Below are 55,129 nucleotides of genomic sequence, written 5' to 3'. Positions count from 1 at the left end.
CGGCAGGCGCGAGCCCCAATGCCCAGGCGTCGAATCAGGACACGCCCTGGCTGCTCGCGGGCGCCAGCGGCCGCACCGAGATCATCGCGGCGATGCTGCCGCTGAAGCCCGATCTCTCGTTGCGCAACCGCTATGGCGGCAATGCGCTGATCCCGGCCTGCGAGCGCGCTCATGTCGAGACCGCCAAGCTGCTCCTGACATCAGGCATCGACGTGAATCACGTCAACAATCTCGGCTGGACCTGCCTTCTGGAGATCGTGATCCTCGGCGATGGCGGCCCGCGCCATCGAGAGGTTGCCAGGCTCGTGCTCGATGCCGGCGCCAATCCCAATCTTGCCGACAAGGATGGCGTCAGCCCGCTCCAGCATGCCCACAAGCGCGGCCAGAGCGAGGTCGCCAGGCTGATTGCAGCCGCCGGCGGGCGCTGAAACACACCGTCATTCCGGGGCGCGCCGAAGGCGCGAGCCCGGAACCCAGAACCGATGCCTTTGATGACGAAAGCGCGGAACCCGGGAGTCCTGCTCGCGACGGGCATCGGCTCTGGACTCCAGGCCCATCGCTGCGCGATGTCCTGGAAAGACGGGGGGAGGACCCGCTATTCCAGCCAGTCGGTGATGAAGCGCTCGCTGGCGTGGATGTCGATCGATTCCAGCGTTTCCGGCCCAAGGCTGCGGAACTTGTGCGGCACGCCGGCCGGCACGACCAGGATTTCCCCCGGTCCGGCCTCGATCTCCCGGTCGCCGATCGTGTAGAGCGCCCGCCCGGCGCGCACGATGAAGGTCTCGGGATAGGGATGGCTGTGCAGCCTTGGCCCCTTGCCGGGCTCGGCCTGAACGAAGATCAGCGAGACCTCGCCGCCGAAGCCCTGGACCTCGCCATGCCATTCGCCGGGCGTCTCAGCCCAGTCCTCGCGGGCGATGACGCGCGGCGCGGGCTCGTCGGCCATCTCAGCCGCGCGCCGCGATCGCCGCCGCGGCGCCGGCCATCACGCCGCCGGTGACGCGGTTGATCCGGCGCATGGTCTTGGGGCTGGCGACCAGCAGCCTCGCCCGGTCGGCGGCATAGGCATAGCCGAGCAGGGTGGTGTTGATGATCAGCATGGTCAGCACGGCGACCTCGACGAAGGCCAGCGGCGTCAGCGCCTGCAGATCGACGATCAGCGGCAGGATCGAGACGAAGAACACCATCACCTTCGGATTGCCGAGCGTCAGCGCGAGCCCCCCGAGGAAGAGGCGGATGCCCTCGCCGCGCAACGCCGGCTGATCTTCCAGGCTCTTTACCGGCGCGGTCCAGAGCTTCCAGGCGAGATAGATCAGATAGGCGCAGCCCGCATACTTGATCACCAGGAACAGCCCGTGGAAGTTCTGCATCAGCACGGACAGGCCGAGCGCCGAGAAGGCCAGCCAGACCAGGTCGCCGGATGCGATGCCGAGCACGAAGGGCACGGCCCGCCTGAACCCGGTCGAGAGCGAGCGCGCCACGATCGCGGCGATGCCCGGCCCCGGCGAGGCGACGGCAAGGAAATAGACACCGGCGAAAACCAGAAGCCCGGCGAGATCCATCGAGCGCTACTCCCTCATGGCGGCTTGTTGCGGGCAGATTAGCAGCCTGTACCGGATGTGTCCCATCGCCTTGCGTGATGGGAGATATCAGCCGGTCTGGCGGATGCGTCCGCGCTTCTCGGCGCGCGCCTTGCCCATCGCGCCGAGGAAATCGCCGATCGACTGTTCCAGTGCCAGCGATTGCGACGAGGTCGCCCGGACGCGCTCGTCGACCTGCCGGGCGAGCGCAGCCGCTTCGCGCGCGAGGCCTTCGACCAGCGCGGCATGATGTGCGATGGCGTCGACGCCCGAGGACGAGCTTTCGGCCCGCTCGGCGATCGAGCGGATATGGCTGGCCTGCCCGGCGACCGACTCGGCGACGACATCGGCGCTGTCCTGCAGCGTCTGCATGGTCTGGCCGAGCCCGCGTACCGCCTCTCCGATGGCGCGCCCGGCATCGACGACCTCGCCGACGCCGTGGCGGATGGTTTGCGTTGCGTTGTTGGTGGCCGTGGCGAGTGATTTGACCTCGGCAGCGACCACCGCGAAGCCCTTGCCGGCTTCTCCGGCGCGCGCGGCCTCGATGGTTGCGTTGAGCGCCAGCAGGTTGGTCTGGGCGGCGAGACTGCGGATCAGTTCGACCAGGCTGCCGATCCGATCGCTGGCCTGCTGCAGCAGCGTGACACTGTCGCTGATCGCATGGCATTCGGCGTTCGCCGCCTGGGTGGCGCGGCTCGACCCCGCCGTCTCCTGGGAGATGCGCCCGCTGGCGAGCTCGCATTGCCGCGTTGCCGCGACGATCTCGGCGACGGAGGCGGCGACCTGCTCGGGCCGCTCCTGCGTGCCGGACAAGGCCGACAAGGTCGCGCCGGCCTGGGTCGAGAGCTGGCCGGAGAAGCCGGCGACATCCTCCATGCTCGCCTCGATCGCTGAGATGCGTTCGCCGATGCCGTTGCGAAAGGCCTGTTCGAGCGCGCCGAGACGATCGTTGACGTCGCTTTCGAGCGCGTCGTCGAAGCAGGCTAGCGAAAAGGAGATGTCGGTGAGCATGAGCTTGCAGAACACGCGCAGCGCCTCGTCGACCGGCCCCCATCGCCGCTTCCAGCGCGCGACGAGGACGGCGAGGAAGTTCGAGAAGTCCTCGAGGAAGAACTGCGGATAGTCGGCGAGCAGGATGTCGCGGTTGTTGGCGCGGCCGACGATGCGCAGTTTCGCCAGCCGATAGCGCTCGTCGAGCTCGAGCCTGAACAGCTTGCGGTATTTCACCTGCTCGTCGGAGGCGACGTCGAGCTGGTCGAGATCGCGCTTGAACGTCTTGGCGTAGAGCTTGCGGGTGGAGGCGTCGAAATGCGGCTCCAGGATCGTCAGCAGGCGGCTGGCGATCAAGGCTTCAGCCTCGGTGAAGGACGGCTGCGACGGATGCATCACCCGGAGTGTCGCGCGAAATGATTAACCGCCTTCATACTTCGGGGAGCCGCCGCTGTGGCCCGCTTTGGCTATAGCACCGGACCGAAAAGTGGAATCCACTTTTCGAAAAAATCAGATGCGATAACAATGTGATAGATCATCGTAACCGCGTCCGTTCGGACGCGCGATGATCTAGCGCGTGGGTCTGACCTCACCTGGCGTGACCAGGAAGCGCTGGGCTCCCTCAGGGAGATCGCCGAACAGGGCTGGGTCGGCGCCGGTCATCCAGACCTGGCAGCCGAGCTCGGCCAGCGCTCCATAGAGCGCCGCCCGCCGGCGCGGATCGAGATGGGCGGCGACCTCGTCGAGCAGGACGAGCGGCGGCAGCTCGCTCATCGTCGCGACCAGGCGGGCATGGGCGAGCACCAGCCCGATCAGCAGCGCCTTCTGCTCGCCGGTCGAACCCTGTCCGGCGGGGATGTCCTTGGCGGCATGGCGCACGGCGAGATCGGAGGCCTGCGGCCCCGCGAGGGTGCGCCCGGCCGCCTTGTCGCGCGGGCGCATCTCCCGCAGCAGCTCGCGATAGCGGTCCTCGGCATCGAGCGCCGGCAGGCTCGCGACCAACGCATCGATCTCGCCTTCGAGGGCGATGTCGGCCTGCGGGAAGGGCGAGGCCTCGTCCGCCGTCTGGGCGATGATGGCGGAGAGCCGCGCCACGGTCTCGGCGCGGGCGGCGGCAACGGCGACGCCGAGCTCGGCGATCTCGCGTTCGACCGCGTCGAGCCAGCGCTGCTGGTGCGGGCTCTCGTCGAGGATGCGGTTACGCGAGCGTAGCGCCTTTTCCAGCGCGTTCGAGCGCGTGCCATGGCCGGGGTCGACCGCCAGCACCAGCCGGTCGAGGAAGCGGCGGCGATCGCCGGCGGCGCCGCGGAACAGCCCGTCGAGATCGGGCGTCAGCCAGACCAGCCTGACATAGTCGCTGAAGGCCAGCGCCGAGCCGGCCGGGGCGCCGTCGATCCGGGCGATCCGTGCCCGCCGGCCCTCGGCATCGGGCGGCTCCAGGCCGATGCCGAGCCGCGCGCCGTCATCGGTGAGACCGATCGAGGCGGCGAAGCCGCCATCGCCCGGCTGGCGCACCATCTCGGAGAGGTCGGCGCGCCTGAGGCCGCGGCCGGGTGCGAACAGCGAGAGCGCCTCGAGCAGATTGGTCTTGCCGGCGCCGTTCTCGCCGCACAGTGCAACGAGCCGACCCTCGATCGCGAGATCAAGGGTCGGATAGGAGCGGAAATTCTGCAGCGTGAGGCGTGCGACCGCGGTCAAGATGCGCTCGCGGGATCAGACCCGCATCGGCATCAGCACATAGAGGGCCGAAGCGCCTTCGCGGTCCTGGATCACCGTCGGCGAACCCGGATCGGCGAGCTTGAGCAGCGCAGTGTCGCCGTCGAGCTGGGCGGCGATGTCCATCAGATAGCGCGCGTTGAAGCCGATATCGAGCGGGCCGGCGTCGTAGTCCACCTCGATCTCCTCGGTCGCCGAGCCGGAATCGGGATTGGTCACCGAGAGCGTCATCCGGCCATCGGCCATGGAGAGCTTCACGGCGCGGCCACGCTCGGACGAGATGGTCGAGACGCGGTCCACGGAGGCCGCGAAATCGCCCCGGTCGACGGTGAGCAGCTTGTCGTTTCCGGAGGGGATGACGCGCTGATAGTCGGGGAAGGTGCCGTCGATCAGCTTGGAGGTCAGCACGACCTCGGCTGTGGCGACGCGGATCTTGGTGGCGGAGAGCTCGATCTGGACCTCGCTCTCGCCGTCCTCCAGCAACTTCTGGATCTCGGCCACGGCCTTGCGCGGCACGATCACGCCGGGCATGCCGAGCGAGCCCTGCGGGGCCGCGGTGTCGACGCGGGCGAGGCGATGGCCATCGGTCGCGACGGCGCGCAGCACCGGGCGCCCGTCGACGTCGATGGCGTGCAGATAGATGCCGTTGAGATAGTAGCGCGTCTCCTCGGTCGAGATCGCGAACTGGGTCTTGTCGATCAGGCGCTTGAACTCGCCGGCCGGCAGCACGAAGCGATGCGCCATCTCGCCGGCGGTGATGTCGGGGAAATCGCTTTCCGGCAGCGTCTGCAGGGTGAAGCGGGAGCGGCCCGAGCGCAGCACCATCTGGCCGGTCTCGCCGGTGGTCTCCAGCGAGACCTGCGAGCCGTCTGGCAGCTTGCGGACGATGTCGTAGAGCGTGTGCGCGGGGACCGTGGTCGCGCCGGACTCGACTACGTCGGCCGGCACGGTCTCGACCACCTCGATGTCGAGGTCGGTCGCCTTCAGCTTCAACCCGTCCTCGCTGCCGCGCAGCAGGAGATTCGACAGGATCGGGATCGTGTTGCGCCGCTCGACGACACGATGGACATGCCCGAGCGACTTCAGGAGCGTGGAGCGTTCGACCGTAACCTTCATGGCGTCTTCTGGCATGCTGGCGCCCGCGGCGAGCCGGCAGGCAGAAAGGTGGCCCGCGACATTGCCGGACGGCCGGGCCGCGCGCAAGGGCGCGCGAGCCCGCCTGCACAGTTAACGCAAGAGTGGCCGCCCGAGGCTCACTCCTGCAGCATGCGCTTCAGGAGGTCGACTTCGTCATGAAGCAGACGGTCCTCGACGATGGCCTTCTCGATCTTGCGCACCGCATGCAGCACGGTGGTGTGGTCGCGCCCGCCGAAGCGGCGCCCGATCTCGGGCAGCGAGCGTGGCGTCAGCGCCTTGGCGAGATACATCGCGATCTGGCGCGGCTTGACCACCGCCGCTGTCCGGCGCTCCGACAGGATGTCGGCGCGGCTGACATTGTAGCGGGTCGCGACGAGCTTCTGGATGTCCTCGATCTTGACCCGGCGCGGCTCGCGCGTCCGGACGAGATCGCGGATCGCCGCTTCCGCCGTCTCCATCGTCACGCTGGCGCCGGTCAGCGTCGCATGCGCCAGGATGCGGTTGGCGGCGCCGTCGAGATCGCGGCCATTGGTGGCGACGAGCTTGGCGACATAGGCGATCACGTCCGGATTGACGTGGAAGCTCGGATGGGCGGCCTTCAGCCCATCGAGGCGGGTGGTCAGGATCTTGACCCGCAGCGCCTCGTCGAGCTCGCCGATCTCGACGACGAGGCCGCCGGCGAGCCGGGAGCGGATGCGCTCGTCGAGCGCCTCCAGATCGGTCGGCAGCCGGTCGGCGGCGACGACGATCTGCTTGCCGGCATCGATCAGCGCATTGATCGTATGGCCGAACTCCTGCTGGATCGAACGGCCCTGGATGAACTGGACGTCGTCGACGATCAAAAGGTCGATGCCGCGCAGCTTCTCCTTGAAGGCGAGCGCCGTCTGCGACTTCAGCGCGGCAACGAAGCCGTACATGAAGCGATCCGCGGTGAAATAGGCGACGCGCTTGCCGTGCTGGCGCGCATCCTGGGCGATCGCCTGGATCAGATGCGTCTTGCCGAGGCCGACGCCAGCATGGAGATAGAGCGGGTTATAGGGCGTCGAGCCGGCGGGGGCCGCCGAGATTCGCTCGGCCGCGGCGAAGGCGAGCGCATTCGACTTGCCGACGACGAAGCTCTGGAAAGTCATGCGCCGGTCGAGCAGCGTGCCGCAGGCGTCCATGGGGTCGCGATCGCTGGCCGGGGTGGCGGCCGAAGTGGGAGCGACATCCGACATCGGGGTGGCTGGGCGAGCCTGGGCCGGGCGCGCCCGCTGCGCCGAGAGGTCCTGGCAGGGCTCGCTGCTCTCTCGCGCCACCTGGCGCACCGAAAGGGCGACGCCGTTGGGCGCATCGAGCTCGGCCATGCAGTGCGCCCGCAGGCGCTCGGCATAATGGGCTTCGAGCCAGCTCTTCAGGAAGCGGGTCGGCACGGTGAGGTGGGCGACGCCCTCGACGACCGCGCCGATCTCGACGCGCGCGAACCAGCTCGAGAAGACGTCCTCGCCGAGCTCGGCGCGCAGGCGCCGGCGGACCCTGTCCCAACGGTCCTTGGTCCCGGCGACGCTCGCCGGCTCAGTCGGGGCAAGCCTGGTCACCACAGGGGTGGCCGCAGTCTCAACCAGATTGCCAGTCTCCATCCGCTCGAACATTCCAATTGCCCCATTCCATTGTCGTGCATGTTGCCGCCACGTTTTCCGAGGTTGGCCATGCAGTGGTTTGTTCATCGAGAAAAACGCCTCCCGCCTTCGGCGGCGCGAGAGCCGCGAAGCGAGGTCTTCCCAACGCTTTTCGAGGTAGAGCCGCGCGCTCTAAAAAGATCGGCTGCGGCTATGGTCTATTCAAGGCGTTTAAATCTTTAAGACATAGAAACTCATTCTTCCAACCCCGCCTGGTTGTAAGCCAAAAACATCAACAATTCTTTGGAGAGCCGGTTGGACATCGCTGTCCGCCCGCCGATGAAAAGGACCTTACAGGGCCGCCTCGAACGGGGGCAATATCCCCCTCAGCCGGCTTCGTGGTGAAGGGGCATTCCGACCACTGTCTGCCCTACCGGAAGGTGTCTCGCAATCAGTTGGGGAAGTTAAGCTTTTCTTTACCGGGCGGGTCTCGCGCCGGCTCCGAATCTTTTTTTTCGAAGCCCATCCTCCACCCCATTCGGGGAGCGGGGATTCACCCAGCTGAATTGCTTTGCCCACTAAGATGATGAAAAATATGGAGGAATTTTGTGCGGTCAAAAGTCCCGCGCGGGACGATTTCTGACCTCTAAATCGGCATTGAAGTCAAGTCGGTAAAGTCGTGGAAAGATTGCGGAATCGCCGTTGACAGCGGGTGTTGCGCCGCAACATCGGGGCGCCTCCCGCCGGCTGGCAGGCAAACAAAAACCCGGCCTTTCGGCCGGGTCGAAAACTGCTCGCAAATCCGCTCTGATGAACGGCGATCAGGAAGCCAGCGCACCGATACGATGAGCGAGACGCGAAACCTTGCGTGAAGCGGTGTTCTTGTGAACCACGCCCTTCTGTGCGGCCCGCATCAGCTCCGGCTGGGCAGCCTGCAGAGCAGCGGCGGCGGCGCTCTTGTCGCCGGAGGCGATCGCCTCCTCGACCTTGCGCAGGAAGGTGCGCACGCGGCTGCGGCGCGCCTTGTTCACTTCGGTGCGCCGCACGATCTTGCGCGCGGCCTTCTTGGCCGAAGTCGTGTTGGCCATGGTCTGTCCTCGTCCTCATCGCGGTGAGCGCCTGGCTATCGCCGGCTGGCACGACCACGGACCTTCAGTTGAAAATGCGAGCGACGGTCCTGCCGGAGCAAGACCGCCGCGAGGCCCGACCCTATAGTTCCTGCCGCGCTTGGCGTCAACGCCGGAATCGTAGCCGCCTTCAACCTGCCTTGCGGCGGACCGCCACGGCCTCGATCTCGACGAGATAGCCATGATGCAGCTCCGGCACCGGGACGACTGCGCGGGCCGGCCTGTGCGGCCCGAAGACCTCGGCGTAGACCGCATTGAACTCGGGCCAATGCGCGGCGCCGACCAGATAGGCGGTGACCTTCAGCACATCGGCCGGGCCGCAACCGGCGGCGTCGAGCACTGCCAGGAGATTGTCGAGTGCCTGGCGGGCCTGCACCGCGAAGGGCTCGCCGGCGGTATGGCTGCCGTCGGGGCGCGGCGCGAGCTGGCCGGAGACGAAGACCAGATCTTTATACGCGACTGCCTGCGCATAATGCCCGGCCGGCGCCGGCACATCAGGCGACAGGATCGTCTCGATCTCGCTCACGCGCCCTCACCGATGAAACGGGCGAAGCTGGCGAGGTCAACATTGCCGCCGCTCAGGATGACGCCGACGCGCTTACCCGCCACCGGCACTGCGCCGGTGAAGGCGGCCGCCGCCGCAAGGCAGCCGGTCGGCTCGACCACGAGCTTCATCCGTTCGGCGAAGAAGCGCATCGCCGCGACGAGGGCGGCGTCCGGCACGGTGACGATGTCCTCGACGAGATCGCGGATGATCGGGAAGGTGTAGTTGCCGAGGAAGGCGGTCTGGGCGCCGTCGGCGATGGTCTTGGGCACGTCGATCTTGACGATCTCGCCCTTGCGCAGGGATTGCTGGCCGTCATTGCCGGCCTCCGGCTCGACGCCATAGACCTTGCAGCCAGGATTGAGCGCTCTCGCCGCCAGCAGCGCGCCGGCGAGCAGCCCGCCGCCGCCGAGGCAGACCAGCAGTACGTCGAGCTCGCCGGCTTCCTCGATCAGCTCCTTCGTCGCCGTGCCCTGGCCGGCGATGACCTCGGGATGGTCGTAGGGCGGGATCAGCGTCAGCCCGCGCTCGGCCGCCAGTCGGTCACCCAGTTCGAGCCGGTCCTGGGTGTAGCGGTCATAGGTGACGACCTCGGCGCCATAACCCTTGGTCGCGGCGACCTTCGCCGCGGGAGCGTCGAGCGGCATGATGATCGTCGCCGGCGCGCCGAGCAGCTTGCTGGCATAGGCGATCGCCTGGGCATGGTTGCCGGAGGAATAGGTCAGGACGCCGGCCTTGCGCTGCTCCGGCGTCAGCGCCGCGATGGCATTGTAACCGCCGCGGAACTTGAAGGCGCCCATGCGCTGCAGGTTCTCGGCCTTGAAGACGAGATTGGCGCCGGTGCGCTCATTGGCGGTGCGCGAGGTCAGCGCCGGCGTCCGATGCGCGACGCCGGCGATGCGCTGTGCCGCCGCTTCGACATCGGCATAGCTCGGCAGCGCGATGCCGTCGGTGAGGGAGCGGGCTGCGGCGGTCATGGCAAATCCTGCGTGCTCTTAAGAGTGAGCAGCCATGGTCCAGCAGCGCCGTCGGCCTTTCAAGTGAAAGAAACTGGCCCCGGCCATGCGTGGCGCTGATCGGCCGGGGCTCGCCTGTCTCAGTAGTTCTTGAATTCGGGCTTCCGCTTCTCGATGAAGGCGGCCATGCCTTCCTTCTGATCGTGCGTGCCGAACAGCGCCGAGAAGACGCGGCGCTCGAAGCGCAGGCCTTCGGCCAGCGTCGTCTCGAAGGCGCGATTGACCGATTCCTTGGCTGACAGCAGCGAGGGCAGCGACTTCGAGGCAATCTGCTCGGCCGCCTTGAGCGTCTCGGTCATCAGCTCGGCGAGCGGAACGATACGGGCGACCAGCCCGGCGCGCTCGGCTTCGTTCACATCCATGAAGCGGCCGGTGAGGCAAAGGTCCATCGCCTTGGCCTTGCCGATCGCATGGGTCAGGCGCTGGGTGCCGCCGGCGCCGGGGATGACGGCAAGGTTGATCTCGGGCTGGCCGAACTTGGCGTTGTCGGCGGCGATGATGAAATCGGCCATCATCGCGAGCTCGCAGCCGCCGCCGAGCGCGAAGCCCGCGACCGCAGCGATGATCGGCTTGCGCCGCTGGCTGATCCGGTCCCAGTCGGCGAACTTGTCGTCGAGATAGGTGCCGGGATAGCTGCGCTCCTGCATCGCCTTGATGTCGGCGCCGGCGGCGAAGGCCTTCTCCGAGCCGGTCATGACGATGCAGCCGATGTTGTCGTCGCGCTCGAAGCCGTCGAGCGCCGCATTGATGTCGGCGATGAGCTGGACGTTCAGCGCATTCAGGGCCTGCGGCCGGTTCAGCGTGATGATGCCGACCTTGCCTTTCACCTCGACGAGAATGGTCTCATAAGCCATGGCAGGCCTCCTGGATGCGCTGTGTCCCGGCCACGAATAGCGGCCAGCCGGGCCGTGGTCCATGCGCGCGGACGCACGGCGCGATGCGAGCCTCGGCGCAACCTGCTCTGCCTGAGCCTCTAGATCGGCGGGCCATCCTGGGATTCGACATGAAATCCCTTCGAGGTGATCAGCCAGGTGCCGTCGATCCGGTGCCAGGTCAGATGGTCCACGAACACCATCGTGTTGACCCTCACACGCACTTTCGTCATCGCTTGGGTCGTGGAGGCGAAGTCGATGAGCAGAATCTCGTCCTCGCGCACGGCATCGACCGACTTCGGCGATTGGCGCTTATCGAGGATGTCGCGGTAGACCAGCATAGGCCACGCCATCAACTTGCCGTCGCGAAAGCCGTGCAGCTGGGCCGTCGGCGCGAACGTTTGCTGGAGGCGGGACGTATCGCAGTCGTACATCAGGTCGAAATATTTCTGGATCGCCGCGGTCAGTTCCGCCACGGCTGAAACGTCGACCGCCGGTTCGGCCCATGCCGCCTCGTCATCGCGAACATGCCGCGCGGGCTCCCTGGTCATCGTTGTCATCGCAAGCTCCTGTCGCTGGATATGCGATCTGCAAGGACCATCCGGAGAGGCCATCGCGAGAGCGATCGAGCAGATTGACGGTAGCGGGAGCCAAGTCATTTTGATATGCTATCGATATCGATTTCAATAATAATCAATGGTTATGATCAAGCCGCCACTCGATCTCGATTCCGTCCAGGCTTTCGTCCACATCGCCGATCTCGGCAGTTTCACCCGCGCCGCCGAGGCGATGCGGACGACCCAGGCCGCGGTCAGCCTGAAGCTGAAGCGCCTGGAGCAGCGGTTGGATTGCCGGCTGGTCGAGCGGACGCCGCGGCGTGTCGAGCTGTCGGGGCGTGGCGTGGCATTTCTCGATCACGCCCGCGAGCTCCTGACGGTGCATGATCGCGCACTCTCGGCTTTCGCGACGATCCGGGAACGCCTGACCATCGGTATCAGCGACCATGTTGCGGGGCCGGACCTTCCGGCATTGATCGCGCGCATGAATGCGCAGGACCCGCAGCTGGTGATCGAGATCAGGATCGGGACCTCCAGTGAGCTGCTCCAGAGCTTCGACCGGCGTGAGCTCGACACGGTGATCGTGCGCCTGCATGCCGGGCGCAGCGATGGCGAGCTGCTCGCGGACGAGAAATTCGGCTGGTTCGCCGCGCCGGCCTGGCAGCATCGCCCGGGCGAGCCGCTGCCGGTCGCCACCATGGCCGAACCCTGCGGCGTGCGGGTGATGGCAGGGCAGCTCCTCGACGAAGCGGGGGTGTCCTGGACGGAGATCTTCGTCGGCGGCGGCGTTACGGCGGTCGCCGCGGCGGTCACGGTCGGGCTCGGCGTCGCGGCGCTGGCGCCGCGCATGCTGCCCTTCGGCGCGGTCGATGTCGGGCAAAGGCTCGGCCTGCCCGATTTGCCGCGCCTGCCGATCCTGTTGCACACGCGGGTCAGGGACGGGCGCCCGCGTGACGCGCTCGCCGCGCTTTCGGCCGCATTCAGGAGTGTGGTGCGAAGCTAACCGCGCCGTTGGTCCCCTGGGGCCATTTTGCGCGTTGATAAGGCATGGCCGCCGAAGAGGAGGTGCGCATGACCGGAAGAACCCGAACCGATACCGCCTCGCGCCTCGTCAAGGCGTCGCCCGGGGCGGTCTACAATGCCTTCGCCGATCCGGCCGTGCTGTCGCGATGGCTGCCGCCCAAGGGGATGCGGGCGAAGATCGAGCGCTTCGAGCCGCATCCGGGCGGCAGTTACCGCATGGTCCTGACCTATGACGATCCCAGCGGGGCTCCCGGCAAGGCCACAGCCGACAGCGACATTGTCGAAGGCCGCTTCATCGCGCTCGATCCCGGTGAGCGCATTGTCTGGGAGGTTGGCTTCGTCTCGGATGACCCGGCTTTCGCCGGCACGATGACGATGACCTGGCGCTTCAAGGAGGTGCGCGACGGCACCGAGGTGACCATCCTGTGCGAGAACGTCCCGGCCGGCATCGGCAAGGCCGATCACGATGCCGGCCTGCGCTCGACGCTGGAGAACCTCGCCCAGTTCATTGAAAACGCCTGATCAGGCGGCCGGCCCGGCCTCGGCGAGCAGGCGCTGGAAGGCCGAGGGCGTCGTGCGCGAGCGCCAGGCGGCGATCAACCCGTCGGCATTGATCTCGAGTGGGGTGGAAGAATCCAGCTCGGCATCGTAGCGGCAATAGCTGTGGATCTGGTGGAAGTCGCGGCGGGCGTCGCCGATGCGCCGGTCGCCGCGGGCGGCCTCACGCCGCTCCAGCTCGGCAAGATCGCAATGCAGGCCGACGAAGAAGACGTCCTGTCCTTCGAGCAGCCCGGCCAGCCGCAGCAGCCAGGGGCGGCTCTCCATGATGTGCTCGACGATCACGTTGTTGCCGCAGCGGACATAGGCGAGCAGCGACTGCTCGAAGCCCTCGAAAAAGGCGTCGCGCATCGCGGCCCACGGGAATTCGCCGCTGCGGATGCGGGCGGTCGGCAGCACGCCCGCATCGCGCAAATGGTCGATCGAGATGTGCCAGAACGGCTCCTCGATCCGGGCCTGCACGGCGCGCGCCAGCGAGGATTTGCCGCTGCTGGAGGCGCCGTTGAGCAGGATGATCCTGCCGGGTGGGCGAGGAGCGTCGGGCATCATGGTCCTCAGGCCCGCTTCTGGCAGCTCTCGCAATAGAAGGTCGAGCGCCCGGACTGGACGAGCCGCCTGACCAGATGCCCGCAGCCCGGCGTGACGCAAGGCTCGTCCTCGCGGTCATAGACCTTGAAGCGATGCTGGAAATAGCCGAGCGAGCCGTCGGCATGGGCGAAGTCGCGCAAGGTCGAGCCGCCGGCGGCGATCGCCTCCTCCAGGACGTCGCGGATGATCTGTGCCAGGAGATGCGCCTTCTCGCGCGGCTTGCCGGTCGGCGTCGCCAGCGAACCGGCCTCGGCCTCCGGGTGCAGGCCGGCGCGGAACAGCGCCTCGCAGACATAGATATTGCCGAGGCCGGCGATCAGGCGCTGGTCGAGCAGCGCGGCTTTCAGCGGCGCGATCTTGCCGGAGAACAACTTGGCCAGGAGCTCGCCGGAGAGCTCGTTGCCGAGCGGCTCGATTCCCATTCCGGCGAAATGCTTGGAGGTTTCCAGCCCAGCGCGCGGCACGAGATCCATGAAGCCGAAGCGGCGGACGTCGTTATAGGTGACACGCGCGCCCGAGCCCAGATGGAAGACGACATGGTCGTGAATGAGGTGCCGGCCGATCTCGTTGTAATAGGCGCCGGGCTCGGTCGGCGGCGTGCCGGGGGCCTCGACGATGAAGCGCCCGCTCATGCCGAGATGCATGACCAGCGCCTGCCCGTCATCGAGATCGGCGATCAGGTACTTGGCCCGCCGCGACAGCGCCTCGATGCGCCGTCCGGTCAGGCGCTCGGCGAAGCGCTCGGGCAGGGGAAAGCGCAGATCGGGCCGGTTCTGCTCGACGCGCGCGAAGCGCTCGCCGAGCATGGCGGGCTCCAATCCGCGCCGGACGGTTTCGACCTCGGGAAGTTCAGGCATGGCATTAGCTCTTCAGCATGCGTCGAGAGGGCCCGCGACAAGCCCCGACGCTTTCGCTATTCATCGCCTCACCCGAACACAAGAGCGGCCCAACCGTGACAGCAGCCTCCGACACCACCCATTTCGGCTTCGAGAACGTGCCGCTCGGCGAGAAGCAGGCCAAGGTCGACGACGTCTTCCACAAGGTCGCTGGCCGCTACGACCTGATGAACGACCTGATGTCAGCCGGGCTGCACCGCGTCTGGAAGGAGGCGCTGCTGACGGCGCTGAAGCCGCCGCGCGACCGACCCTTCCATCATCTCGACGTCGCCGGCGGCACCGGCGATGTCGCCTTCAAGGTGCTGGAGGAGGGCGGGCCGCAGACCGACGTCACCGTCCTCGACATCAATGCCGAGATGCTCGCCGTCGGGCGCGAGCGGGCGCAAAAGCGCTTCCCGGATGATGAGCGCATCCGTTTCGTCCAGGGGAATGCCGAGGAGCTGGCGCTGCCGGACGCGACTTTCGACGCCTATACGATCGCCTTCGGCATCCGGAACGTGCCGCGCATCGAGAAGGCGCTGGCCGAGGCCTATCGCGTGCTGAAGCGTGGCGGCCGCTTCCTCTGCCTCGAATTCTCCCATGTCGACGTGCCGCTGCTCGACAAGGTCTACGAGGCCTATTCGTTCAACGTCATCCCGCCGATGGGCCGGATGGTGACCGGCGAAGCCGAGCCCTACCAGTATCTGGTCGAGTCGATCCGCAAGTTCCCGCGTCCGCAGATCTTCGCCAACATGATCGCGGACGCCGGCTTCCGCCGCGCCAGCTTCACGCCGATGACCGGCGGGGTCGTGGCGCTGCATTCCGGCTGGAAGCTGTGACGGGCGCTGCCGCCGCATGATCTCCGCGCTTGCCCATCTCGCCCGCTCGGCACGGGTCGGCTTCGTGCTGGCGCGTGAGGGCGCGCTCGCGCTCGTCGATCCCTCCGTGCTGCCGCCTGCGGCGCGGGCGCTGATCGCGCTCGGCCGCCTGATCGAGCGACGCGGCGCCGGCTCCTCCGCGACGAGGCTTGCCGCGGCGCTGACCCGGCTCGGCCCGTCCTATGTCAAGTTCGGCCAGTTCCTGGCGACGCGGCCCGACGTCGTCGGCATGAAGATTGCCGAGGACCTGTCCGCACTGCAGGACCGGATGGCGCCCTTCCCGATGGCGCAGGCCCGTGCTGCGATCGAAGCCGCGCATGGCGAGTCGGTCGAGGCGATCTTCGCCGAATTCGGCGAGCCGGTCGCGGCCGCCTCGATCGCCCAGGTCCATCGCGCCCGCCGCAAGGATGGCAGCGAGGTCGCCGTCAAGATCCTCAGGCCCGGCATCCGCGACCGCTTCCACCGCGACCTTGCGGCCATGCGCTTTGGCGCCGAGCTCGCCGAGCGTCGCTCGCCCGAGGCACGCCGCCTGCGCTTCGTCGCCATCGTCGAGACGCTGGCGCGCTCGGTCGCGATGGAGATGGACCTGCGCCTGGAGGCGGCTGCCCTCTCCGAATTCGCCGAGAATACCAAGGAGGACACGAATTTCCGCGTGCCGGTGCCGGATTGGCAGCTCACCGCCCGCGAGATCCTGATCGACGAGTGGATCGACGGCATCCGCCTCTCCGACGTCGAGGCCCTGCGCGCTGCCGGGCACGACCTGCCGGCGCTCGGCCGCAATGTCATCCAGTCCTTCCTGAAGCATGCGATCCGCGACGGCTTCTTCCACGCCGACATGCATCCGGGGAATCTCTTCGTCGATGCCGAGGGCCGGCTCGTCGCGGTCGATGGCGGCATCATGGGTCGCCTCGGCCACAAGGAGCGGCGCTTCCTCGCCGAAATCCTCTTCGGCTTCATCACCCGCGACTATCGCCGCGTCGCCGAAGTGCATTTCGAGGCGGGCTATGTGCCGCCGCACCACTCGGTCGACGACTTTGCCCAGGCGATCCGCGCCGTTGGCGAGCCGATCCACGACCGGCGCGCCGACGAGATCTCGATGGCGAAGGTGCTGACGCTGCTGTTCGAGATCACCGGCCTGTTCGACATGGCGACACGCACCGAGCTCGTCATGCTGCAGAAGACCATGGTGGTGGTCGAGGGCGTCGCCCGCACGCTCGATCCCCATCTCGACATGTGGACCACGGCGGAGCCGGTGGTGCGCGATTGGCTGACGCGCAATCTCGGCCCGATCGGGCGCATCGAGGATGCCGGCCGCAGCGTGCGCACCCTTGTCGGAAGCCTCGCCAACCTGCCGGAGACGGTCGGCCGGGCCGAGCGCGTGCTCGGTCAGCTGGAAGATTCCTCGCGCCACGGCTTCTCGCTCGACGAGGCCAGCATCCAGGCGATCGGCCGGGCGGAAGCGGCGCGTAACCGCTGGGGCAACTGGGCGCTCTGGCTGATCGCGGCGCTGCTCGCCTGGATCGCGTTCTTCGACTAGCAAACTGCCGGCATTGCTGGCGGACGATTGGAAACCATTTTAGCGGTTTGCGCTTTACAAGCATCGGCCCCTCCGGATTCCTTTAGGGCAAGGCCGGGGCTGACTTCGCATGGCGCACGCGCCTGAGCGACAGCGACCAAAGAGCCGTTTTCCTCAGGTTGCGTCGTTCAGGAGTCGCGTCATGTCCCGCCTTCTCGGCATTCTCGCTTTCTTATGCGCCTCGCTCGCCGGCCTCGCCTCGGCGCAGGCCAAGGTCGATGTCCGCGTCGATATCGCCGCCCAGCGGATGAGCGTCGCCACCAGCGACGGTGAAACCTACAACTGGGCGATCTCGTCCGGCCGCAAGGGCTTCCGCTCGCCCAATGGCGTCTATCGCCCGACCCGGCTCGAGCGCAGCTGGTACTCGCGCAAATATGGCGGGGCGATGCCCTATGCCGTGTTCTTCCGCGGCGGCTATGCCATCCACGGCACCGCTGCCGTCGGCGCGCTCGGCCGCCCGGCCTCGCATGGCTGCATCCGCCTGCACCCGGCCAATGCCGCCAAGCTGTTCGCGCTGGTCAAGAAGCATGGCTCCGGCAGCACCCGCATCGCGCTGAATGGCGCCGCGACCGACAATCTCTCGCGCTTCGCCAAGGCGTCCTCGGGCTCCAAGCACAAGATCGCCAAGGCCAAGATCAAGACGCAGAAGGCCGTGCTGACCGCCAAGCAGCAGCGCCAGGGCCCGGCTTGGGGCGAGGCGCGCGAGCAGATGCTGCTCAGGCCGGCGATCCCGGCCGGTGCGATCGGCTTCCAGCCGATGTCGGGGCCGGGCTGGCGCTAGCGCTCAGATAGCTTCGGCGGCGATCCGCACCCAGCCTTCCAAGGTCTCGCCCGGTTGCAGCCGGGCGAGCGGCGAGGCTTCGCGCACGATCTTCTCGCTCGGTGCTCCCGCGGCGTGGCTTTGCGGCTCGGCGCAAAGGAAATCGACGCCGGCCGGCGCCCAGACCACCGGATAGCGCAGGCTCTCGCTCGCGCTCAGCGTGATGGCGAGCCCGGTCGAGGGCGTCTCGATCCGGGCGGTTCCGTCCCAGCCGAGGAAGCTCCAGGCGGTCTCGGCGCCGGTGGCGAAGATCGGGTTGCCGGCATAGGGGCCGCCATCGCCGAAGGCTTGCGTGCCGGTGGCGCGGAACTGGTCGCCGAAGATCAGCGCGCCGGTCGCGCTCATGGAGAGGCGCGTGTCGGCGGCGCAGGGGAACCAGGGGTGCAGGCCCATGCCGAACGGTAGGGCCTGGTCGGCCTCGTTGGTCAGCGACAGCGTCACGGTCATACCGTCTTCGCCCAGCCGGATGTCCTGCCTGGCGAGGTAGCGATAGGGATCCGGGCCGGCCATACGGCGGTGGACCAGCACGGTATGACCGGCATCCTGTCGCTCGACCTGCCAGGCGGATTGCCAGCCGAAGCCGTGGATCGTGCCGGCAGGGTTGTTGGACGGCACCTTGAAGCGGGTATGGCCGTCGTCGACCAGGCCGTCGAAGGCGCGATTGGCGAAAGGCAGCATCGCCCAGGCCCCGAACTTGTTCGGCGTCTGCGTCTGCGGCGCAAGGCCGACCGGCGCATGCAGCAGCGGCAGCGTCGTCCCGTCCGGCCTTTGCCAGTCGAGTGCGGCGATCGTGCCGCCCGCGTCGGGGGCGATGCGGGCCGTGTAGCGGCCGGATGAGAGCGTGAGCATTCCGATGTCCTCGGGCATTCAGGGGCCTCGGCGCATGGTGCTCGGCACGTCGGCGGCAGGAAAATCGTCTCGATCCCGGTCCGGCGTCAAGGATGAGGTTGCCTTCGGCAGGGCCTTGCCTTTCCCTGCGACGCTGGCCGAGACTCATCGTTCGGCTCGCCCGGACTCGCCCTTTTGCCGGAGGCGCGCGTCCGCACAGCCGATGGAGTGGCGGCATGAGCCTGATCTATCCGCGCGAGGGGCAGAAGGCCCACCCGCTGAACAACTCGCCAGATTATCGCAGCACGCTGAAGCGGGCGCCGTCGCAACCGCTGATCATCCTGCCGCACAGCCTGTCGGAGACGACGGGTCCCGTCTTCGGCGATGTCGCGGTTTCGGAGATCGACAATGATCTGACGCGTCGCCATGCCGGCGAGCCGCTCGGCGAGCGCATCATCGTCAGCGGCCGCGTCCTCGACGAGGACGGCAGGCCGGTGCCGGATACGCTGATCGAGATCTGGCAGGCCAATTCTGCCGGCCGCTACGTCCATGTCCGCGACCAGCATCCGGCGCCGCTCGACCCGAACTTCACCGGTGCCGGCCGCGCCGTCACCGATGCGCAGGGGCGCTATCGCTTCGTCACGATCAAGCCGGGCGCCTACCCCTTTTTCAACCATGACAACACCGCCTGGCGGCCGGCGCATATCCATTTCTCGCTCTCCGGGCCGAGTTTCCTGTCGCGTGTGATCACCCAGATGTATTTCCCGGGCGATCCGCTCTTCCGCTTCGACCCGATTTTCCAGTCGATCACCGACGAGCGGGCGCGCAACCGGCTGGTCTCGCACCTGGATCTCGACATCACCGAGCCGCAATGGGCGCTCGGCTATCGTTTCGACATCGTGCTGCGCGGCCGGCAGGCGACGCCGACGGAGGAACCGCATGAGCACTGAGAAGCCTGATGGCGTGACTCCGTCCCAGACCATCGGCCCGTTCTTCGCCTACTCCTTGACGCCGCGGGCCTATGGCGGGCCGGAGATCGCGACCGAGCAGGTCGCCAGCGAAGGCGTTGCCGGCGAGCGCATCCGCATCGAGGGCAAGGTCTTCGATGGCGATCGCGCCCTGGTCGGCGATGCGATGATCGAGACCTGGCAGGCCGATGCCGAAGGCCGCTTCCATGCCACCGGCAATGCCGGGTTCACCGGCTTCGGCCGGGCCGAGACGAACGCGGAGGGCGTTTTCTTCATCGAGACGATCCGGCCTGGCGCTCTGCCGGGGCCAAATGGCTCGCGACAGGCACCGCATCTGACCGTTTCGGTCTTCGCCCGCGGCCTGCTGGTCAGGCTGGCGACGCGGATCTATTTCGACGACGAGCCCGGCAATGCGCAGGACCCGGTCCTGGCGCTGGTGCCGGCGGAGCGCCGCGGCACGCTGATCGCGACGCGCGGCGCGGACGGCATCTTTCGCCTCGACATCCGCCTGCAGGGCGAGGGCGAGACGGTCTTCTTCGATGTCTGAGTTACTGTCATTCCGGGGCAGGCCGAAGGCCTGAGCCCGGAATCCATAACCTCGGGGCTTGACGGAAAGGCGCGGCCGGGCTTGCGTCTCCGTCCCGTTAACCTGCGGCTCTGGGTTCCGGGCTCGCCGCTGCGCGTCGCCCCGGAAAGACGAAGAGTTCCCGGCCGCCGTTCTGCTCTGCCGGAGCCTGCCATGCCCACACCCCTGATCGCGCTCGACTGGGGCACGACGCGCGCCCGCGCTTTCCTCATCAGCGAGGATGGGGTCGTGCTGGCGAAACGAGTCGCCGATCGCGGCATCCAGTCGGTGCCACCTGGCGGTTTCCCGGCCGCCTTTGCCGAGATCGCCGGAGAGTTCCGAAAGGCTCGCCCTGACGCTGCCGTGCTGCTCGCCGGCATGGTCGGCAGCCGCAATGGCTGGGTCGAGGCGCCCTATGTCGCCTGCCCGGCTAGCCCTGAAGAGATCGCGGCAGCCGGCCTCGCCGTCACGCTCGACGACGGCACGGCCGCGACCATCCTGCCCGGCCTCTCCTGCGACGAAGGGGCCTTCGACGTCATGCGCGGCGAGGAGACGCTGATTGTCGGCCTCGGGCTGACCGACGGCATCGCCTGCCTGCCCGGCACTCATTCGAAATGGGCCGAGGTCAAGGGTGGCCGCATCACCCGCTTCGCCAGCTTCATGACCGGCGAGATCTACGGCCTGCTGCGCGAGCATTCGATCCTGTCTCGCCTCGCCAGTGAGCCGAAGGATGGCGACGCGGCCGAGGGCATGCGGCGCGGACTTGCCGCGGCGCAGCGGCCGGGCGGTCTGCTCAACGCCGCCTTCCATGCCCGCAGCGATGTTCTTGGCGGGCGCATGCAGGGCGGCGCGGTCGGGCCCTATCTCTCGGCCTTGCTGGTGGCGCAGGAGATCGAGGGCGCCCGCGCTTTGTTCGGCGGCCTCGGCAATCTCCACCTCGTCGCCGACGGCGTGCTGGCTGGTAGCTACGGCCGGGCGCTCGCCGCTGCCGGGCTCGACCATGGCCTGACCACGCCCGAGGACGCTTTTGTCGCCGGCGTCACCCGGCTCGCCCGGGGCCTTCAGGCATGATCACCGTCTTCGGTTCGCTCAATGTCGATCTGGTCACCCCGGTCGAACGCCTGCCCGGCGCCGGCGAGACCGTGCTTGGCCCGGGCTATGCGCTGCATCCCGGCGGCAAGGGTGCTAACCAGGCGCTGGCGGCCCGCCGCGCCGGCGCGCAGGTGACGATGGTCGGAGCGGTCGGCCGCGACGGCTTCGCCGAGATCGCGCTCGGGCTCCTGGCCGAAGACGGCGTCGATCTCGCTCATGTGGCGCGCGTCGAGGCGCCGACCGGCGCGGCCTTCATCGCTGTCGATGCGGCCGGCAGCAACCAGATCGTGGTCGCGGCCGGTGCCAACGCGCTGGCCAGGGCCGATGCGGTCGAAGCCTTGAAGCCGGGCGAGGGCGACATGCTGCTGCTCCAGCGCGAGGTGCCCGAAAGCGAATGCCTGCGCGCCGCGCAAGCGATGCGCGGGGGTGGCGGCCGGGTGATTCTCAACCTCGCCCCGGCCGGCGAGCCGGCGCCGGAATTGCTGGCGCTGACCGATATCCTGATCGTCAACGAGCACGAGGCGCTGATCCTCGCCGGCTCGCTCGGCTGGACCGAGACCGAGCCCGACGCGATCGCCCGGCGTATCGACGGCGAGCGCGGCATCGCCTGCATCGTCACGCTGGGGAGTGCAGGCGCGGTCGGCTGGCATGGCGGCGTCCGGCGCCGGCTCGAGGCGCCGGTCGTCGATGCCGTCGATACGGTCGCAGCCGGCGACAGCTTCGTCGGCGCCTTCGCCGCGGCGCTGCAGGCCGGCTTCGGCTTCTCCTGCGCGCTGCAGCGCGGGCTCGCCGCCGGCTCGCTCGCCTGCACGGTGGCCGGCGCGCAGCCGAGCGTGCCGCGCCGCGAGGCGATCGAGGCTCTGGCCGGCAAGAGCTTCCTGTAGGACGAGCTTTCCGTAGAACGCGATCGATCCGGTTGAGCGCGAATTAAGCCTGACGGTGTTCCGCAAGGCGCAAACGCGTCGGCTGCGGCGGTTTCGGCACGCCGATTTACCCTTGGTCAGCACCTTTGCCCGCAGCGTCGCAGGCATGAGGCGGGAAGGGGAAATCGATCATGGCCCAGCGGCCGATCGTCTGGTTCTTGGGCATTGCCGGGATCGCCGGCGTTGCCGCCCTGAACGCCGCAGGCAGTCTCGATCGGATGGCGAACCCGGAGCCAGCTCCCGCGCGTGCCGCTCCGAGTGCGCCCGCGCCGGCTAAGGCCGAGCCCGTCTTGACGGTGAACGCTGATTATCGCGGCCACTATGTCGTTCATCCCGCGATCGACAATTACCGCGTGAAGATGATGGTCGATACCGGTGCGAGCCTGATCGTGCTGACCGATGCCGATGCCCGCGCGCTCGGGATCAGGCCGGACCGCTCCGCCTATTCGGTGGGTCTCGGCACCGCCAACGGCGTGGTGCGGGGTGCGAAGACCATGCTGCGCGAGGTGCGGCTCGGCGACATCCTGGTACGCGATGTCGAGGCGGTCGTGCTGCCCGCCGGGGCCTTGTCGGTCAGCCTGCTCGGCACATCCTTCCTGCGCCGGCTGCGCGGCTACCAGGTCGAGGGCGGCCGCATGGTCCTGCGCGGCTGAGCAGCGTGCTGTCGGTTCCCAACCCCATGCCGATCGGCTATGCCGCCCTTGCGTTCCCGCCACGTCATGCTCAGGCTGCATTCATGTAGCCTGTGGCCTGTCCGTTCCGCAGCCTCTCGCTGCATGATGTCCTCGAAACTGGATGGCCCGATGTTTCCGAAGCCCCTGCCCGAGCTCTTCCCCAACACCTTCGAGTATGAATCGCTGCCGATGGTGAAGCCGACCGGCTTCCGCGAATACGATGCGCGCTGGTTCTTCGGGAAAGAGCTCAACCTGATGGGCGTCCAGGCCGTCGGCATGGGCTTGGGCACGCTGATCCGGCGCATGGGCGTCAAGCCCGAGATCGTCACCGCCCATGATTTCCGCAGCTACTCCTCCTCGATCAAGATGGCGCTGGTCACCGGCCTGATGGCGGCCGGCTGCAAGGTCCACGACATCGGCCTTGCCATGTCGCCCATGGCCTATTTCGCCCAGTTCGAGCTCGACGTGCCCTGCGTCGCCATGGTCACCGCCTCGCACAACGACAATGGCTGGACCGGCATCAAGATGGGCGCCCAGCGCCCGGTCACCTTCGGCCCCGACGAGATGGGGCAGTTGCGCGACATCGTCCTCGCCGGCGATTTCGACCTGCCGGGCGGCGGCTCCTATCAGTTCGTGCCCGATTTCCCGGCGCGCTACATCGCCGACCTGACGAACCGCCCGAAGATCAAGCGCAAGCTCAAGGTCATCGCCGCCTGCGGCAACGGCACGGCCGGCGCCTTCGCGCCGCAGATCCTGGAAGCGCTCGGCTGCGAGGTCATCCCGATGGATGCCGAGCTCGACCACACCTTCCCGCGCTACAACCCGAACCCCGAAGACATGAAGATGCTGCACGCCATGGCCGATGCCGTGAAGCAGCACGGCGCCGATGTCGCGCTCGGCTTCGACGGCGACGGCGACCGCTGCGGCGTCGTCGACAACCATGGGGAGGAGATCTTCGCCGACAAGATCGGCGTGATGCTGGCCCGCGACCTCGGCAGGCTCAATCCGGGCGCGCAGTTCGTCGTCGACGTCAAGTCGACCGGCCTGTTCTCGACCGATCCGGAACTGCAGAAGCTCGGCGTCAAGACCGACTACTGGAAGACCGGCCACTCCTATATCAAGCGCCGGGTGCGCGATCTCAACGCCCTCGCCGGCTTCGAGAAGTCTGGCCACTTCTTCTTCAACGCGCCGGTCGGCCGCGGCTATGACGACGGTGTCGTCACCGCCATCGCCGTGATCGACATGCTCGACCGCAACCCCAGCAAGTCGATGGCCGAGCTCTATGCCGCCGTGCCGAAGACCTGGGGCACGCCGACCATGGCGGCCAAGTGCGCCGACGAGATCAAGTACGGCGTCAGCGACAAGATCACCAAGCGCATCGAAGCGATGAAGGCGGCAGGCGACAGGATCGCCGGGCAGGCGATCCGCGACGTCATCACCGTCAACGGCGTGCGTGTCGTCAACGAGGACGGCACCTGGGGCCTGATCCGCGCTTCCTCGAACAAGCCGGAGCTGGTCGTGGTCTGTGAGAGCCCGGTCTCGGAAGCGCGCATGCGCGAGATGTTCAAGGCGATCGACGGCGTTCTCCGGGAGAACCCGGAAGTCGGCGCCTACAACCAGACGATCTGATCGGGCGGCCTTGCGGCCGGGCGGGGCAGGCCGCGACTCTACCTTCTCCCCTGGCGGGAGAAGGTGGCCCTAAGGGCCGGATGAGGGGTCGCTCAGGTCTGGAAGCTTCTGAATGCCGGGCGCGCCGCCAACGAATAGCGTCGCGCGATCCCGAACCCTCTCCTGCAAGGGGAGAGGGGATATCGCGCGCCCGGAATGACTGCGTGGCTGTGCTCTGGTGGCGAACCGAGGAGCTACTTCTTCTCCGCGCCCGTCGCCGCGGCGTTGCGAACCCCGCTCTGGCCGCTGGTGCCGTCGAAGAACGCCTTGGAGTCGCCGAGCTGGGCGCTCGGCTGGCAGTTGGGCGTGCAGGAATAGCTCTCGCGCTCGAGGCCGCGCTGCACCGTCAGGATCGAATCGCTGGCTGCGCCGACGCGCACGCTCGATTCCGCCAGCAGGGCGCCGGTCGCGTCGAGCGCGATCAGGTTGGTGACGCCGTAGCTCTTGCCGGTCACGATCATCACGCCATTGCGCTGGACGGTGACGTCAGCGATCGCCGGATTGCCGACGATCACCGTCTGGGCCTTCTCGGGCAGTCGCAGCACCTTGGCGTGATCGACCGTCACCTGGACCGCTTCGGTTCTTGCATCGCCGGTTTCGCCCCGAGTTTCCGGGGTCGGCGCGGGAATGAGCCGGGCCTGTGCGCGTACGATATCGGCCGAAAGGCTCGAGCCGGCAGCCGCTACGAGCCCGGCAAGGGCCAGCCTCTGGAAGGATTTGGAGAGCCGCGATCCCGGCATCACAATGGACCTCGCACGCGCCTCAAGGTTTCGAACGGGACGAGGTAAGCCGAAAATGATGAATGGATTGCTAAGATGGCGATTTCCCGAGCCAATCCGGCTCCCGCTTCGGTCCTGGAAGCCTGATCGCCCGCAATGAAGAACGCATTCTGGTGTCGGTGCGCGCACACTAACGAAGCGTCATGCGGCGTTTGTCTGATTTGCAGAGCGAGTTTTATTTTAAGTATCGAAGGGTTTATACCTCTCGTTAACTGACGTGCCGCGCTAAAAGCGTATTAACCATCGAGTGAAGACCTATAAAATTCGGCGAATTATTGGGTCTCTTTAACTGATCGGCAAGATGGGCGCCGTAATGTCACTCCTGTCGCTGACCGAAGCCATCTAGAGCGAAGGCAGCAGTCAAACGTGGTGCAAAGGAGCTACCCCATGAAGAACCTGTTCGCGCGCTTCGCCAAGGATGAGTCGGGCGCCACCGCTATCGAATACGGCCTGATCGCCGCCCTGATCGCCGTGGTCTGCATCAGCACCTGGACCGCGATCGGTCCGGCGCTGAACGCCAAGTTCCAGGCGGTCCTGGCCGGCCTGCAGTAGGATCGTCGGCGTCACCCGCCGATATGAGCGCCCCGGATCGATCCGGGGCGCTTTTTTATGCAGAACGCCATACGCACGTCCGCAGTAAGGCTTTGGTGATGCGCCTGGCCCATCTTCGCACGAGCCCGCCATGTGGATCGTCGTCATGTCATTGCCGTTGATCGTCGTCCTGATCGTCTTTCCCGCTGCGATGGCCTATGCCGCGGCCAGCGATCTCATGACCATGACGATCCCGAACTGGCTGTGTGCGCTCCTGGTTGTCGCTTTCGGAGTGTGCGCGGCGACAATCGGCTTCGGCCTGAGCGCCGCGATCTGGCATCTGGCCGCGGGCCTTCTGGTGCTGGTCGCCTGCTTCGGCATGTTTGCCGCCGGCTGGATCGGCGGAGGCGATGCCAAGCTTGCCGCGGCCACGGCTCTCTGGCTCGGTTTCGAGCAATTGCTGCCATACCTCTTCGTCGCCGCGCTCAGTGGCGGCTTGTTGACCGGCGTGATCATGCTCCTGCGGGCCGCGCCGCTGCCGGCGATGGCCAGCAACTGGGCCTGGGCGCAGCGCTTGCACGATATCAAGCAGGGCGTGCCTTACGGCGTCGCTCTCGCCGCCGCAGCACTTGTCGCCCTTCCCGATACGGCGATCTGGCGCGCCGCCACGGGCGTCTGAGATCTCCAGAGCCGCTCTGGCGACGGACGAAACGGCGATCCGCGCAAAAAGATACCTTCGGTTAACCATAAGTTGACGATTCGAAGGCCACGATCCTGGTGAGGGCCGGCGCATGCCGGCCAAGGATCCTGTGCCATGAGTCCCGCCCGCATCATCATTCTTGCCGTAGCGGTCGTCGCCGGCCTCGGCGCGGCGCTCCTGATCGGCCGGCCGCCGAAGGTCACGACGCCGTCGGTGACGAAATACGAGCCGGCACCGACCGTCGAGGTGCTGGTGGCCGCCGCAGACGTCCCGCTCGGCAACAAGCTGGCGGCCGGCGATCTGAAATGGCTGGCCTGGCCGCTGGCGAGCCTGCCCACCGAGGTGATCCGCCGCCAGGATCTTCCTGGAGGCGAAGCCGAATTCGTCGGCCAGATCGCCCGCGCGCCGCTCTACGGCTCGGAACCGATCCGCCGCGATAAACTGCTCAAGGCCGATTCCGGCTTCCTTTCGGCGATTCTGCCGCCCGGCAAGCGCGCCGTCGCCATCACCACCGACAATCGCGGCGCCAACACCGCCGGCGGCTTCGTCCTGCCCAATGACCGTGTCGATGTGATCCGCACGAGCCGGGACGACAGCAACTCCAAGGACGGGTCGCCGCCGGTCAGCGAGACCCTGATCGCCAATGTCCGCGTGCTGGCGATCGGCCAGAGCATCCAGGAAAAGAACGGCGAGAAGGTCGTCGTGGGCGAGACCGCGACGCTCGAGCTCGACCCGAAGCAGGTCGAGGCCGTGACGCTGGCACAGAAGACCAGCAGCCTCTCGCTGGCGCTGCGCAGCCTGCAGGATGCCGGCGACAAGGGCGCGCCGATCGATGACGGCGGCCTCACGCTCGTGCGCTACGGCGTCGTCACCAAGGCGGTGAAGCCATGATTTCCATGCCGAACTCCAATCCGCTGGCTCGTCGACCGCAGCGCGCCCTCGCCTTATCGCTGGCGATCCTGCCGCTGGCCTTGCCGCTTTGCACCGTTCCGGCGCTGGCGCAGGGCAAGGGCGCGGCGCCGGTTCTGAATGTCGGTGCCAGCGAGCATGCGATTTCGCGCCGGCTCGATCTCTCGATCGGCCGCTCGCTGATCGTCGAATTGCCGCGCGACGCCAAGGAGGTCTTCGTCGCCAATCCCAAGGTGGCGAATGCCGTGGTCCGCTCGGCCCGCAAGCTCTTCGTCATCGGCATGGCCGATGGCTCGACCTCGATGTTCGTGATGGATGCCGAGGGCAGGCAGATCACGGCGCTGGAAATCGAGGTCGGCCGCGATCTCAACGTGCTCCGCACGACGCTGCGCACGGCGATGCCGGGCGCCGACATCCAGGTCAAGCCGGCCGGGAACTCGATCCTGCTGGTCGGCAATGTCGCGAGCGCCTCCGAGGCGACGCAGGCCATGGACATCGCCAACGCCTTTGTCGGCATTTCCGGCGAAGGCGCGAACGCGACCAAGGGCGCGGTGATCAACTCGCTGACCATTCGCGGCCGCGACCAGGTCATGGTCAAGGTCACCGTCTCGGAAGTGTCCCGCAAGGCGATCAAGCAGCTCGGCATCAACTCGACCGGCGAGTGGAAACTCGGCAACTTCAGCATTACGCCGAAGATCGACACCCCGTTCTCGCTGCAGCCGCAGCAGCTGGCTGCTACGGCGATCAGCGCCGGCATCGGCAACTCGACCAATATCACGATGCGAGCGCTCGAGCGCGCCGGCCTGTCCCGCGTCATGGCCGAGCCCACCGTGACGGCGATCTCCGGCGAAAGCGCCAAATTCACCGCGGGCGGCGAGATACCGATCCCGAAAGGCTATTCCTGCGACACGACCAACCGCTGTGTTCTCAACATCGAGTACAAGCCGGTCGGCGTCTCCCTGAACTTCACGCCGATCGTGATGTCCGAGGGCAAGATCTCGATGCGCATCGCCACCGAGGTCACCGAGCTCGATTTCGAGAACCAGCTGCGCCTCAACCCCACCGAGACAACGGCCGTCAACGCGCCCGGCTTCCGCGTGCGCAAGTCCGACACCACTGTCGAACTGCCGTCGGGCGGCACGCTGGCGACAGCCGGGTTGATCCAGCGCGTCTCGCGTCAGGCGATCAACGGGCTGCCGGCTCTGATGAACATCCCGATCATCGGTACGATGTTCCGCTCGCGCGACTATCAGCGCGAGGAGACCGAGCTGATGATCGCGGTGACCCCCTACATCGTGAAGCCGGTCGGCCCCAACGGGTTGCAGCGCCCGGATGACGGCTTCGTCGAGGCGCATGATGCCCAGACGATCCTGATGGGCCGGTTGAACAAGATCTATGGGTCGACGAGCGGCGGGCCGATTCCGCAGGCCTACAAGGGCCGCGTCGGCTTCATCGCCGATTGATGACGGGGCCGCGACAAGGATGGCGATCGTGACCAGCAAGCCCTCTCGGACATGCAAGGCGGCGTTGCCCGTCGCGCTCGGTGCCGCGCTCCTGCTCGGAGCCTGCGCCAAGGGCGATATCTCGACGTCCGGCATCCCCACCGACATCCGCGAGCGTCATCCGATCGTGCTGCGCGATGCGCCGCGTTCGCTCGATGTCTTCGTCGGCCGGGCTGGCGGCGGGCTGGACCCGCGCCAGGCCGACGACGTCGCCCGCTTCGGCGAGGATTATCGCCGCAGCGGCAAGGGCGGGTTGGTCGCCGAGGTTCCGACGGGGACCGGGCGCGATCTTGCAACTCATGACACGCTCGACGGCATCCGCCGCTCCCTCGGCCGGGCCGGCGTCTCGCCCGGCCAGCTCTCGGTCAGGACCTATCGCATCGCCGATCCCGGGCTCGCATCGCCGATCCGCCTGACCTACGCCTCCTTGCAGGCCGGGCTCCCGCATTCCTGCGGGCAATGGCCGGCTGATCTCGGCGTCGCCAGCTACAAGACGGATGCGATGAACGAGCCCTATTGGAACTTCGGTTGCGCCACCCAGGCCAATCTCGCAGCGCAGATCGCCGATCCGCTGGATCTGGTGCGGGCGCGCGGCGAGGGCCGGCTCGACACGCAAAAGCGCATGGAGGCGATCAAGAAGCTGCGCGAGGGCAAGGATCCCTCGACGCAGTATCGCCAGGAGCAGACCAAGATCAGCGACGCCGTCGGAGGCAAATGATGGCGAGCATGCCGGGATTCGAGCCGGAGACTGGCGGCGACGAGATCGTCGCGCCGTTGCCGCGCGTCACCTTGCAGGCCTTCTGCGAGACGCAGGACGTCGCCGCGGCGATGCAGGCGGTGACCGCCGACCGGCGCATGGACAAGGTCCAGGCGCGCGTCCAGATGGGCGGCCCGGCAGCGGCAGTCGAGGCGTTTCGGGGTGCCCCGACGCCGAATGTGATCGTGCTCGAGACCGTCAGCGAACCCGGCGCGCTGGTCGCCAATCTCGACGCGCTCGCCGAGAGCTGCGACCCCGGCACCAAGGTCGTCGTCATCGGCCATGTCAACGACATCCAGCTCTATCGCGAGCTGATCCGGCGCGGCGTCAGCGACTATCTGGTCGCTCCGTTCGGGGTCCTCGACCTGCTGCGCACCCTGTCCGAACTCTATGCGACGTCGGGCTCGGCGACGCTCGGGCGCACCATCGCCATTGTCGGCGCCAAGGGCGGTGTCGGCTCCTCGACCGTCGCGCACAACGTCGCCTGGGCGATCGCCCGCAATCTCGACGCCTCGACGGTGATCGCCGATCTCGACATCGCCTTCGGCACTGCCGGGCTGGATTTCAACCAGGATCCGCCCCAGGGGGTCGCCGACGCCGTGTTCGCGCCGGAACGACTCGACGCCAACATGCTCGACCGGCTCCTGTCGCGCTGCAGCGAGAATCTCTCCCTGCTCGCAGCTCCGGCGATGCTCGACCGCACCGTCGATCTCGGCGAGGACGCGTTCGAGCTCGTGTTCGACCTGCTTCGGGCCAGCGTCCCCTGCATCGTGCTCGACGTGCCGCATCTGTGGACAGGCTGGGCCAAGCGGGCGCTGGTCGGCGCCGACGAGGTCGCGATCGTCGCCGCCCCCGAGCTCGCCTCGCTGCGCAACGCCAAGAATCTGATGGACTTGTTGCGTGCCGCCCGGCCGAACGATTCCATGCCCCGCCTGATCCTCAACCAGGTCGGCTTGCCCAAGCGGCCGGAGATCGAGGCGAGCGAATTCGCCAAGGCGGTCGGGATCGAGGTGATGACGTCGATCCCCTTCGATGCCCAGCTCTTCGGCACCGCGGCCAATAATGGCCAGATGATCGCCGAGGTCCAGCCGGGCAGCAAGGTGGCGGACGCCTTCGTGCAGATCGGGACGGTTCTCACCGGCCGCGGCGAGCAGAAGCGCAGCAAGCGCAGCCTGTTCGAGCCACTGGTGGCCAAGTTGATGCGTCGGAAGGCCTAACCCATGTTCGGCAAGCGACAGGCGACAGCCCCGGCTCTGGCAGGCGCGCCGAGTTCCGCGGCGCCTGCGCCGATGCGCGCGGCCGAGCAGCGACCTGCGGCTGTCGAGGCGCGGCGGGCGCCGCCGCCGCCGGTGCCGGCGGAAATGCCGAGGTCCGACGAATATTATCAGATGAAGAGCATGATCTTCGGTGCTCTCATCGAAGCGATCGATCTTTCGCAGCTGGCCAAGCTCGACGGCGAGTCGGCTCGCGAGGAAATCCGCGACATCATCAACGAGATCATCTCGTTGAAGAATGTCGTGCTCTCGATCGCCGAGCAGGAAGAGCTGCTCGACGACATCTGCAACGACGTGCTCGGCTATGGACCGTTGGAGCCTCTGCTGGCGCGCGATGATATCGCCGACATCATGGTCAATGGCGCCGGCCGGACCTTCATCGAGACCGGCGGCAAGATCCAGCTCACCAGCATCCGCTTTCGTGACAACGCGCAGCTGATGAATATCTGCCAGCGCATCGTCAGCCAGGTCGGCCGCCGTGTCGATGAATCCTCGCCGATCTGCGACGCGCGTCTCGCCGACGGCTCGCGCGTCAACGTGATCGCTCCGCCGCTCGCGATCGACGGGCCTGCCCTCACCATCCGCAAGTTCAAGAAGGACAAGCTGACGCTCGACCAGCTCATGCGTTTCGGCGCGATCTCGCCACCTGGCGCAGAGATCCTGAAGATCATCGGGCGGGTCCGCTGCAACATCGTGATCTCGGGCGGTACCGGCTCGGGCAAGACGACGCTGCTCAATTGCCTGACCAACTATATCGAGCACGACGAGCGCGTCATCACCTGCGAGGACGCCGCCGAGCTCCAGTTGCAGCAGCCGCATGTGGTGCGCCTCGAGACCCGCCCGCCCAACCTCGAAGGGTCGGGTGCGATCACGATGCGCGATCTCGTCAAGAACTGCCTGCGCATGCGGCCGGAGCGCATCATCGTCGGCGAGGTGCGCGGACCGGAGGCCTTCGACCTGCTCCAGGCGATGAACACCGGCCATGACGGCTCGATGGGCACGCTGCACGCCAATACGCCGCGCGAATGCTTGAGCCGTATCGAATCGATGATCACCATGGGCGGCTTCAGCCTGCCCTCGAAGACCCTGCGCGAGATGATCTGCTCCTCGATCGACGTGATCATCCAGGCGCAGCGCATGCGTGACGGTTCGCGCCGCATCACCCACATCACCGAGGTGATGGGCATGGAAGGCGACGTGATCATCACCCAGGACCTGATGCTCTACGACATCATCGGTGAGGACCCGAACGGCAGGTTGATCGGCCGGCATCGCTCGACCGGCATCGGTCGGCCGCGCCTGTGGGAGCGTGCGCGCTATTTCGGCGACGAGCAGCGGCTCGCCGCGGCGCTTGACCAGCTCGAGGCCGACGGCCGGGTCGACGCCTGAGCAGGAAGAAGGCACGTCATGGACTATGGCCAGATCGCCGCTGCCATCCTCGCCGCCGTCTCGGCGGGCGGTATCACCTATGCCCTCTTCTATCCGAGGCTCAGCGGCCAGGCGCGCGCCGAGCAGCGCCGTCGTGAGTTCGCCGCCCCGGCCGCGATCCGGGCTGCGGCCGATCGCGAAGCGCAGAGCCAGGCCCGGCGCGGGCAGGTCGCGCAGAGCCTGAAGGACATCGAGAATCGCGAGAAGGCGCGCCACAAGGTCACCATCGAAGGCCGGATCGAACAGGCCGGGCTGTCCTGGTCGCGCAAGCAGTATTGGCTGCTTGGCGTCGTCCTGGGCATCGTCATGGCCGTCGTGCTTCTGGTCACCTCGGGCAACTGGGTCATGATGCTGGTCGGCTTTCTCGTCGGCCTGCTCGGGCTGCCGCGCTGGTATCTGACCCATCTCGGCAAGAAGCGGATGCTGCGCTTCATCAACGAATTCCCGAACGCGCTCGACGTCATCGTGCGCGGCATCAAATCGGGCCTGCCGCTGAACGACTGCCTGCGCATCATCGCCAACGAGGCCCAGGAGCCGGTCAAGTCCGAGTTCCGGCTGATCGTCGAGGCGCAGACGCTCGGCCTGTCGCTGACCGACGCCGCCACCAAGCTGTATGAGCGCATGCCCTGCGCGGAGGCCAATTTCTTCGGCATCGTCCTGGCGATCCAGCAGAAGACCGGCGGCAATCTCGCCGAGACCCTGGCCAACCTGTCGCGCGTGATCCGCGAGCGCCGCAAGATGCGCGACAAGATCAAGGCCGTGTCGATGGAGGCCAAGGCATCCGCCGCGATCATCGGCTCCTTGCCCCCTGCCGTCGCCGGCCTCGTCTATGTGACGAGCCCTGGCTACATGGACGCCCTCTTCTACACGAATGCGGGGCGTATTGCGCTGGTCGGCTGTGGCGTCTGGATGCTGATCGGCGTGCTGGTCATGCGCAAGATGATCAACTTCCAGATCTGAGGAGCCTTCGCCATGCTCGCGCTCCTGATCGAGAACATCACCGACCTGAGGGTCCTGCTCGCGCTGGTCGGCGGGGTGGCCGTGGCCGTCACGATCATGACCGTGGCGGCGCCCCTGCTCGAAGGCAACGTCCTCGGCAAGCGCATGAAATCCGTCGCCTCCGAACGCGACAAGATCCGCGCCCGGGAGCGCGACCGGCTGGCACGCCAGGTGGACAAGGTCTCGCTCCGCCAGGAGCCGAAGGCGTTCATGCGAAATATCGTCGAGGGCTTCAAACTCGGCGATTGGCTGGGGACCGAGACAGCCAAGCGGCAGCTCGTCATGGCCGGCTTCCGCGGTCAGCAGGCCGAGGTCGGCTTCCTCTTCTTCAGGCTGGTCACCCCGATCGGCCTCTTCCTGTTCGCGCTGTTCTACCTGTTCGTGCTCAACGATCTCGGCCAGACCGTCATCATGCGGGCGGGGATCGTGATCGGCGCCGCCTATGTCGGCATCAAGGCACCTGAAATCTACCTGTCCAACACGATGGCCAAGCGCCAGCTGTCGATGCGGCAAGCCTTTCCGGATGCGCTCGACCTGATGCTGATCTGCGTGGAATCGGGCATGTCGATCGAGCTCGCCTTCCGCAAGGTCTCGACCGAGATCGGCAGCCAATCGGTGTCGCTGGCCGAGGAGTTCGCGCTCTGCACGGCCGAGCTCTCCTATCTCTCCGAACGTCGGCAGGCCTATGAGAACCTCGCGGTGCGCACAGGTCTGGAATCGGTGAAGTCGGTCTGCACCGCGCTGATCCAGGCCGAGCGCTACGGCACGCCGCTTGGCACCGCCTTGCGCACGCTGGCGCAGGAGAGCCGCGATCAGCGGATGAACGAGGCCGAGAAGAAGGCGGCCGCCCTGCCGCCGAAGCTGACCGTGCCGATGATCATGTTCTTCCTGCCGGTGCTCTTCGTGGTGATCATGACCCCGGCGGTGCTGAAGGCCCTCAGGGCCTTCTGACGGTTGCCCCTCGCCGCGACCGGGCCTGAGGCCTCAGTCCTGCAAGACGAGCTTTAAGGGGGGTAAGGCCTGGCCGGAGATGGCGTCTGGCTGATGGCGGCAACGCCATCTCACGCAATCGCAAAGCCAATCGTAAGCCAAAGCAAAGACCGGCGATCAGCCGGTCGGCTGGGGCGCCTTTTCGGGTGCCGCCGTGCGGGCGGCCGGCTTGGCCTTGCCGCGCAGCATCTCCCAGCTGTTGGGCTGGCTGACCGAGCGGCGCAGATAGGCGATGGTCGCGGAGGCTTCGGCCGGGCCCATGTCCTGGCGGGCGAGCTGCTCGGCTTCCTGGAAGCGCCCTTGCAGGCCGAGCACCAGGACGAGGTTCTGGCGCACCCTGCCGTCGGCGCCCGGCACCGTCGCCGCTTCACGCAATATGCGCTCGGCGTCGGGCAGGCGCTTCGACAAGGCGAGCGACAGGCCGAGATTGGACATCACCGTCGGCTCGTTCGGCACGAGCTTCAATGCCGCCGAGTAGAGTTGCTGCGCGCGATCATGCTCACCGAGCTGGTCGGCGACGGTGCCTTGCGCCGACAGGATGCGCCAATCCGGCTTCTCCGGAGAATGGGCGCGGCCGAGCACGTCGTCCGCCTGCTTCAGGCGGCCATTATCGGCGAGCGAGCGGCCATAGGCGCCGAGCAATTCCTGATCGTCGGCATGGATGATCACGGCGCCTTCCAGGATGGCGAGCGCCTGGGCGTTCTTGTCGAGCGCCCGCAGCGCGCGGGCATAGAAGAAGGCGGCGTTCCGGTCCTTCTGGTTCGCCTCGTAGCGCTTGCCCCAATCGGCCTCTTCGCTGCGCCATTGCGCTTCGGTGCGTGGCTGCGTCTGCCGGGTGCCGATCGAGCCTGTGACGTCACCGGGACCGCCGCGCATCTGGCAGGCGCCGAGCGCGAGGCAGAGAGCTGAAGCCGCGGCGAAATGGCCGAAACGGAGGGCGCGAATGCGGATGGACATAGGCTTGGAATGCCTCGCCGGTATGGGAAAGCTGTTGCCCTTGGTGATAAAACGTTAACCCTAACGGACTGTTAATCATGCGGATCGGGGCCCGCCTTGCATGCTGGCGCTCGAGATTGCGTCATTCGAGGTTCGTCGACCGTGCATCCGTTGCTGCTGCCTGCCGGAACATCTGCCATATCAGTCCATTGCGTCGCCAAGGCCGATTGGCCGGCTTTGCGTGACGGGCTCGCGCCGGTGGCGCGCAGCTTCGCGCAGGCGCAAGGCTTCGAGGCACGCCCCGGCCAGCATGTCCTGCTTCCGGATGCCGCCGGCTCGCTCGCTGCGGTGTTGCTCGGCGTCGACCCGTCAGGCCCGCGCCGGCGCGACCCCTTCGCTCCCGGCCGCCTCGCCGCCGGCTTGCCGGCCGGCGACTACGCCCTGGCCGGCGATATCGGTGATCCCGGCCTCGCCGCGCTCGGCTGGCTGCTGACCACCTACCGTTTCGAGCGCTATCGCAAGCCCAAGGCCGCCGCGGCGCGGCTCGTACTGCCCGAGGGCGTCGACGGCGAGGAGTTGAGCAATCTCGCACAGGCGAGCGCGCTGGCGCGCGATCTCGTCAACACCTCAGCTGCCGATCTCGGCCCTGCCGAAATCGAGGCGGCGGTACGCGCGCTCGGCGAAGCCCATGGCGCCGAGGTCGGTAGCACTGTCGGCGACGATCTGCTCGGGGCCAATTTTCCGATGATCCACGCGGTCGGACGGGCTTCGCCCCGGGCGCCGCGACTGGTCGATCTGCGCTGGGGCCGGGAAGGCGATCCGAAGCTCACTTTGGTCGGCAAGGGCGTCGCCTTCGACACCGGCGGGCTCAATCTCAAGACCGATGCCGGCATGTTGCTGATGAAGAAGGACATGGGTGGCGCGGCGGCCGCGATCGCGGCGACCAGCATGATCATGCGGGCGAAGCTCAAGGTACGCCTGCGCCTGCTGGTGCCGGCGGTCGAGAACGCGGTGTCCGGAGCCTCGTTCCGCCCCGGCGACGTGCTGCAAAGCCGCAAAGGTCTGACGGTCGAGATCGGCAACACCGATGCCGAGGGGCGGCTCATCCTCGCCGACGCGCTGGCGCTCGCCGACGAGGAGACGCCCGAACTGCTGATCGACTTCGCCACCCTGACTGGCGCCGCCCGCGTCGCGCTCGGGCCCGATCTGCCGCCCTTCTATACCCATGACGATGGGCTCGCCGCCGAGATCGCCCGGCTCGGCGCGGCGGTGAACGATCCGGTCTGGCGCATGCCGCTCTGGCCGCCCTATGACGGCATGCTCGATTCCAAGATCGCCGACCTCAACAACGTCTCCGGCGGCGCCTTCGCCGGCTCGGTGACGGCAGCGCTCTTCCTCAACCGCTTCGTCGAGAAGAGCCGCTCCTACGCTCATTTCGACATTTATGGCTGGAACCCGTCGACCAGGCCGGGGCGGCCCGAAGGCGGCGAGTGCCAGGCGGCGCGGCTGACCTATGCGCTGGCGAAGCAGCTTTACGGCGCGCGTTAAGCCTGCTCGGCGATGCCGGTTGCGCGCTGTTCGCGCTGCGATAATGATACGGACCCGTAACGATCCGGGGACGGCATGGTGCTGGAGATCAAGCCGACGCAGGCGCTCAGGCTCTGGCGCGAGGTGCATCTCGATCTGGTGCGTGACACCCAGCCCGATCTTTCGGTGCGCCAGATCGCGATCCTTTTGACCATTTATCTCGAATTGCCGCCGCATACCGTGCGCGGCCTCGCAGCGCGGCTCGGCGTTACCAAGCCGGTGATCACCCGCGCCCTCGATAGCATGGGCAAGCTAGGCCTCGTCAGCCGCAAGCGCGACGAGCTCGACAAGCGCAATGTGGTCATTCAGCGGACCGTCGCCGGCGCCTTGGCGGTCGAGCACCTCGCCGATCTCGTCACCGCGCGCGCGCGCGAACTGGGGCCAGCCTGAGCGCTTCGCCCATTAACCGGACAGGGTTAGGATGCCCGGATGAGCACGATTCTCGACCGCCGCCTCACCCCCGCCCGCCCGGACCTCGCCGCCCGCCATCTCGACGGCCAGGTCGAGGCTCTGGCCTTCGTCGATCCGATGCCGATGCGGGTCGTGACGCCGTCAGTGCCGCTGCGGCGCGAGCCCCGGCCGGACGCACCGCTCGACACCGAGGCGCTCGCGGGGGAGGCGGTCAAGGTCTACGAACAGCATGAGGGCTGGGCCTGGGGCCAGCTCGTCGGCGATTCCTATGTCGGTTACCTGCCTGAGGATTGCCTCGCCGGCGACGCTCCCGTGCCGACGCACCGCGTCTGCGCGCTCCGGACCTTCGTCTACCCCGGCCCCTCGATCAAACTGCCGCCGCTGGAGGCGCTGTCGCTCAATGCCGGGGTGGCGGTCACCGGCGAGAGCGGCGACTTCTTCACTACCGGCCATGGCGGCCATATCTTCAAGCAGCATTTGTGCCCGCGCGAGCAGCGCGAGCCGGATTTCGTCGCCGTCGCCGAGCGTTTCCTGCACGTGCCCTATTTCTGGGGCGGCAAGACCAGTCTCGGCCTCGATTGCTCGGCCCTGGTCCAGCTCTCGCTGGCGGCCGCCGGAGTGACGGCGCCGCGCGACTCCGACATGCAGGAGCGCGGGCTCGGCGAATCCGTCGCGTTCGACGACGGCCTAGAGGGCCTGCGCCGCGGCGACCTCGTCTTCTGGAAGGGCCATGTCGGCATCATGACCGACCCCGATACGCTGCTGCACGCCACCGCCTTCACGATGAGCGTGATCAGCGAGCCCCTGCGCCCGGCGCGCGACCGCATCCTCGCCCGCAATGGCGGGCCGATCACCGCGATCCGGCGGCTGAAGGCTCAGTAGCCCCGCGTCGGGTCGACGACATTCTGCAGCTCACCGCCGGCTTCCAGACGCCTGATCTGCGCCGCGATCTGGTCGGCGACCGTCTCGGGCGCCGACATGGCGGAGTTGTGCGGCGTCACCGTCACGGCCGGATGGGTCCACAGCCGCGAGTCCTGCGGCAGCGGTTCAGTCTGGAACACGTCGAGCACCGCTTCCCGGAGCTCGCCGGCGTCGAGCGCCGCGAGGATGTCCGTCTCGACCTGCAGTTTCCCGCGGCCGGCATTGATCAGCGCGGGCCCGCCGAGCCGGCCGTCGCGCGCGAGCCTGGCGAGCAGCGGGCGGTTCAGGATGCCTTCCGTCTCCGGCGTATGCGGCAGCAGGACGACGAGGATGTCGGTGCGGGCGAGGAAGGCTGTCAGGCCGTCCTCGCCGGAGAAGGTGGCGAGACCCTCGATCGTCTTGGGCGAGCGGCTCCAGCCGGCGACGTCGAAACCGATCACTTGCAGCTTGCGCGCAGCATCCTGGCCGAGTTCACCCAGTCCCATGACGCCGACGCGGACCTCGCGTGCCGCCGGCTGGTGGCGGTCGTCGTCCCATGACTTCTCGCGCTGCTGACGCTCGTAGCGGCGCTGCTGGCGCAGCTGCATCAGGCAGTGCATGACGACATATTCGCTCATCCGCGTCGTCAGGTCGGGATCGATCACCCTGGCGATGGGTGCCTGCGGCAGGCGGCTGTCGGTGAAGAGGTGGTCGACGCCGGCGCCGAGCGAGAAGATCGCGGCGAGATTGGGCAGGCCGGCAAGGCTGCCCTCGGGATGCTTCCAGCTCGCGACATAGTGGACGGCGCGCCGGTCGAAAGGCTCGCCGAGCGTGACGATCGGCAGCTCGGGCAGCAGCGCCGAAAAGCGCTCGCGCCAGCTCTCGACATGCCAGCCGGTGATCGCCAGAAGCAGGCTCATGGACGAATGCCTTCCTAAGCAGGGATGATCAGCGGCCCACGCGTAACAGCGGTCTCGCCGCGGCGATAGGCGCTCTTCAGGCGGATGCGGGCGGCGTCGAAGCCGGCTTCGCTGCGGGCATGGATGACGCCGAGCGGCCGGTCCGGCCCGACCCGGTCGCCGAGCCCGGCGAGCTCGGTGATTCCCACGGCATGGTCGATCTCGTCCTGCGGGCGCGTGCGGCCGCCGCCGAGCGCGACCACGGCGAGGCCGATGCCGCGCGTGTCGATCGTCTCGACCAGGCCGGGCCGATCGGAGAAGACCGGGCGGACGATCGGCGCCCGCGGAAAATGTCGCTCGGGATGCTCCAGCAGGTCGGCCGGGCCGCCGAGCGCTGCGATCATATGGATGAAGCGCTCCGCCGCTGCTCCGCTGGCGAAGGCGTCCTCGATCCTGGCGACCGCCTCCTCGCGCGTCGCCGCCAGCCGGCCGAGCAGCAGCATCTCGGCGGAGAGCGCGACCGTGACCTCGTGAAAGCGCGGCTCGCGCCGCCGTCCGGTCAGGTGGTCGAGCGCATAGGCGACCTCGAGCGCATTGCCGGCGGCCGAAGCCAAGGGCTCGCTCATGTCGGTGAGCAGCGCCCGCGTCGGCAGGCCGGCGCCGTTGCCGACGTCGCTGAGGCTCTGTGCCAGCGCCTGCGCCTTGTCGAAATCGCGCATGAAGGCGCCGGAGCCGAACTTCACATCCATGGCGAGGCCGGAGAGCCCGGCGGCGAGCTTCTTCGACAGGATCGAAGCGGTGATCAGCGGGATCGATTCGACCGTGCCGGTCACGTCCCGGATCGCATAGAGCCGCTTGTCGGCCGGGGCTAGGTCGGCGGTCTGGCCGATGATGGCGCAGCCGGCCTCGCGCACGACATGGCGGAAGAGGTCGATGCCCGGCTGGGTGACATAGCCCGGCACCGCGTCGAGCTTGTCGAGCGTGCCGCCGGTATGGCCGAGGCCGCGGCCCGAGATCATCGGGACATAGCCGCCGCAAGCCGCCACTGCCGCGGCGAGCGGCAGCGAGACCGTGTCACCGACACCGCCGGTCGAATGCTTGTCGAGCGCCGGTCCCGGCAGGTCGCGCCAGTCGAGCACCGTGCCGGAGTCGCGCATGGCCAGCGTCAGTGCGACGCGCTCCTCGGCGTCCATGTCGCGGAAGAAGATCGCCATGGCGAAGGCGGCCGCCTGGCCCTCGCTGACCGCACCGTCGGTCAGGCCGGCGATCATCTGGCGGATGTCGTTGGCGCTGATCCGCTCGCCGTCGCGCTTGGCGGCGATGATCTCCTGCGGCAGGCGCATCAATAGGCTCCGTCGGTCCGTTCGGCCGGGGCCGTGCCGGCGATGATGTCGGCGAGCACGCCGTAGAGCCCGCTGGCGCCGAAGCGGAAGGTCTTCGCCGTCGCCCAGCCAGGTCCCATGATCTCGTCGGCGAGGTCGAGATAGGTCCTGGCGTCGGCGAGCGTGCGCAGGCCACCGGAGGGCTTCAGGCCGATCGGTTTGCCCGAGGCCTTGATCGTCTCCAGCATGGTGCGGGCGGCCGCCGGCGTGGCGGAAGTCTTGGTCTTGCCGGTCGAGGTCTTGATGAAGTCGGCGCCGGCCGCGATGGCGAGCTCGGACGCCGCGCGCACGGCACCCTGGTCCGGATACTCGCCGGTTTCGAGGATGACCTTGAGTGTCCTGTCGCCACAGCTGCCGCGCGCTTCGGCGACCATCTCGCGGGCGATCTCGGCATCTCCGGCGAGGAAGGCACGCCAGGGCAGGACGAGATCGATCTCGTCGGCGCCGTCGGCGATTGCTTCGATGATGTCGCTGCCGATCAGGTTGCAATTGCTGTTGCCGGCCGGGAAGTTGATCACGGTCGCGATCCTGACGGGCGACGCCTTCAGCGTCTGGCGCGCCAGCTTGAGGAATTGCGGCCAGATGCAGATCGCCGCGACCGGACCGGGCGCGGCAACAGCACGGGCACAGAGCTGCAGCGTGCCGGTCTCGTTCGCCTGGTCGGAGAGATCCGTCAGGTCGAGCAGGCGTAGCGCGCGCAAAGCGAGATCGGCATCCGACATGATCAGAGCTCGCTCAGGAAGGAACGCAGCACGCGGCGCAGCGCCGTGGTCGCTGTCGCCGCGACATCGCGCGTCTCGCCATGGCTGGGCGCGCCGCCGAGGATGCCGGCGCCCATATTGGTGACGATCGAGATGCCAGCGACACGCAGGCCGTAGCGCCGCGCCAGGATCACCTCGGGCACGGTCGACATCCCGACGAGATCGGCGCCGAGCGACTTGGCCATCCTGATCTCGGCCGGCGTCTCGAAGCTCGGTCCGGAGAACCACATATAGACGCCCTCGCCCATATTGGCGCCGCTCGCGGCGGCCGCCTTCTTCAGCCGGGCGCGCAGATGCGGATCATAGGCATCGATCATCGGCACGAAGCGGCCGTCGCCAGTATCGCCGACCAGCGGGTTGGGGCCGTTATAGTTGATATGGTCGGTGATCAGCGCGAGGCTGCCGGGCCGCAGATCCGGTCGCAGCGAGCCGGCAGCGTTGGTCAGCACCAGCGGCGGCGAGCCGAAGGCGGCGAGCATGCCGAGCGGCACGCGCATGATGGCGGGGTCGCCGGTCTCGTAGAAATGTGCGCGCCCCTCGAAGACCAGCACGCGCTTGCCATGCAGCACGCCGTAGCTCAGCCGCTTGGCGTGGCCGGAGACCGAGCCCTTCGGGAAGCCGGGAATCTCCTCGAACGGGATCGAGATCGGATCGACCATGTCGTCGATGATCCGGCCGAGCCCGGTGCCGAGCACGATGGCGCAGTCGATGCCGCCATCGATGCCACGATCGATCAGTGTCGATGCCGCTTGGTCGAAAAGCGCATCAGCCGCCATGTTGTCTGCTCCATCGGCGCGTTGGCCGCGCTCATCGGGTCCTCACGAGGGGGCCCGCAAATCACTTCGGCAAATTGGCCGGTCCGAACGAGGCTGGCAACAGCTCGGCCAGCGAAAAGCGGGCGCGGATGCCCTCCGGCCCGGCGATCAGGATCGGTGTCTCCGGCGCGGCGAACTCGCGGATGCGCTGGCGGCAGGCGCCGCAGGGCGTCACCAATTCGGCCCCGTCGCCGATGACGAGGATGGCGCGGATCGCGCGTGCCCCGCCGGCGATCATCGCCGAGATCGCGCCGGCTTCGGCGCAGGCGCCGACGGGATAGGCGGCGTTCTCGACATTGCAGCCGGGATAGATCTTGCCGTCATCGGCCAGGATGGCGGCGCCGACCTTGAAGCGCGAATAGGGCGCATAGGCTCGTCGCTGCGCGGCCAGAGCCGCGGCGAAGAGCGCGTCGAGATCGGGTTCGGCGGACACTCAGCGTTCCTTGACATAGGGCAGGCCCGACGCCTTGGGCGGCGTCGCCTTGCCGATGAAGCCAGCGAGCAGCACGACGGTCATCACATAGGGCAGGGCCTGGATCGCCTGCACCGGGACCTGGCCTATGCCGGGCAGGCTGACGCCTTGAAGTCTTATCGCGACCGCATCGAGCAGGCCGAAGAGCAGGCAGGCGAACAACGCCGGCCAGGGCCGCCAATTGGCGAAGATCACGGCGGCGAGCGCGATGAAGCCCTTGCCGGCGGTCATTTGCGGCAGGAAACCGGCCGATTGCGAGACGGCGAGATAGGTGCCCCCCAGCCCGCAAAGCGCGCCGCAGATGATGACTGCAGCGTAGCGCAAGCCGGCGACGGAGACGCCGGCGGTGTCGACCGCCGCCGGATTCTCGCCGACGGCGCGCAGGCGCAGGCCGAAGCGGGTGCGCTTCAGCGTCAGCGCCGTGAGCACGAGGGCGAGCACGGCGAGATAGACCGGCGCGGCATGGCCGGAGATCGCGATGTCGTAGATCGGGCCGAAGACTGGGATGTTCTTGAGCGTCCCAACCAGCGGCAGGTCGAGCTCGGGAAAGCGCGCCGCGCCTTCGAGGTTCGGCGTGCGTCCGCCCTGGCCGTACCAGGCGTTGCCGAGGATCGCGGTAAGCCCGACCGCCAGCATGTTGATCGCGACGCCGGAGACGATCTGGTTGCCGCGCCAGGTGATTGCGGCAAAGCCGTGCACCAGCGAGAGCGCGATCGCGGCGAGCATGCCGGCGCCGAGGCCGGCCCAGGCCGAACCGCTGTGATAGGCGACGACGGCCGAGGCGAAGGCGGCAATCAGCATCTTGCCTTCGAGGCCGATGTCGACGACGCCCGAGCGTTCCGACCAGAGCCCGGCCAGCGCGGCGCAAAGCAGTGGGATCGACAGCCGGATCGTCGAATCGAGGATGACGGCGAGCGTCTGGACGATCTCCATCGCCTAGCCCCCGCGCCCGAGGTTGAGCACACTGGCCACCAGCCGTCGGAACATTCCGTCCAACGCGCCGGCGAAGAGGATGACGATGCCGCCGATCACCACGACCATGTCGCGGGTGATGGTCGGCTTGTCGAAGGAGAGCTCTGCCCCGCCCTGGTAGAGCACGCCGAAGAGCAAGGCGGCGAGGCCGACGCCGACCGGGTGCCCGCGTCCCATCAGCGCGACCGCGATGCCGACAAAGCCGTAGCCGGCGGTGAAATCGAGCACGAGCCGGTGCTGCACGCCCATGGCTTCGTTGACCGCGAGCCCGCCTGCCAGCGCGCCGGAGATCGCCATCGCCACCATGATGATCCGCGCCGGCGAGATGCCGGCATAGGCGGCGGCGCGGGGATTGGCGCCGACGGTGCGGATCGCATAGCCGAGCCTGGAACGGTAGATCAGCGCCCAGACCGCGGCCAGCGATGCCAGCGCCAGCAGGAACGAGGTGTTGAGCGGCGTCGAGGGCAGTTTCAGCCCGAAGGCGCCGAGCAGTTCGTGGATCGGCGTCAGCACCGCCTGCTTGGGGAAGTCCGGGGTCTCGGGCTGCATCGAGCCCGTCTTCCCCATCACCTCGACCAGAAGATAGACGATCAGCGTCGCGGCGATGAAGTTGAACATGATCGTGGTGATCACGACATGGCTGCCGCGTGTCGCCTGGAGATAGCCGGGGATGAAGGCCCAGAGCGCGCCCCCCGCGGCGGCGGCGAGGATGGCGAGTGGCACCAGCAGGATGCCCGGCAGCGGCGCGAGCCAGAGGCAGGCGAGCGCGGCGAAGATGCCGGCGACGGTCGCCTGGCCCTCGCCGCCGATATTGAACAGCCCAGCATGGAAGGCGACCGCGACGGCAAGGCCGGTGAAGATGAAGTTGGTGGTGTAGTAGAGCGTGAAGCCGAGCCCTTCGAGGCTGCCGAGCGAGCCCTTCAGTAAGAGCGTCGTCGCCTCCAGCGGGCTTTCCCCGATCGAGAGCACGACGAGCCCAGCGACGACGAGGGCCGCCGCGACCGAGACCAGCGGCACCAGCGCGGTATCGGCCCAGCGCGGGAGGTCGATCGGAGCTGCGCTCATGCCGCCCGCTCGCTGACGCCGGCCATCAGCAGGCCAAGATCGCGCTCGTCCGTCGTGGTCGCCTCGCGCTCCCCGGTGATCTGGCCGCCGCAAAGCGCCAGGATCCGGTCGGAGAGCGCCATTACCTCCTCGAGTTCGACCGAGACGAGCAGGATCGCTACCCCAGCGTCCCGCAGCGCGATCAGGCGGCGATGGATGAACTCGATCGCGCCGATATCGACCCCGCGGGTCGGCTGGCCGACCAGCAGCACCTTCGGCGCCCGCTCGATCTCACGGGCGAGCACGATCTTCTGCTGGTTGCCGCCGGAGAACTTGGCGGTCTTCAGCGCCGGATCGACCGGGCGGACATCGTAATCCTGCATGCCGGTGCGCGCATGCTTCTCGACCAGCGCAGGTGAGAGGAAGGGACCGGGTCCGAAGGCGGGATCGTCGTGATAGCCAAGGATGGCGTTCTCGGCGGCGGCGAAGGCGGTGACGAGCCCGGTCCGCAGGCGATCCTCGGGGATGTGCATCAGGCCGAGCTTGCGCAGATTGGCCGGATTGCGGTCGGCGGCGTTGAGGATCCGCCCGCCGAGCCGGATCACGCCGCGCGAAGGCTGGGTCAGCCCTGCCAACACGTCGAGCAGTTCGCTCTGGCCGTTGCCGGCGACACCGGCAATGCCGACGATCTCGCCTTCATGGAGGGTCAGGCTGGCGTCGCGCAGTGTCTCGCAGCCGCGTTCGTCGATCACGGAGAGGCCGGCGGCCTCCAGCACCGGCGCCCCGCGCTGGCGCGGGGCCTTCTCGACGCGCAGCAGCACGCGCCGGCCGACCATCGCCTCGGCGAGCTCGGCCGGCGAGGTCCTCTCCGTCTCGACATGGGCGACCATCTCGCCGCGCCGCATCACCGAGACGCGGTCGGTCACCGCCATGATCTCGCGCAGCTTGTGGGTGATCAGGATCACCGTCTTGCCCTGCGCCTTCAGGGCCCGCAGCAATTCGAAGAGCTGGTCGGCTTCGGCCGGGGTCAGCACCGCCGTGGGTTCGTCGAGGATCAGGACCTCGGCGCCGCGATAGAGCGCCTTCAGGATCTCGACGCGCTGCTGCAGGCCGACCGAGAGCGTACCTACGATCGCGTCGGGATCGATGGCGAGGCCGTATTCCTGGGAAAGCCGCGCCAACTCGGCCCGTGCCTTGGCGATGCCACCCTTGAGCAGCGCCCCGCCTTCGGCGCCGAGCACGATGTTCTCGACGACGCTGAGCGGCTCCACCAGCATGAAATGCTGGTGGACCATGCCGATCCCTGCGGCGATCGCATCCGAGGAGGAGCGAATGCGCCGTAGCTCGCCGCGCACCCGGATCTCGCCGGAATCGGCCTCGTAGAAGCCGTAGAGGATCGACATCAGCGTCGATTTTCCGGCGCCGTTCTCGCCGACGATGCCGTGGATCGAGCTGGCGGCGACCGAAAGCGAGACGTCCTTGTTGGCCTTGACCGGGCCGAACGCCTTGCTGATGCCGTTGAGCTCGATCGCAGGGTGCGGGTTCGTCACCGGGCGGTCCGGCTCACATCGTGCACTTGGAATCCGACATGTAGTCGTGGACCTTGACGGTGCCGGCGATGATGTCGGCGCGCGCCTTGTCGGCGGCGGCCTTCATCTCGGGCGTGATCAGCGCCTTGTTGTTGTCGTCGAGCGCCCAGCCGACGCCGTCTTCCTTCAGCCCGAGCACCGAGACGCCCGGCTTCCAGGTGCCGTCGCGCGCCTCCTTGAACGAAGTGTAGGCGGCGACGTCGACGCGCTTCAGCATCGAGGTCAGCACCTTGCCGGGATGCAGCATGTTCTGGTTCGAGTCGACGCCGATGCCGAGCTTGCCGGCATCCGCCGCAGCGCGTAGCACGCCGATGCCGGTGCCGCCGGCGGCGTGGTAGATCACGTCGGCGCCGCGATCGATCTGCGACTTGGCGAGCTCGCCGCCCTTCACGGGATCGTTCCAGGCGGCCGGGGTCGAGCCGGTCATGTTCTGGAAGATCTCGGCGTCCTTCTTGCCGGCCTTGACGCCCTGGACATAGCCGCAGGCGAATTTGCGGATCAGCGGGATATCCATGCCGCCGACGAAGCCGACCTTGTTGGTCTTCGAGGCGAGGCTGGCGATGAGGCCGACGAGATAGGAGGCTTCATGCTCCTTGAACACCACCGACTGCACGTTCGGCAGTTCGACCACCATGTCGATGATGGTGAATTTCAGGTTCGGGAACTCGGCCGCGACCTTCTGCAGCGCGGTCGCCTGCGAGAACCCGACGGCGATGATCGGCGAATGGCCGTCACGGGCGAAGCGCCGCAGCGCCTGCTCGATCTGGGCGTCGTTGGTCGGCTCGAAATCGCGGAACTCGACGCCGGTCTCGGCCTTGAACTTCTCTGCGCCGACGAAGACGCCTTCGTTGAAGGATTTGTCGAACTTGCCGCCCTTGTCATAGACGATCGCCGGCTTGATCGCGGTCTGGGCCATGGCTGCCATGGCCGAAAGGGCGACGCCCGCCAGAGCGAGGGCGAGAGATTTCAAACGCATCGAGCCGTTCCCCTGTCACACGCGGAATGGTTGCGCCATTCCTGCCTGCGGTCACGATGGCACGGCTTGCGGACGGGGCCAAGCGGGCTTGGAAGCCCGCCTGGCGATATGTGTCACATATGAACAGTCGCCTCAGCCGCGCTGGATCGAGACGCCGCCATCGGCGAGGAAGGCCGTGCCGGTGACGAAACTCGACGCGTCCGAGGCGAGGAAGAGCGCGGCGCGGGCGATCTCTTCCGGCTGTGCCATGCGCTTCAAGGCGTGGATGCCCTCGACGAAGGCGAGCACTTCGGGGCCGGCGCCCGGTGCGTTGGTGGTTGCCGCCGGCGTGTCGGTACCACCCGGCAGCAGGGCGTTGACGCGGATGCGCTTGCCGCCGAGCTCGGCCGCGAGCGCCTTCATGAGACCGATCTGGCCGGCCTTGCTGGCGGCGTAGACCGACATGCCGGCGAGGCCGGCGGTGTAGCCGACGAAGCTCGACGTGAAGATCAGCGAGCCGCCGCCGCGCGCCTCCAGCGCCGGCGCCTGGTACTTTGCGCCGAAGAAGGCGCTGGTCAGGTTGATCTCGATCACCTCGAGCCAGCTCGCGCTCGACATTTGCCCGATCGGGCCGAGTTCGCCGATGATACCGGCATTGTTGAAGCCGATGTCGAGCCCGCCGAACTGCTCGGTCGCGGTCTCGACCAGGCGCTGCGCCAATGCCTCCTCGCGGATATCGCCGGCAACGGCGATCGCTTCGCCGCCTTCCGCCTTGATCTCGCCGACGAGCATATCGAGCTCGTTCTGCCGCCGCGCGGTGACGATGAGCTTGGCGCCTTCCGCCGCGAACAGCTTCGCCGCCGCCCGGCCGATGCCGGAGCTCGCGCCGGTGACGATCGCGACCTTGTCCTTGAGTGCCGTCATGTCCCGCTCCTTCGTTCAGGGAATGTGGCGCGGGTGATCGCAGGCGGATGGACAGTGCAGACACCCGCTTCCTGTCACCGCATCGCACCCGATTGCTGGCAGGACCGGATCAGCCTAGCTTGCCGGCCATGACGCTGAACGATGCCGAGATCGAGCGCTATGCCCGCCATCTGGTGCTGCCGGAAATCGGCGGACCCGGCCAGGCGAAGCTCAAGCGCGCCCGGGTTCTGGTGATCGGCGCCGGCGGGCTAGGCGCGCCATTGATCCCCTATCTCGCGGCAGCTGGCGTCGGCACGATCGGCATCGTCGACGACGACCATGTCTCGCTCTCGAACCTGCAGCGGCAGATCATCTTCGGGACGGAGGATATCGGGGCGCGCAAGGTGGTCGCTGCGGCCAATTTCGTCACGCGGCTCAACCCGCGGGTCGAAATCGAGGAATACGTCACGCGGATCGATCCGCACAACGCCCGCGCGCTCGTCGCCTTCTACGATGTCGTCGCTGATGGCTCCGATAATTTTGCGACGCGCTATGCCGTCTCCGATGCCTGCTTCCATGAGAAGAAGCCGCTGGTGACGGCGGCGCTCGGCCGCTTCGACGGCTCGCTGACCACGATCCGCGCGCATGAGCAGGGATCGGACGGAAAGCCGAATCCGACCTATCGCTGCCTGTTCCCGCAGGAGCCGCCGCCCGGCACGGTCGCGCCCTGCGCCGAGGCCGGCGTGCTCGGCGCGCTCGCCGGCGTGATGGGCTCGCTGATGGCGCTGGAGGTGATCCGCGCGATCACCGGCTTCGGCGAACCGCTAGTCGGCAAGCTCCTGCTGGTCGACGCGATGGCGATGCGCTTCGAGACGATGAAATATGGCTGGGACCCGGACAATCCGCTCAGCGGGACGTCCGGCGTCGCCGCCTGATCTACTTCGCGGCGCGCTTGGCCTCGATCACATCGAAGAGCTGCGCTGCGAGGTCCGGCCCGCCGAGCTTCTTGATGGCGCGCACGCCGGTCGGGGCGGTGACGTTGATCTCGGTCAGCTTGCCACCGATCACGTCGATGCCGACGAGCAGCAGGCCGCGCTCCCTGAGCGCCGGGCCGATGCGCTCGCAGATCTCGAGCTCGCGCTTCGACAGGTCGGTCGGCCTGGCTGCGCCGCCGCGCACCATATTGGCGCGCAGATCGCCGACCGCCGGCACGCGGTTGACCGCGCCCGCCGCCTTGCCGTCGATCAGGATGATGCGCTTGTCGCCCTCGGAGACCTCCTTGAGGAAGGCCTGGATCACCCAGGGCTCGCGGAAGAGGTTGGCGAACAGGTCGTAGAGCGAGCCGAAATTCGGGTCGCCCTTGCCGGTCTTGAACACGGTCGCGCCGCCATGGCCGTAAAGCGGCTTCATCACGATCTCGCCGAACTCCTCGCGGAAGGCCTCGATCTCGGCGCGGTCGCGCGTGATCAGCGTCGGCGGCATCAGCTCGGGGAAATGCGTGACGAACAGCTTTTCCGGCGCGTTGCGGACCTCGGTGGGATCATTGACCACCAGCGTCTTCGGATGGATGCGCTCGAGCATATGCGTCGAGGAGACATAGGCCATGTCGAAGGGCGGATCCTGGCGCAGCAGCACCACGTCGAGCGTCGAGAGGTCGGTCCGCTCGGGCTGGCCGAGGGTGTAATGGTCGCCCTCGACGTCGCGCACCTCGACCGGGCTGATCACGGCCGTGACCTTGCCGTCGCGCAAGGTGAGCTTGTCGGGTGTGTAGGTGAAGAGCTTGTGCCCGCGGGCCTGCGCTTCCAGCATCAGGGCAAAGCCGGTGTCGCCGGCGATGCGGACCTTCTCGATCGGGTCCATCTGGATGGCGACGTTCAGCGGCATGGCGGAAGCTCCGGTTGCGGCCGTTATATCGGCTGCGCGACCGTCGCGGCGCAAGAGGGCTGGCCTTGCGTCAGAGCACCAGCTCGAACACGCGGGGCACATGGCGGGGCAGACGCCAGGGCGCGAGGAAGACAGCGTCGGCCCGCAGATTGCGCTGCATCGCCCAGGGATTGCGCGCCAGCCATTGCCGGATGCGCGCTTCCATCAGCCGGCGCTTGTCCGGCGTGATCGCGCTGGCGGCGTCGTCGAGTGATGCGCGCGCCTTGACCTCGACGAAGACGATGTCGTCGCCGCGCGCCATGATCAGGTCGATCTCGCCGCCCTTGCCGCCGAAGCGGCGCTGCAGCAGGCGATAGCCCTTGAGGCTGAGGAAGGCGACCGCGAGCCATTCGCCGCGGCGGCCGGACAGGCCGGAGTTGCGGGCGCGGCGGCTGCGCAGCGCCTCGCTCATGGCGTGCGTGTCAATTCGAGGGCGCGGGCATAGACGACGCGGCGCGGCTGGCCACTGGCGGCTGCGACCTGCGCCACCGCCTCCTTCAGCGAGACTCTTGCGAGCGCGGCGCGCAAGGCTTCGTCGAGCGTGTCGCCTTGCACGGCCTGGGCGGAGGCATCGGGCGGGCCGATCACCACGACGATCTCGCCGCGCGCCTCCTCGGCCTCGGCATAATGGGTCGCAAGCTCGGGCAGGGTGCCGCGCCGGACGTTCTCGTAATATTTGGTCAGTTCGCGCGCGACCGCCCCCGATCGCGCACCGAGCACCGCAGCGGCGTCGGCCAGCATCTCGGCGAGCCGGCGCGGCGATTCGAAGAAGACGAGCGTGCCGGGAATGGCGGCAAGCTCGGTCAGCCGGGCTTTGCGGCCGGCGCTCTTCGGCGGTAAAAAACCCTCGAAGAAGAAGCGGTCAGTCGGCAATCCCGCCAGCACCAAAGCCGCCAGCACCGCCGAAGGGCCTGGGATGCCGGTGACCGGCAAACCTTCCGCGACGACTTCGGCGACGAGCTTGTAGCCGGGATCGGAAACCAGAGGCGTGCCGGCATCCGAGATCAGCGCCAGCTTGCCGCCCTGGCGCAGCTTCTCCAGGATCTTCGGGCGCATCTGCGCGGCGTTGTGCTCGTGATAGGGCAGGAGCGGCGTCGCGATGCCGTAATGCGCGAGCAGCGTCTTCGAGGTCCTGGTGTCCTCGGCCAGCACGGCGTCGGCGGCAGCCAGCGTCGACAGCGCCCGGAACGAGATGTCCTTGAGATTGCCGATCGGCGTTGCGACGATATGCAGGCCCGGTGCGAGCGGCTCGGCCTCGGCCCGGAGCCCGAAGGCCGCATAGCTCGGGGCGCGACCTGGGGCGGGCGGGGCGGATACAGGGCCGGACATGGCGGCGAAACTGCCACAGCGGCCCGGAAGATACCACTGCCGACCCAGCAACCTAGAGTTAACAACTTGAAAATAGCCTTGCTCACTGGCAGGACTTGTCCACGGTTCGGAACAAGATTCAGCCGGGGTGGGCGCGTCTCGCGCCTCGCCGAGGAGTGGAGACGAAAACCGTGTCGCGTCAGAGCAAGCTCCTCACTCCGCCCAGCCGCCGTCTCATCCTGTTGTCCGGTGTCGGCGCCGCGCTCGCCGCCTGCAGCGGCGGAACCGGCGGCTTCCCCGGCTTCGACAGCCCCGCTGCGCCGCAGGCGGGCGGCGCTGCCCAGCCGAGCGGCCCGACCATCGGCACCGGCTCGGTCAAGGTCGGCCTGATTCTGCCGCTCACCGCCGAGGGCTCCGGCGCGACCGTCGGCAACTCGCTGAAGAACGCCGCCGAGATGGCGCTTGCCGAATTCCCCGGCGCCGACCTCACGCTGCTGGTCAAGGATGACCGCGGTACGCCGGACGGTGCCCAGGCCGCGGCGCAGGAAGCCTTGCGCGAAGGCGCCGAATTGATCATCGGCCCGCTCTTCGCGCCCTCGGTGCAGGCCGTCGGCCAGGTCGCCCGCGGCGCCGGCAAGCCGGTGATCGCCTTCTCCAGCGACAGCAACGTCGCCTCGCGCGGCATCTACCTGCTCTCGTTCCCGCCGGAGAATGACGTCAACCGCGTCATCGCCTATGCCTCGGCACAGGGGCGCAAATCCTTCGCGGCGCTGGTGCCGGAGACCGCCTATGGCAAGGTCGTCGAGGGCGCCTTCCAGCAGGCGGTCGCCAATCGCGGCGCCCGCGTCGCGGTGATCGAGCGCTTTGGCTCCGACCAGAACAGCATGCGTGCCGCCGCCACGCGGCTGGCGCCGGCGCTGCAGCAGGCGGACGCGCTGTTCGTGCCGGCCGACGCCGCGACGATGCCGACGCTCGGCCTCCTCCTGCAGCAGGCCGGTTACGACCCGGCCAAGGTCAAGCCGCTCGGCACCGGCGTCTGGAACGACGCCAATGTCGCGCGCGTTCCGGCGATCCAGGGCGGCTGGTTCGCCTCGCCGGACACCGCCGGCTTCAACGCCTTCGCCGCCCGCTACCAGAAGCGCTTCAACAGCGCCCCGACCCGCACCGCGACATTGTCCTATGACGCTGTTTCGCTGGCGGCGGCGCTCGCCCGCACCCAGGGCAGCCAGCGCTTCTCGGAAAGCGTGCTGACCAATGCCTCCGGCTTTGCCGGCGCCGACGGCGTCTTCCGCTTCCGTCCCGACGGGCTGAACGAGCGCGGCCTTGCCGTGCTCGAACTGCGCAACGGCCAGATCGTCACGGTCAACGCCGCCCCGCGCGATCTCGGCCCGCGCACGAACTGACGCGGCAACAGGGCGTTATTCTCGGGCGGTGCGCAGCGCCGACCCGAGAATCTCCAGCAGGAAGAGGCGCCCCTTCAAGGGCGCCTTTTTTGTCATGAGATGCTCGGGTCTTCGCCCGAGCATGACGGCAGGTGTCACCCGCCGATGTTGAACGCCGCCAGCGCCGCCATGTTGACGATGTCGGAATCCTTGGCGCCGAGCGGCACGATCTGCACCGGCTTGTCGAGGCCGACCAGCAGCGGGCCGATCACGGTGGCGCCGCCGAGTTCCTGCAGCATCTTGGTCGAGATCGAGGCCGAGTGGAACGCCGGCATCACCAGGACGTTCGCCGGCCCGGTCAGGCGGCAGAACGGGTACTGCGCCATCAGGTCGCGATTGAGCGCGACATCGGCGGCCATCTCGCCATCATACTCGAAGTCGACGCGCTGGCCGTCGAGGATCGTCACCGCTTCGCGCACTTTCTCCGAGCGCTCGCCGGCCGGATGGCCGAAGGTCGAGAAGGCGAGCATGGCGACCTTCGGCTCATAGCCGAGCCGGCGGGCGACGCCGGCGGCCTCGATGGCGATCTCCGACAGCTCCTGCGCCGTCGGCATCTCGGTGATCGCGGTGTCGGCGATGAGCACGGTCCGCCCGCGCGTGATCGCGATCGAGACGCCGATCAGGCGATGGCCCGGCCGATCGTCGATGACGCGGCGGACCTCTTCCAGGGCGATCGAGTAGTTGCGGGTGACGCCGGTGACCATCGAATCGGCATCGCCGAGCGCGACCATCGCGGCAGCGAAATGGTTGCGATCCTGGTTGATCAGGCGCTGGCAGTCGCGGAAGAGATAGCCGTGTCGCTGCAGCCGCTCGTAGAGGTACTGGGCATAGGCCGAATTGCGGTGCGAGAGCCTGGCGTTCTGAATCTCGATGCCCTTGGCGGCGAGATCGACGCCGAGATGCTCGGCGGTCTCGTTGATGCGCTCCTCGCGGCCGACCAGGATCGCCCTGCCGAGCTCCTGGTTGACGAAGGAGACGGCGGCGCGGATGACCTGCTCCTCCTCGCCCTCGGCGAAGACGACGCGCTTCGGGTAGCGTCGCACGCGCTCGAAGATGCGGTTGAGCGTGCCGGCGACGGGGTCGCGCCTGGCCGAGAGCTGCGCCTTGTAGGCGTTCATGTCGACGATCGGCTTGCCGGCGACGCCGGAATCCATCGCTGCCCTGGCGACCGCGGCCGGCACGACATGGATCAGGCGCGGGTCGAACGGCACCGGGATGATGTAATCCTTGCCATAGCGCGGGCGCGCGCCCTGATAGGCGGCGGCGACCTCGTCCGGCACGTCCTCGCGGGCGAGCTGCGCCAGCGCCTCGGCCGCGGCGATCTTCATCTCCATGTTGATCGTGGTGGCGCGCACGTCGAGCGCGCCGCGGAAGATGTAGGGGAAGCCGAGCACGTTGTTGACCTGGTTCGGATAGTCCGACCGCCCGGTCGCCATGATCGCGTCCTCGCGAATGGCGTGCACCTCCTCCGGCGTGATCTCCGGATCGGGATTGGCCATGGCGAAGATGATCGGGTTCTCCGCCATGGAAGCGACCATCTCCGGCGTCACCGCGCCCTTCTGCGACAATCCGAAGAAGGCGTCCGCCCCTTCCAGCGCCTGCGCCAGCGTGCGCCGGTCGGTGACCGCCGCATGGGCCGACTTCCACTGGTTCATGCCTTCGGTGCGGCCCTGGTAGATCACGCCCTTGGTGTCGCAGAGGATGACGTTGTCGGGCTTGAAGCCCATCGCCTTGAGCAGCTCGGTGCAGGCGATCGCGGCGGCGCCGGCGCCGTTGACGACGAGCCTTGTCGTCTGGATGTCGCGGCCGGTCAGGTCGAGCGCGTTGATCAGGCCGGCGGCGGCGATGATCGCCGTGCCGTGCTGGTCGTCATGGAAGACCGGGATGTCCATCAATTCGCGCAGGCGCTGCTCGATGATGAAGCATTCCGGCGCCTTGATGTCCTCGAGGTTGATGCCGCCGAAGGAGGGGCCGAGATAGCGCACCGCGTCGATGAACTTGTCGGCATCCTCGGTGTCGACTTCGAGGTCGATCGAATCGACGTCGGCGAAGCGCTTGAACAGCACCGACTTGCCTTCCATCACCGGCTTGGAGGCGAGCGCGCCGAGATTGCCGAGGCCGAGGATGGCGGTGCCGTTGGTGATCACGGCGACCAGGTTCGAGCGGGTGGTGTAGTCATAGGCCTTGGAAGGATCCTCCGCGATCGCCAGCACCGGCACGGCGACGCCCGGCGAATAGGCCAGCGACAGGTCGCGCTGTGTCGCCATCGGCTTGGTCGGGACGATCTCGAGCTTGCCCGGCCGCCCTTGCGAATGGAAGAGCAGCGCCTCCTGGTCGGTGAAGGTCGGACGGGTGCGCTTGGGCGGGGAGCGGTCGTTCATGCGCTTGTTCTTTTTCACAGGCGTTTCCTCAGGGGGAAACGACCATAGGGCAGCGCCGCTTTCCTCGACAAGCGCGATTGCGCGACAGCAGTTTTCCCGCTGTGGCAGGGATCGGCCTGCGACGGGATCCGGTTCTAGAGGCCGTTAGTGACCATGGACGAGGCTTGGGCGTTGGCGATTTTGTCCGAGTGCCAGGAGCTTGGTGCGGCCAAGCCTTCCGGCTTGGCCGTGACGAGCGACGCCGCAATCGGGCAAAAGCGCCACGCCGCTGCGCGGTGAGGTGAAACCGGCCGACTGCGGCGTCGCATCGCTTGCCGATACCAGCGGTATCGGCTGCGCAACGCTCCTGGCATTCGGACGGTTTGACCTCACCCAAACCCTGTCCATGGTCACTGACAGCCTCTAGA

At 67.6% G+C, this 55,129-nt stretch carries 56 protein-coding genes (1 of these 56 cut by a window edge); 26 read left to right on the top strand and 30 right to left on the bottom strand.

Translation table 11 applies throughout. The features are described 5' to 3' along the window. Positions 1 to 428 carry the 3' portion of an ankyrin repeat domain-containing protein gene (locus AC1DS0_RS27615; RefSeq protein WP_476817421.1) on the top strand. It extends 229 nt beyond the left edge of the window, so 428 of the gene's 657 nt are visible here — the last part of the coding sequence; its start codon lies off the left edge, out of view; its stop codon occupies positions 426 to 428. A gap of 167 nt (positions 429 to 595) precedes the next feature. Here the strand turns inward: AC1DS0_RS27615 and AC1DS0_RS27610 are convergent, their stop codons facing one another. The 11 genes from AC1DS0_RS27610 to AC1DS0_RS27560 form a co-directional block, all read right to left on the bottom strand. Beyond that, entirely contained in the window at positions 596 to 946 is a 351-nt protein-coding gene (locus tag AC1DS0_RS27610) for a cupin domain-containing protein (protein ID WP_476817420.1), read from the bottom strand. A 1-nt stretch (position 947) separates the two neighbouring features. Next, positions 948 to 1,562, bottom strand: coding sequence for a LysE family translocator (locus AC1DS0_RS27605; protein WP_476817419.1), 615 nt, complete (start codon positions 1,560 to 1,562; stop codon positions 948 to 950). A gap of 87 nt (positions 1,563 to 1,649) precedes the next feature. After that, on the bottom strand, positions 1,650 to 2,966 hold the full coding sequence (locus AC1DS0_RS27600) for a methyl-accepting chemotaxis protein (RefSeq protein ID WP_476817418.1): 1,317 nt from the start codon (positions 2,964 to 2,966) through the stop codon (positions 1,650 to 1,652). A gap of 174 nt (positions 2,967 to 3,140) precedes the next feature. Beyond that, positions 3,141 to 4,268, bottom strand: coding sequence for a DNA replication/repair protein RecF (gene recF / locus AC1DS0_RS27595; protein WP_476817417.1), 1,128 nt, complete (start codon positions 4,266 to 4,268; stop codon positions 3,141 to 3,143). A gap of 15 nt (positions 4,269 to 4,283) precedes the next feature. Beyond that, positions 4,284 to 5,402 (bottom strand): DNA polymerase III subunit beta, encoded by a 1,119-nt coding sequence (gene dnaN, locus AC1DS0_RS27590; RefSeq protein ID WP_100964436.1) that lies wholly within the window; start codon positions 5,400 to 5,402, stop codon positions 4,284 to 4,286. A gap of 137 nt (positions 5,403 to 5,539) precedes the next feature. Then, positions 5,540 to 7,054 carry a chromosomal replication initiator protein DnaA gene (gene dnaA, locus AC1DS0_RS27585; RefSeq protein WP_476817416.1) on the bottom strand — a complete coding sequence of 505 codons (1,515 nt, stop codon included), beginning with the start codon at positions 7,052 to 7,054 and terminating at the stop codon, positions 5,540 to 5,542. 788 nt (positions 7,055 to 7,842) lie between these two features. Next, positions 7,843 to 8,109, bottom strand: coding sequence for a 30S ribosomal protein S20 (gene rpsT, locus AC1DS0_RS27580; protein ID WP_091835631.1), 267 nt, complete (start codon positions 8,107 to 8,109; stop codon positions 7,843 to 7,845). Positions 8,110 to 8,278: 169 nt separating this feature from the next. Then, a complete protein-coding gene (locus tag AC1DS0_RS27575) occupies positions 8,279 to 8,674 on the bottom strand; it encodes a RidA family protein (protein ID WP_476817415.1) in 396 nt (131 codons plus the stop codon). After that, positions 8,671 to 9,669, bottom strand: a complete 999-nt coding sequence (locus AC1DS0_RS27570; protein WP_476817414.1) for a threo-3-hydroxy-L-aspartate ammonia-lyase — start codon at positions 9,667 to 9,669, stop codon at positions 8,671 to 8,673. Before AC1DS0_RS27570 ends, AC1DS0_RS27575 begins: the two co-directional genes overlap by 4 nt. 119 nt (positions 9,670 to 9,788) lie before the next feature. Then, the gene (locus tag AC1DS0_RS27565) at positions 9,789 to 10,562 is read right to left on the bottom strand and encodes an enoyl-CoA hydratase (RefSeq protein ID WP_476817413.1); all 774 of its coding nucleotides are present in this window, start codon (positions 10,560 to 10,562) and stop codon (positions 9,789 to 9,791) included. Positions 10,563 to 10,681: 119 nt separating this feature from the next. Next, positions 10,682 to 11,140: a nuclear transport factor 2 family protein gene (locus AC1DS0_RS27560; protein WP_476817412.1), complete on the bottom strand. Its 459-nt coding sequence runs from the start codon at positions 11,138 to 11,140 to the stop codon at positions 10,682 to 10,684. A gap of 142 nt (positions 11,141 to 11,282) precedes the next feature. Here AC1DS0_RS27560 and AC1DS0_RS27555 point away from each other — a divergent pair, with 142 nt between their 5' ends. Both AC1DS0_RS27555 and AC1DS0_RS27550 read left to right on the top strand, forming a co-directional pair. Beyond that, positions 11,283 to 12,140, top strand: coding sequence for a LysR family transcriptional regulator (locus AC1DS0_RS27555; RefSeq protein WP_476817411.1), 858 nt, complete (start codon positions 11,283 to 11,285; stop codon positions 12,138 to 12,140). 68 nt (positions 12,141 to 12,208) lie between these two features. After that, complete coding sequence (locus AC1DS0_RS27550) at positions 12,209 to 12,682, top strand: SRPBCC family protein (RefSeq protein WP_476817410.1); 474 nt, start codon at positions 12,209 to 12,211, stop codon at positions 12,680 to 12,682. Here the strand turns inward: AC1DS0_RS27550 and AC1DS0_RS27545 are convergent, their stop codons facing one another. Both AC1DS0_RS27545 and mutM read right to left on the bottom strand, forming a co-directional pair. Beyond that, positions 12,683 to 13,264 (bottom strand): chloramphenicol phosphotransferase CPT family protein, encoded by a 582-nt coding sequence (locus AC1DS0_RS27545; RefSeq protein ID WP_476817409.1) that lies wholly within the window; start codon positions 13,262 to 13,264, stop codon positions 12,683 to 12,685. 8 nt (positions 13,265 to 13,272) lie between these two features. Beyond that, positions 13,273 to 14,163, bottom strand: coding sequence for a bifunctional DNA-formamidopyrimidine glycosylase/DNA-(apurinic or apyrimidinic site) lyase (mutM, locus tag AC1DS0_RS27540; RefSeq protein WP_476817408.1), 891 nt, complete (start codon positions 14,161 to 14,163; stop codon positions 13,273 to 13,275). 95 nt (positions 14,164 to 14,258) lie between these two features. Between mutM and ubiE the strand changes: the two genes are divergently transcribed. From ubiE to AC1DS0_RS27525, 3 genes are all read left to right on the top strand, one after another. After that, positions 14,259 to 15,020: a bifunctional demethylmenaquinone methyltransferase/2-methoxy-6-polyprenyl-1,4-benzoquinol methylase UbiE gene (gene ubiE / locus AC1DS0_RS27535; protein WP_476817407.1), complete on the top strand. Its 762-nt coding sequence runs from the start codon at positions 14,259 to 14,261 to the stop codon at positions 15,018 to 15,020. 16 nt (positions 15,021 to 15,036) lie between these two features. Further along, entirely contained in the window at positions 15,037 to 16,596 is a 1,560-nt protein-coding gene (ubiB, locus tag AC1DS0_RS27530; RefSeq protein WP_152013137.1) for a 2-polyprenylphenol 6-hydroxylase, read from the top strand. Positions 16,597 to 16,777: 181 nt separating this feature from the next. Beyond that, a complete protein-coding gene (locus tag AC1DS0_RS27525) occupies positions 16,778 to 17,416 on the top strand; it encodes a L,D-transpeptidase (protein ID WP_476817406.1) in 639 nt (212 codons plus the stop codon). A 3-nt stretch (positions 17,417 to 17,419) separates the two neighbouring features. Here AC1DS0_RS27525 and AC1DS0_RS27520 read toward each other — a convergent pair whose 3' ends face one another. Continuing rightward, positions 17,420 to 18,304, bottom strand: coding sequence for an aldose epimerase family protein (locus AC1DS0_RS27520; RefSeq protein ID WP_476817405.1), 885 nt, complete (start codon positions 18,302 to 18,304; stop codon positions 17,420 to 17,422). A gap of 215 nt (positions 18,305 to 18,519) precedes the next feature. Between AC1DS0_RS27520 and pcaH the strand changes: the two genes are divergently transcribed. From pcaH to AC1DS0_RS27490, 6 genes are all read left to right on the top strand, one after another. Beyond that, a complete protein-coding gene (gene pcaH, locus AC1DS0_RS27515) occupies positions 18,520 to 19,233 on the top strand; it encodes a protocatechuate 3,4-dioxygenase subunit beta (protein ID WP_476817404.1) in 714 nt (237 codons plus the stop codon). After that, on the top strand, positions 19,223 to 19,798 hold the full coding sequence (gene pcaG / locus AC1DS0_RS27510) for a protocatechuate 3,4-dioxygenase subunit alpha (protein WP_476817403.1): 576 nt from the start codon (positions 19,223 to 19,225) through the stop codon (positions 19,796 to 19,798). Before pcaH ends, pcaG begins: the two co-directional genes overlap by 11 nt. A gap of 192 nt (positions 19,799 to 19,990) precedes the next feature. Further along, on the top strand, positions 19,991 to 20,887 hold the full coding sequence (locus tag AC1DS0_RS27505) for a 2-dehydro-3-deoxygalactonokinase (RefSeq protein ID WP_476817402.1): 897 nt from the start codon (positions 19,991 to 19,993) through the stop codon (positions 20,885 to 20,887). Further along, positions 20,884 to 21,792, top strand: coding sequence for a ribokinase (locus AC1DS0_RS27500; protein WP_476817401.1), 909 nt, complete (start codon positions 20,884 to 20,886; stop codon positions 21,790 to 21,792). The genes AC1DS0_RS27505 and AC1DS0_RS27500 overlap by 4 nt, the downstream gene beginning before the upstream one ends. Positions 21,793 to 22,127: 335 nt before the next feature. Further along, a complete protein-coding gene (locus AC1DS0_RS27495; RefSeq protein WP_476817489.1) occupies positions 22,128 to 22,484 on the top strand; it encodes a retropepsin-like aspartic protease family protein in 357 nt (118 codons plus the stop codon). 150 nt (positions 22,485 to 22,634) lie between these two features. Beyond that, positions 22,635 to 24,134, top strand: a complete 1,500-nt coding sequence (locus AC1DS0_RS27490; RefSeq protein ID WP_476817400.1) for a phosphomannomutase/phosphoglucomutase — start codon at positions 22,635 to 22,637, stop codon at positions 24,132 to 24,134. Positions 24,135 to 24,367: 233 nt separating this feature from the next. On the opposite strand, the gene AC1DS0_RS27485 is transcribed toward AC1DS0_RS27490, so the two are convergent. Beyond that, a complete protein-coding gene (locus tag AC1DS0_RS27485) occupies positions 24,368 to 24,913 on the bottom strand; it encodes a pilus assembly protein N-terminal domain-containing protein (RefSeq protein WP_476817399.1) in 546 nt (181 codons plus the stop codon). 426 nt (positions 24,914 to 25,339) lie between these two features. Here AC1DS0_RS27485 and AC1DS0_RS27480 point away from each other — a divergent pair, with 426 nt between their 5' ends. The 9 genes from AC1DS0_RS27480 to AC1DS0_RS27440 all read left to right on the top strand — a co-directional run bounded on the left by AC1DS0_RS27480 (position 25,340) and on the right by AC1DS0_RS27440 (position 34,003). Then, positions 25,340 to 25,504, top strand: a complete 165-nt coding sequence (locus AC1DS0_RS27480; protein ID WP_152013129.1) for a Flp family type IVb pilin — start codon at positions 25,340 to 25,342, stop codon at positions 25,502 to 25,504. Between the two features lie 130 nt (positions 25,505 to 25,634). Next, positions 25,635 to 26,162, top strand: a complete 528-nt coding sequence (locus tag AC1DS0_RS27475; protein ID WP_476817398.1) for an A24 family peptidase — start codon at positions 25,635 to 25,637, stop codon at positions 26,160 to 26,162. Positions 26,163 to 26,297: 135 nt separating this feature from the next. Beyond that, positions 26,298 to 27,074, top strand: a complete 777-nt coding sequence (cpaB, locus tag AC1DS0_RS27470) for a Flp pilus assembly protein CpaB (protein WP_476817397.1) — start codon at positions 26,298 to 26,300, stop codon at positions 27,072 to 27,074. After that, entirely contained in the window at positions 27,071 to 28,555 is a 1,485-nt protein-coding gene (locus tag AC1DS0_RS27465) for a type II and III secretion system protein family protein (RefSeq protein WP_476817396.1), read from the top strand. Before cpaB ends, AC1DS0_RS27465 begins: the two co-directional genes overlap by 4 nt. A 28-nt stretch (positions 28,556 to 28,583) precedes the next feature. Next, positions 28,584 to 29,312 carry a CpaD family pilus assembly protein gene (locus AC1DS0_RS27460; protein ID WP_476817395.1) on the top strand — a complete coding sequence of 243 codons (729 nt, stop codon included), beginning with the start codon at positions 28,584 to 28,586 and terminating at the stop codon, positions 29,310 to 29,312. Positions 29,313 to 29,320: 8 nt separating this feature from the next. Further along, positions 29,321 to 30,568, top strand: a complete 1,248-nt coding sequence (locus tag AC1DS0_RS27455; RefSeq protein WP_476817394.1) for a CpaE/TadZ family protein — start codon at positions 29,321 to 29,323, stop codon at positions 30,566 to 30,568. Positions 30,569 to 30,571: 3 nt separating this feature from the next. Then, entirely contained in the window at positions 30,572 to 32,014 is a 1,443-nt protein-coding gene (locus AC1DS0_RS27450) for a CpaF family protein (RefSeq protein WP_476817393.1), read from the top strand. A gap of 18 nt (positions 32,015 to 32,032) precedes the next feature. Beyond that, positions 32,033 to 33,013 (top strand): type II secretion system F family protein, encoded by a 981-nt coding sequence (locus tag AC1DS0_RS27445; RefSeq protein WP_476817392.1) that lies wholly within the window; start codon positions 32,033 to 32,035, stop codon positions 33,011 to 33,013. 12 nt (positions 33,014 to 33,025) lie between these two features. Continuing rightward, positions 33,026 to 34,003 carry a type II secretion system F family protein gene (locus tag AC1DS0_RS27440; RefSeq protein ID WP_476817391.1) on the top strand — a complete coding sequence of 326 codons (978 nt, stop codon included), beginning with the start codon at positions 33,026 to 33,028 and terminating at the stop codon, positions 34,001 to 34,003. Between the two features lie 156 nt (positions 34,004 to 34,159). On the opposite strand, the gene AC1DS0_RS27435 is transcribed toward AC1DS0_RS27440, so the two are convergent. Next, complete coding sequence (locus tag AC1DS0_RS27435) at positions 34,160 to 34,999, bottom strand: hypothetical protein (RefSeq protein ID WP_476817390.1); 840 nt, start codon at positions 34,997 to 34,999, stop codon at positions 34,160 to 34,162. Between the two features lie 141 nt (positions 35,000 to 35,140). On the opposite strand from AC1DS0_RS27435, the gene AC1DS0_RS27430 reads away from it, so the two are divergent. The 3 genes from AC1DS0_RS27430 (at position 35,141) to AC1DS0_RS27420 (ending at position 37,858) form a co-directional block, all read left to right on the top strand. Beyond that, on the top strand, positions 35,141 to 36,526 hold the full coding sequence (locus tag AC1DS0_RS27430) for a leucyl aminopeptidase family protein (protein ID WP_476817389.1): 1,386 nt from the start codon (positions 35,141 to 35,143) through the stop codon (positions 36,524 to 36,526). 75 nt (positions 36,527 to 36,601) lie between these two features. After that, a complete protein-coding gene (locus AC1DS0_RS27425; RefSeq protein WP_291673519.1) occupies positions 36,602 to 36,955 on the top strand; it encodes a MarR family transcriptional regulator in 354 nt (117 codons plus the stop codon). Between the two features lie 39 nt (positions 36,956 to 36,994). Then, entirely contained in the window at positions 36,995 to 37,858 is an 864-nt protein-coding gene (locus AC1DS0_RS27420; protein WP_476817388.1) for a C40 family peptidase, read from the top strand. On the opposite strand, the gene AC1DS0_RS27415 is transcribed toward AC1DS0_RS27420, so the two are convergent. From AC1DS0_RS27415 to AC1DS0_RS27370, 10 genes are all read right to left on the bottom strand, one after another. Next, the gene (locus AC1DS0_RS27415) at positions 37,852 to 38,796 is read right to left on the bottom strand and encodes a 2-hydroxyacid dehydrogenase (protein WP_476817387.1); all 945 of its coding nucleotides are present in this window, start codon (positions 38,794 to 38,796) and stop codon (positions 37,852 to 37,854) included. The two genes, AC1DS0_RS27420 and AC1DS0_RS27415, sit on opposite strands and share 7 nt — an antisense overlap. Before the next feature lie 14 nt (positions 38,797 to 38,810). After that, a complete protein-coding gene (gene deoA / locus AC1DS0_RS27410; protein WP_476817386.1) occupies positions 38,811 to 40,118 on the bottom strand; it encodes a thymidine phosphorylase in 1,308 nt (435 codons plus the stop codon). Then, positions 40,118 to 40,879 carry a deoxyribose-phosphate aldolase gene (gene deoC, locus AC1DS0_RS27405; protein ID WP_476817385.1) on the bottom strand — a complete coding sequence of 254 codons (762 nt, stop codon included), beginning with the start codon at positions 40,877 to 40,879 and terminating at the stop codon, positions 40,118 to 40,120. Before deoC ends, deoA begins: the two co-directional genes overlap by 1 nt. Positions 40,880 to 40,881: 2 nt before the next feature. Then, a complete protein-coding gene (locus AC1DS0_RS27400; RefSeq protein ID WP_476817384.1) occupies positions 40,882 to 41,694 on the bottom strand; it encodes a purine-nucleoside phosphorylase in 813 nt (270 codons plus the stop codon). Between the two features lie 61 nt (positions 41,695 to 41,755). Next, positions 41,756 to 42,166 (bottom strand): cytidine deaminase, encoded by a 411-nt coding sequence (locus tag AC1DS0_RS27395; protein WP_476817383.1) that lies wholly within the window; start codon positions 42,164 to 42,166, stop codon positions 41,756 to 41,758. Further along, the gene (locus AC1DS0_RS27390; RefSeq protein WP_476817382.1) at positions 42,167 to 43,138 is read right to left on the bottom strand and encodes an ABC transporter permease; all 972 of its coding nucleotides are present in this window, start codon (positions 43,136 to 43,138) and stop codon (positions 42,167 to 42,169) included. Positions 43,139 to 43,141: 3 nt separating this feature from the next. Continuing rightward, a complete protein-coding gene (locus AC1DS0_RS27385; RefSeq protein ID WP_476817381.1) occupies positions 43,142 to 44,242 on the bottom strand; it encodes an ABC transporter permease in 1,101 nt (366 codons plus the stop codon). Further along, positions 44,239 to 45,771 (bottom strand): ABC transporter ATP-binding protein, encoded by a 1,533-nt coding sequence (locus tag AC1DS0_RS27380; protein WP_476817380.1) that lies wholly within the window; start codon positions 45,769 to 45,771, stop codon positions 44,239 to 44,241. Before AC1DS0_RS27380 ends, AC1DS0_RS27385 begins: the two co-directional genes overlap by 4 nt. A 13-nt stretch (positions 45,772 to 45,784) precedes the next feature. After that, positions 45,785 to 46,786, bottom strand: a complete 1,002-nt coding sequence (locus tag AC1DS0_RS27375) for a BMP family lipoprotein (protein ID WP_476817379.1) — start codon at positions 46,784 to 46,786, stop codon at positions 45,785 to 45,787. Between the two features lie 132 nt (positions 46,787 to 46,918). Then, on the bottom strand, positions 46,919 to 47,689 hold the full coding sequence (locus tag AC1DS0_RS27370) for an SDR family oxidoreductase (protein WP_476817378.1): 771 nt from the start codon (positions 47,687 to 47,689) through the stop codon (positions 46,919 to 46,921). A gap of 128 nt (positions 47,690 to 47,817) precedes the next feature. Here AC1DS0_RS27370 and AC1DS0_RS27365 point away from each other — a divergent pair, with 128 nt between their 5' ends. Then, positions 47,818 to 48,603 (top strand): HesA/MoeB/ThiF family protein, encoded by a 786-nt coding sequence (locus AC1DS0_RS27365; protein WP_476817488.1) that lies wholly within the window; start codon positions 47,818 to 47,820, stop codon positions 48,601 to 48,603. Position 48,604: 1 nt separating this feature from the next. On the opposite strand, the gene gshB is transcribed toward AC1DS0_RS27365, so the two are convergent. The 3 genes from gshB to rsmI all read right to left on the bottom strand — a co-directional run bounded on the left by gshB (position 48,605) and on the right by rsmI (position 50,920). Next, positions 48,605 to 49,552 carry a glutathione synthase gene (gene gshB / locus AC1DS0_RS27360; protein WP_476817377.1) on the bottom strand — a complete coding sequence of 316 codons (948 nt, stop codon included), beginning with the start codon at positions 49,550 to 49,552 and terminating at the stop codon, positions 48,605 to 48,607. A 70-nt stretch (positions 49,553 to 49,622) separates the two neighbouring features. Then, on the bottom strand, positions 49,623 to 50,003 hold the full coding sequence (locus tag AC1DS0_RS27355) for a YraN family protein (protein WP_476817376.1): 381 nt from the start codon (positions 50,001 to 50,003) through the stop codon (positions 49,623 to 49,625). After that, positions 50,000 to 50,920 (bottom strand): 16S rRNA (cytidine(1402)-2'-O)-methyltransferase, encoded by a 921-nt coding sequence (rsmI, locus tag AC1DS0_RS27350; protein ID WP_476817375.1) that lies wholly within the window; start codon positions 50,918 to 50,920, stop codon positions 50,000 to 50,002. Before rsmI ends, AC1DS0_RS27355 begins: the two co-directional genes overlap by 4 nt. A 170-nt stretch (positions 50,921 to 51,090) precedes the next feature. Between rsmI and AC1DS0_RS27345 the strand changes: the two genes are divergently transcribed. Continuing rightward, positions 51,091 to 52,302 carry a penicillin-binding protein activator gene (locus tag AC1DS0_RS27345; RefSeq protein WP_476817374.1) on the top strand — a complete coding sequence of 404 codons (1,212 nt, stop codon included), beginning with the start codon at positions 51,091 to 51,093 and terminating at the stop codon, positions 52,300 to 52,302. Positions 52,303 to 52,436: 134 nt separating this feature from the next. Here the strand turns inward: AC1DS0_RS27345 and AC1DS0_RS27340 are convergent, their stop codons facing one another. After that, positions 52,437 to 54,722, bottom strand: a complete 2,286-nt coding sequence (locus tag AC1DS0_RS27340) for an NADP-dependent malic enzyme (protein ID WP_476817373.1) — start codon at positions 54,720 to 54,722, stop codon at positions 52,437 to 52,439. Between the last annotated feature and the right edge of the window lie 407 nt (positions 54,723 to 55,129).

This window comes from Allobosea sp. P4_H5 (assembly GCF_056400825.1).
Note: the sequence above shows the minus strand (reverse complement) of the source record. Positions and strands in the feature narration are given on the sequence as shown.

Bases quoted from the DNA above. Each gene is read 5' to 3' on its own strand.
- gshB (WP_476817377.1), bottom strand. From the start codon at position 49,552: ATGCCGCTGAACGTCGCCATCCAGATGGACCCGATCGAGAAGGTCCGC.
- AC1DS0_RS27435 (WP_476817390.1), bottom strand. From the start codon at position 34,999: ATGTCCATCCGCATTCGCGCCCTCCGTTTCGGCCATTTCGCCGCGGCT.
- AC1DS0_RS27400 (WP_476817384.1), bottom strand. From the start codon at position 41,694: ATGGCGGCTGATGCGCTTTTCGACCAAGCGGCATCGACACTGATCGAT.
- pcaG (WP_476817403.1), top strand. From the start codon at position 19,223: ATGAGCACTGAGAAGCCTGATGGCGTGACTCCGTCCCAGACCATCGGC.
- rsmI (WP_476817375.1), bottom strand. From the start codon at position 50,920: ATGTCCGGCCCTGTATCCGCCCCGCCCGCCCCAGGTCGCGCCCCGAGC.
- AC1DS0_RS27520 (WP_476817405.1), bottom strand. From the start codon at position 18,304: ATGCTCACGCTCTCATCCGGCCGCTACACGGCCCGCATCGCCCCCGAC.
- AC1DS0_RS27425 (WP_291673519.1), top strand. From the start codon at position 36,602: ATGGTGCTGGAGATCAAGCCGACGCAGGCGCTCAGGCTCTGGCGCGAG.
- AC1DS0_RS27550 (WP_476817410.1), top strand. From the start codon at position 12,209: ATGACCGGAAGAACCCGAACCGATACCGCCTCGCGCCTCGTCAAGGCG.
- AC1DS0_RS27340 (WP_476817373.1), bottom strand. From the start codon at position 54,722: ATGAACGACCGCTCCCCGCCCAAGCGCACCCGTCCGACCTTCACCGAC.
- AC1DS0_RS27450 (WP_476817393.1), top strand. From the start codon at position 30,572: ATGTTCGGCAAGCGACAGGCGACAGCCCCGGCTCTGGCAGGCGCGCCG.
- dnaA (WP_476817416.1), bottom strand. From the start codon at position 7,054: ATGTTCGAGCGGATGGAGACTGGCAATCTGGTTGAGACTGCGGCCACC.
- AC1DS0_RS27525 (WP_476817406.1), top strand. From the start codon at position 16,778: ATGTCCCGCCTTCTCGGCATTCTCGCTTTCTTATGCGCCTCGCTCGCC.
- cpaB (WP_476817397.1), top strand. From the start codon at position 26,298: ATGAGTCCCGCCCGCATCATCATTCTTGCCGTAGCGGTCGTCGCCGGC.
- AC1DS0_RS27375 (WP_476817379.1), bottom strand. From the start codon at position 46,786: ATGCGTTTGAAATCTCTCGCCCTCGCTCTGGCGGGCGTCGCCCTTTCG.
- AC1DS0_RS27545 (WP_476817409.1), bottom strand. From the start codon at position 13,264: ATGCCCGACGCTCCTCGCCCACCCGGCAGGATCATCCTGCTCAACGGC.
- AC1DS0_RS27445 (WP_476817392.1), top strand. From the start codon at position 32,033: ATGGACTATGGCCAGATCGCCGCTGCCATCCTCGCCGCCGTCTCGGCG.
- ubiB (WP_152013137.1), top strand. From the start codon at position 15,037: ATGATCTCCGCGCTTGCCCATCTCGCCCGCTCGGCACGGGTCGGCTTC.
- AC1DS0_RS27505 (WP_476817402.1), top strand. From the start codon at position 19,991: ATGCCCACACCCCTGATCGCGCTCGACTGGGGCACGACGCGCGCCCGC.
- mutM (WP_476817408.1), bottom strand. From the start codon at position 14,163: ATGCCTGAACTTCCCGAGGTCGAAACCGTCCGGCGCGGATTGGAGCCC.
- AC1DS0_RS27570 (WP_476817414.1), bottom strand. From the start codon at position 9,669: ATGACCGCCGCAGCCCGCTCCCTCACCGACGGCATCGCGCTGCCGAGC.
- rpsT (WP_091835631.1), bottom strand. From the start codon at position 8,109: ATGGCCAACACGACTTCGGCCAAGAAGGCCGCGCGCAAGATCGTGCGG.
- AC1DS0_RS27605 (WP_476817419.1), bottom strand. From the start codon at position 1,562: ATGGATCTCGCCGGGCTTCTGGTTTTCGCCGGTGTCTATTTCCTTGCC.
- AC1DS0_RS27500 (WP_476817401.1), top strand. From the start codon at position 20,884: ATGATCACCGTCTTCGGTTCGCTCAATGTCGATCTGGTCACCCCGGTC.
- AC1DS0_RS27610 (WP_476817420.1), bottom strand. From the start codon at position 946: ATGGCCGACGAGCCCGCGCCGCGCGTCATCGCCCGCGAGGACTGGGCT.
- AC1DS0_RS27490 (WP_476817400.1), top strand. From the start codon at position 22,635: ATGTTTCCGAAGCCCCTGCCCGAGCTCTTCCCCAACACCTTCGAGTAT.
- AC1DS0_RS27390 (WP_476817382.1), bottom strand. From the start codon at position 43,138: ATGGAGATCGTCCAGACGCTCGCCGTCATCCTCGATTCGACGATCCGG.
- AC1DS0_RS27565 (WP_476817413.1), bottom strand. From the start codon at position 10,562: ATGGCTTATGAGACCATTCTCGTCGAGGTGAAAGGCAAGGTCGGCATC.
- AC1DS0_RS27365 (WP_476817488.1), top strand. From the start codon at position 47,818: ATGACGCTGAACGATGCCGAGATCGAGCGCTATGCCCGCCATCTGGTG.
- AC1DS0_RS27485 (WP_476817399.1), bottom strand. From the start codon at position 24,913: ATGCCGGGATCGCGGCTCTCCAAATCCTTCCAGAGGCTGGCCCTTGCC.
- AC1DS0_RS27370 (WP_476817378.1), bottom strand. From the start codon at position 47,689: ATGACGGCACTCAAGGACAAGGTCGCGATCGTCACCGGCGCGAGCTCC.
- AC1DS0_RS27560 (WP_476817412.1), bottom strand. From the start codon at position 11,140: ATGACAACGATGACCAGGGAGCCCGCGCGGCATGTTCGCGATGACGAG.
- AC1DS0_RS27415 (WP_476817387.1), bottom strand. From the start codon at position 38,796: ATGAGCCTGCTTCTGGCGATCACCGGCTGGCATGTCGAGAGCTGGCGC.
- AC1DS0_RS27420 (WP_476817388.1), top strand. From the start codon at position 36,995: ATGAGCACGATTCTCGACCGCCGCCTCACCCCCGCCCGCCCGGACCTC.
- AC1DS0_RS27465 (WP_476817396.1), top strand. From the start codon at position 27,071: ATGATTTCCATGCCGAACTCCAATCCGCTGGCTCGTCGACCGCAGCGC.
- AC1DS0_RS27555 (WP_476817411.1), top strand. From the start codon at position 11,283: ATGATCAAGCCGCCACTCGATCTCGATTCCGTCCAGGCTTTCGTCCAC.
- AC1DS0_RS27475 (WP_476817398.1), top strand. From the start codon at position 25,635: ATGTGGATCGTCGTCATGTCATTGCCGTTGATCGTCGTCCTGATCGTC.
- AC1DS0_RS27480 (WP_152013129.1), top strand. From the start codon at position 25,340: ATGAAGAACCTGTTCGCGCGCTTCGCCAAGGATGAGTCGGGCGCCACC.
- dnaN (WP_100964436.1), bottom strand. From the start codon at position 5,402: ATGAAGGTTACGGTCGAACGCTCCACGCTCCTGAAGTCGCTCGGGCAT.
- AC1DS0_RS27455 (WP_476817394.1), top strand. From the start codon at position 29,321: ATGCCGGGATTCGAGCCGGAGACTGGCGGCGACGAGATCGTCGCGCCG.
- AC1DS0_RS27385 (WP_476817381.1), bottom strand. From the start codon at position 44,242: ATGAGCGCAGCTCCGATCGACCTCCCGCGCTGGGCCGATACCGCGCTG.
- AC1DS0_RS27440 (WP_476817391.1), top strand. From the start codon at position 33,026: ATGCTCGCGCTCCTGATCGAGAACATCACCGACCTGAGGGTCCTGCTC.
- deoA (WP_476817386.1), bottom strand. From the start codon at position 40,118: ATGCGCCTGCCGCAGGAGATCATCGCCGCCAAGCGCGACGGCGAGCGG.
- deoC (WP_476817385.1), bottom strand. From the start codon at position 40,879: ATGTCGGATGCCGATCTCGCTTTGCGCGCGCTACGCCTGCTCGACCTG.
- AC1DS0_RS27600 (WP_476817418.1), bottom strand. From the start codon at position 2,966: ATGCATCCGTCGCAGCCGTCCTTCACCGAGGCTGAAGCCTTGATCGCC.
- pcaH (WP_476817404.1), top strand. From the start codon at position 18,520: ATGAGCCTGATCTATCCGCGCGAGGGGCAGAAGGCCCACCCGCTGAAC.
- AC1DS0_RS27355 (WP_476817376.1), bottom strand. From the start codon at position 50,003: ATGAGCGAGGCGCTGCGCAGCCGCCGCGCCCGCAACTCCGGCCTGTCC.